A 57,671-nucleotide genomic window follows, 5' to 3' on the forward strand; every position below is an offset into this window, starting at 1 on the left:
CTGCTTGAAGCCGTTTGTGATAGGCAGTGAGTGACTTGTCTTTAAGGGCTGTTCGAAGTTCTCTGATGTGGTCTTGTGTAAAGTTCATATCATTATTATAATTCAGATTTTGATTTTTGTTAAGTATTAACTTACTTTGATGAGGGGCTAATGGCTGGAATGCGATTGCAAAAGTAGATCCTAACTTAGCATACAAAGTGAATGATGAATTTTTGATGAATCAAATTAGGGAAGGAAAAGATTTTGTTTTAACTTCTAATCCGTTTAAAGCAGAAGAAATATATCGAACTCAGAAAATTGGAAAATCATATGTTAAAGAACTTAATATTTTGTCAGAAAATGGTTATAAAATAGAAAAATATGGTGATTATTGGAGGGCGTATAAATGAAAGAAATAGGTTATTTACCAGTAAGAGAGAGTTTAGGATATAACAATGTTAAACAAGCATTAAATATTGTATTTTCGATTGATTTAGATACGTTGCCAGTTACAACTGGTCAATTTGAAGATTTTGGATTTATAATAGAATATAATTCAATACAAATTGATATGGGAATTTCTTCAACAGGAAAAAATCTTCAATTCAATATTGGGGAAGGTGGAACTTTTGATGTGCTTCTTCCCAATCCGAATTACCCAGAAAAGTCTTTCATGAGTAGAAGATTTTTTTATAATTTTATTGATGATAGTCATATTAAAGAAAATGTGAAATATGCCCTTGGTAAGGACGAAAAAGCGATAGAATATACTATGCATATTTTAAAAGACTATTTAGATTCAGATGCAGCAAAGGTATTATTAAAAAATAACGGAAGCTAAAATATTCAATGAATTCCAGATTGTAAGAATTTATAGGTTTCATTTTTGCTATTCTGCCTTTAGTGCGTGGCACGTTGTCACAGTCAGGGGATTGGCTGTGACAAATAGGATATGGGGAGCTGCGGAGCAGTTTTTCCACTGACTTTGTCGTTTCATTGCTAAACTGAAAGCCTCAAGTCTTTCAGTTTGCCTCTACCCTAATCAATGATTAGGGTAGTTTTCGCACAGCGGCGACTGGCATTATCTGAATAACTAATTATACAATAATAAGAACTGTCAAAATATAATAAATATTTATATTAGCAACCAATATTTCCCGCATTTCAGATGCAGGTAAGGAGCTTGCTCGGACGGACAATGTCTTAGGACAGTCCCTGTTTTCAGGTCTGAATTAAGGAGGGCGTATGAGTTATAAAATTCGATTTGATGACATTATAGCCTTAGTACTAGGCAACGAGTCACAGGTAGTACTGGGGTATAGCAAGGCGAGTTAACGATGTCAGATTTTGATTTTTGACGAGTATAAATAGGGCTAAGAAGAGTGTATCCAATGTAAGAGTCAAAGGATTTGGACAAAGTAGAGGAGTTCTATTTATATCAACAAGGCTTAAATCTATTGTGAAAAGCTGAATATCAGTGATATGGGAAAATGCTATCTTGCCCTTATCAATTTCAACTTCCCTTTTTTGTAAAATATAAACTGCGATACTAGCTATTACAGTCTAAATAATGTAAAATAGAGAGCAACGAGGGGATCAAGGAGATTAGGAATGGTATCGTATTGGGCTTGCTATCCAGATTTGGGAGAAAAACTTGATAGTGTGAGGACATTGATTGAGCGGAAACTGCAGATTCGCAACCAGAGCATTGGTCAGGCGCTTGTGGCTTTAAATAGTGCGGGTGGAAAATATTTGCGACCAGCTTTTTTCTTTTTATTTGCGGAATTTGGTGGGACAAGGCGGCTAGGCGAGGAAGAGTTGGTGACAGCTGCCGCGTCACTTGAAGTCTTACATCTGGCAACCCTAGTTCATGATGATGTCATTGATGACTCGCCACTAAGGAGAGGGCAGGTAACGATTCAAAGTCGTTTTGGTAAGGATGTTGCGGTCTACACAGGGGACTTGCTCTTTACCGTCTTTTTCGAGTTGCTCTTAGAGTCTATGACCAATTCTCCTTACATGACTGTTAACGCCAAGACCATGAAGAAGATTTTGTTAGGTGAATTGGATCAGATGTCAGCCTATTATAGGCAAGACCAGACGATTCGTTCCTATCTGCGGTCTGCGGCGGGAAAAACAGCTGCCTTATTTAAGCTAGCAAGTCGAGAAGGGGCTTATTTTGGAGGAGCGGATCGAGCTACTGTTCGGCTGGCAGGACATATCGGTTTTTATATTGGCATGGCCTTTCAGATGGTGGATGATTTGCTAGACTATACAGAAGATAAGGCAGTTCTCAATAAGCCTGTCTTAGAAGATATTAGTCAGGGGATCTACAATTTACCACTGATTTGTGCTCTTCAGAAAAATCCAGACGCCTTTCGTCCCTATCTGGAGAAACAACAGGCTATGACAGCAGAAGATGTCGCGGTTGTCGTTTCTCTGATGAAGAGAGAAGGAGGGCTAGAAGACGCGCGAGAGCTAGCTGGACGCTTTACCCAAAAAGCAGTTGCAGCCATTATGCAATTACCACCTCATCCTGCCAAAGATATACTACTCCGCATGACCCAGCGCTTGTTAGAAAGAAGTGTTTAAATAGCAAAAGTGAGACATAGCCATGATGGAAGAATCGGACTGTCTCACTTTTTATCTATTCCTATCGCCAAGAAATTGTTTTGAAAAAGAGTGGTGCTAGTTCATTTAGAATTGCTTCTGATTCCTTGCTATGTTGTCCTAATCGTTATAGGCAGGCATCCAACTGCTTTTAAACGCCTAGTGACCTACGACAAGGCTAGTGAGGTTTGAATGTGATTTGTGCAGAGTATGAGTATGAAGCAATGTTCCTAAAAGAGCATAGAGCATAAAGAAAAAGGTTGACGTACAACCTTTTTTACATTTCACCATCATCAACAGCCTTGAGCTGGCGAAAGCGCGGACTGGTTTCAGCTAGATTAGCAGGACTTCCTGCCATTTCGAGCTTACCATTTTCAAGGAAGATGACCTGATCTGTGTATTCAATCCCCTTTAAATGATGGGTAATCCAGATAACCGTTTTTCCTTTTAACTCTTCCATAAAGGTGGTTAAGACCTGCTTTTCGGTAATCGGGTCTAATCCAACGGTTGGCTCGTCCAGAATCACGATAGGCGTTTCTTTTAGGAGAATACGAGCAAGAGCAATTCGATGTCGTTCTCCTCCAGAGAAACGCAAGCCGGCTTCGTCTACCATTGTATCCAGTCCCTGTGGGAGGGTCTCTACCACCTCCTTTAAGCCAACACGTTCAAGAACCTGCCAGACTTGCTCTAGGTCAGCCTTTTCATTTCCGAGACGGATATTGTTGAGCAGGCTAGTCCGAAACAGGTAGGGATCTTGTTGAATGACGCCGATATAAGACGGGATGCTCTCACCTAGTGTAGCTACTGGCACGCCTCCAAAGAGAACTGCTCCTGAGCTAGGGACTAGATCTCCCCGCAATAGGGTTGCAAGGGTGCTTTTTCCTGAACCGCTCCGACCGAGAATGGCAAGTTTTTGTCCTTGCGGAATGGTCAAATCTAGCTGGTCTAGCACTAGCCTTGTGTCATTTGGATAGCAGAAGCTAAGATTTTCAATTTGAAAATCGTAAGGAGCTTGCGGCTGCATGTCGGCTACTGTCTCAGGTCGTAAGTTAGGAAGATGATTGAGCCGTTCAATCGAATCTACATAGCTGTTGGTTTCTTGACTAGCTGTTGAAAGTCCTGCAAAGGCATCAATAATGGGAAGAAGCGAGAGGACAAAGGCTGCGACCCAGTTGGCTTGTCCACCATGATTTCCAAGGAACCGTCCGCTAGCCCAGATGAAGGTAGCAAGAATTAAGAGCCCGTACACCATTTCAAAGATGAGAGCTCGTTTATTTTGGAAATGCTTCATCTTGGCTTGAACAGCGATAAGCTGGTCTTGTGAATGTTCATGGAGAGCGACATATTCTGCTCCTCTATGGCTGAATATCCAATCGGAAATTCCCAAGACATTATCGGTTAACTCTGTATAGAGATTATTTTTTAAGGTCTTTTCGATTTGCTGCCTTGCACCATTGACCAAGACGGAGAATAGAGGAAAGACCAAGAGGAGAATTGCCAAGTAGAACAACATGAACAAGGCAAACCACCAAGAGAAGAAACCAAGTGCGCTGACGATAAAGATGTAGAGCAGCCAAGCGATGACTGTTGGGAAAATCGTCCGTAAGTAAAGATTTTGCAGGTGGTTAATGTCTTCAGCCAACAGTCCGATAACATCGCCCAGACGGAAATCACGTTTGATAAAAACGGCGTCTTGTTCCAAGGTCTGGTAGAGTTTGAGGCGGAGTTGAGAGGTCATTTTGAGGACCCAGTTGTGGCTGGTTAGTCGTTCCAAATAACGACAGACGGGCCGGGCAATACCAAAGGTTCGTGTGAGGACAATAGGGATGTAGACCAAGAGAATGTTGGTCGGAAGAGAGGCGGATTTGCTAATCAGAAAGCCTGAAATAAACATTAGGGCGCCTGCACTAAAGAAGGTCAAAAAGCCAAGGAATAAGGCGGTCACCAAGGCCAGCTTGTACTGTTTAAAAAATGGTTTGACCCAGTTGTCCGTTCTAATAACTCGAAATAATACTCTTTGAAAATCAAAACGAAACGTTGTCGATTGGTCTTGATGAACGCCAGTTCGATCTTCAGATGCCTTTTCTCGGCTCTTATTGATTTTCATTGAGTATAATGGAATCTTAGCCATGATTTCCTCCCATTGCAGTTTTTAGGTGATAGAATGTGCCTTTGTTGCTCAAGAGTTCTTCGTAGCTTCCCATTTCAACGATTTGTCCTTGATCGACTACCAAGATATAGTCCATCTGGTGGAGCCAGTGGAGGCGATGAGTGGCGATAAGAACCAGACGATTGTCCATCAAGGGGAGCATTTTTTCTTTGAGCTCTAGCTCGGTTTCAATATCAAGATGAGCAGTTGGCTCATCAAGTAGGAGCACACGGCGTTCTTTATCGAGAAAGGCACGGGCAAGGGCAATCCGTTGCGCCTGACCACCGCTGAGAGGCCGTGCCCCATTTCCGATACGGGTATCCAGTCCTTCTGGTAAATTAGCCACGAGTTCGTCTAAGCCGACAACTGCTATTGCCTCTTGAACTTCTGCATCACTGGCGGATGGAGTATAGAAGGTGATATTGTCCCGCAGGCTCATTTCAAAGATATAGGGATGCTGGGGGATATAGAGTAATTGCTTTCGCCAGTCTTCCTGATCGAGATTTGCCATTTGAAGACCATCAATCCGAATCTTCCCTTCTTCAGGCGCTAAAAATCCGCCAAGGAGATTGATGAGGCTAGATTTTCCAGAGCCACTCATACCAATGATACCGATTTTTTGATAGCCAGAAAATGTAAGGGACGTGTCTCCAAAGAGTTTTTTCCCTTCATAGGCTATGGAAATGCGATCTAATTCCAAACAACTATCGTGAGTCCAAGGGGCGATAGTGACCTGCTCCTTACGGATACTAGGCGTATTTAAAATTTGCTGCATGCTTTGCATGGCATTTTTACCGTCTAAGGTCGCATGGTAGTCACTTGAAAAATCGCGCACGGGTAGGAAATATTCAGGCGCCAAGATAAGAATGGTCAAGGCTGGAAAGAGTAGCATTTGACCGTTGATGAGGCGAAGTCCGAGGAGAACAGCGACCACTGCAATCGATAGGGTTGTAAAGAAGTCTAGGGCAAAGGTGGATAAAATCCCAATCCGTAGAGCATTCATTGTTGCCTTGCGAAAGTGTTCGCTTGTCTGGTAGATCGTTTGGGCATAGGACTTACTGCGACCAAAAAACTTCAAGGTATCAAGCCCTCGGAGTGTATCTAAAAAGTGATTGGATAGTAGCTGATATTGTGCGTATTGGCGATTTGCTCGCGCTTGCGCAGCGTATCCCAAGATAATCATAAATAAGATGATGATTGGGAAGACGATAAGAAGAACCAGACCAGATTCCCAGTCTAGGTAAAAGATGAAGACGAGGATCACCCAGGGAATGATGCTCATATTCATCATCTTGTTTAAAATCAGGTGCAGGTAATTTTCCACTAAGGAAATCCCGTCAAGGGTCATGGTGATCATGTTACCAGAACCTTCTTTTTGAACAATATGGGGACCTAATTCAAAGAGTTTTCGAAGCAGTTGCCCACGAAGTTGACTGGCCTGCTGGCTTGCAAACCGATCTAAGCGCTCGTCCTTGAGGTAGTTGATAAGGTGACGTCCCAGATAGCAAGCGAAGAAAGAAGCAACAGGTAGGAGTTGGCTTTCTAACGCCCTGCCCTCCCAGATACCTGTAATAGCCCGACTTAGTCCCACAGCCTGTCCGATAATAAAGATTGCCTGAAGGATGTCTAATCCTGCAAGCAATCTTAGTAGTTGATAAACACCGGACAAGCGCATCACAGCTTTATCCAGCATGGTGCTCCTCCGTTCCAATGACTGGCAATTTGATCCGTTTTCTAAAGATATAGTAGGTCCAAACGGTGTATGCCAAGACAAATGGTACCAAGGTCAGGGCTACTATCGACATGATGCTAAGCGTGTAGGGGGATGAGGAAGCTGACTCAATCAGCAAGTCGTATTGAGAGCTAATTGAGCTAATCATCACGCGAGGAAAAAGTCCTTGGAATAAGAGGGCAACGACTGCTACCAAGGAAAGTCCACTCGCAAGAAAGGCTGTCATTTCCGCTTCTTTCAGAATAGACAGATGAGCTACTGCGGTGAGGACTACAATGGCAACGACCAAGGCTAAGGTTGGTATGAGGTGCAGTTCAAAGAAGTCCGTTTTGAAGAAGAGCAAGAGCGCAAAAGCTACCAAGCCGAGGTAGAGGACAAGATAGAGTTTTTGGGCATATTGACGAGCACGCGTACGAATAGCACCATCCGTTTTCAGGCTGATATAGTTCAAGCCGTGAAGATAGGTCAAGAGCACCATAGCGACCCCACCTACCAGTGAAAAGAGGTTGAAGTAGTCACTAAAACGGGCAGACATATTGCCATCTGCATCGAGTGGCATGCCTTGAATCAAACTGATGAACATGAGACCGAAAAAGAAAGGCACGAGGAAAGATCCGATAGACAGTGCCCAGTTCCAGCGCTGTTTTTCTTCCACAGGGACTTTGTGGCGAAATTCAAAGGAAACCCCGCGGATAATTAAGCCGACTAAGATGATCAATAAGATGAGGTAGTAGCCACTAAATAAAGAAGCGTACCAGTAAGGGAAAGAGGCAAACATGGCGCCACCTGCAGTCAGTAGCCAGACCTCATTTCCGTCCCAAACAGGACCGATAGTTTCAACAATCTGATCTTTTTCTAACTCATTTTTTGCCAATGACTGCACTGCCATTCCTACCCCAAAATCAAATCCTTCAAGGAAGAAGAAGCCGGAAAATAGTAGGCCAATGAGGAAGAACCATAATAATTGTAAGTTGCTCATTTTTAGAATGCCTCCTTGTTAAATGCGTCAACAGAAGAGTAGCCACCCATGTGAAGCCCCTTGTGCTGGTAGTCAGGTCCGTGTTGTAATTCGCGGATAACTAATTTAATCATGGTGATTGCTAGGGCGGTAAATAGGACAAAGTAGACAATGTTTGAGATGGTCAGAGACGCGACAGATACGTTGGGTGAGACGCTTTGTTCAATGGTAAAGAGACCATAGACTGTCCAAGGATAGCGACCTTGTTCTGCGACAATCCAACCGAAAGTATTTGCTAGGAATGGAGCGAAAGTTGTCAGAGCAACAAGCCAGAGCATCCATTTCTTTTCGTAGAGGACAGGATTTTTCTTGCGGGTCCAAAATAGTCCCAGCGCTGATACAAGGAGCATCAGAGTGCCAAAACCTGCCATAATCCGGAAACCATAAAAGAGTAGGTTGACCATTGGGAAGTAGTTGCGATCGCCGTATTTGGCAATCAATTCTTCATTGGCTGTCTCCATCCCTTTGACAGAGCCTGACATCTTATGGTAGGACAAGATACTAAGCATGTAGGGGATTTTGACACCGAAGACCTGTTTGTGTTTTGCTTCATCAGCCCAAGCAACGACTGCCCAAGCAGCAGGGTCGCCAGAATCTTCATAGTCACCTTCCATAGCCGCAAATTTCATTGGCTGATCTTCGATGAGAGCCTGCATTTGTGCATCACCTGCACCAAGAACAGTGATAGAGCCGATTAAAGAGATGATGAGACCGATGCGGATTGACTTTTTATAGAGGGCTTGAGTTGCTTCTGTCAAACTCTCTTTCTTCAAGAGGCGGAAAGCAGACATCCCAGCCACTAAGATACCACCCATGGTAATAGCGCCAGTAACCACATGGCTGTATTCGTAGATGAATTGAGGATTGGAGATCAAGGCACCAAAGTCGGTCATCTGTGCGCGACCATTCACAATCTCATAGCCGACAGGATGCTGCATGAAGCTATTCGCAATCAAAATCCACATGGCAGACATCAAGGAACCAAAGACGACCAACCAGATAAAGGTAGCGTGGAGTTTCTTGCTGACTTTCTTGTTTTCCCAAGTGAACATCCAAAGTCCTAAGAAAGTTGATTCCATAAAGAAAGCAAGGAGGGCTTCAACTGCAAGAGGAGCTCCGAAAATATCGCCAACAAAGCGCGAGTAGTCCGACCAGTTCATTCCGAATTGGAACTCTTGGATAATTCCGGTTACCACACCGACTGCGAAACTCAGCAGCATAATATTGCCCCAGAATTTGGTTAATTTTTTATATTCTTCTTTCTTGGTCACCACATAGCAGGTTTCCATAATGGCTACGACTAAAGCGGTACCAATGCTAAATGGTACAAAGAAGAAGTGAAAGATAGTGGTCATCGCGAATTGCAGACGAGCCAGCGTTTCGATCGTCATAATATCCCTCCGATTGAGAGCTGAACGGATAGTCCAGTTCCTTTCCTAAAATTTCTTTTTTCTATATCATAATCATACCACGTTTTACGAAAAAACGGTAGTATTCAAAGCAATTTACAACACATATAATCGTTTCGGTTTTCTTTTATAATTACAGTCGGGTTAAAAGCTAGGAAAATAGAGATGCAACTGTTGCAACTTTAGTTGCTTACAGGTGTGGTTCCTTTTCGAGAGTAGGCTGAAAAACGTCCACTGGAGTTTTTTTACCCGTCAAAACTCCTAGTTTGCAGGCTATGCCTGCTTACGGATAGGGTATTATAGTTGTTTAGTTTATTTTTAGTACTAGGCAACGAGTCGCAGGTAGTACTGGGGTACAGCAAGACGAGTTAACGAAGTAATAAAAATATAAACTAAATGACTATAACAGTCGGGGAGTGACTGTCAACACTTGAAAGACTTACATACATTAGATTATTTGGGAATTGAACGTTGGTTAAGCACGGTTTGAACAGAGACGTGAGTATTCTATCTTTAGCTAGTTACAGCAAAACACTATACTTTCCGGCATATCGATCAGTTGCTTTCAGCCCAAAATCAGGTTTTCTATGACAGGTTCAATGCCTATTTCGCCAGTTCCGCAAGGTAGCAAATGGAAAGAATTGTCTGCGTGTTTTGCGCTATATCCGCCTTACATAAGTCTGTTGCTGGAAGCATTGGATCGTTTGGGCACGTTGGTAGGCTTGCCAGACAAAGGCTTCTTGCCGTTCTTGATTTCCCCTAAATGTGATGCCATGTAAGAGGCTCCTGCGATAGAGATTGCCCCAAGCCTTGGTGTAGTAGAGATTGCGGAGGTCAGATTCCTCCATCTCTTGGGAGATGGTTGTAAGGCTCTTTTGCGCTAGCTGGTAAGAGGGATAGGATAGGAATTGGAAGCGATCTTTGAAGAAGCGGGCAAAGGCACCTACGACAATGTCTGCCTGCGTTGATTCCGCTACGTCGTAGAGGGCTTGGAGGCTCTCTTCAAAAAGGAAATCTCCTTCCTCGATCAATAAAACATAGGGACGGCTTGCCACTTGTATTCCTTGGTATTTGGCTTCATTTAAAGAGGTCGAGGCATGATAATGATAGTGAATCCTCCGATCCTTTTCAGCAAATGCCTGACAGATTTTAGCGGATTCATCTGTTGAAGCTGCGTCAATGAGGATAAGTTCAAAATTGTGATAGCTTTGATTGACAAGGCTGTGAAGAGTTTGAGAAAGGTTAGCCATCTGATTGTGAAAGGCGACAATCAGACTAACACCGCCATGTTGTCTCATCACACTTAGATAGTTGTCTCGCCACAAGGAGATACTCGACTTTAGTTGACCCGTCCAATTCTTATCCCAGGCAGACCAGGGCTTGATCTGGTGTGAGTTGTAGTGGAAAATCACCACTTCATCTAGTGGGAGGCGGGCTTGTCTCATCGCCTCAGCAGTGTAGTTAAATCGCAAAGGGAGTTCTAGAATTTTTCCTTTTAAGGCGATATTGATGACATCTTGATCTTGGAACTGAATCCGATCTTTCAAGTGAACTGTCTCTGACAGGAGAAAATTTGTAATCTGATCGCGCCGCATCGCAGCAAGATTCATCAAGAGCACACCGGCATTTACATACAATTCCTCCGGCTTAAAACCGATACTCTGTTTATATTCCGCATAGTGGTAGGAGATGTCTAGCTCTGCTATACCTGCCATATAGGCATCTTGTAAGTCTGTTTCCCAGAGCTGGGCGCCCCTCCCGAGATTAACAAATCTCTATCTAAATACAAGACCTTATCCCAGTCTTGCAACAAGTCTGGAAGAAAGTATCGGAAATAGGTTTCTAGGGTGATGTGATGTAGTGTGAGCGGGAGCTTTTCAAGTTTAGCTTGAGCAATCTCCGTATAGAACCTCAACTCCTCAAGTGGCAGATGACTAAGTTTGGTCTTAGAGCCACTCGACAAGTTTGAGGAAAGAATCGCCACTTATAGTTTGGGGTGAAATCTACGGATCGCTTCTATTGTGGCAATCACATAGTTAATGTGGGAATCTGTTACACAGGAAGCTACTTTCATATAAGAACCTCTTTTTATTATTTTCCTTATTCATTTAGACCCCTTTCACAACTGTACTAATTGATTTAGGTCATAGCGATTACTGGCTAGATAAGAACAGAAGTGTTTTTGCTCTTATTTTCAGATGCTTGAGCCGATATTTTGTCACAAAAGGAACAGCTATGGGCTTATTGTGCTCCTTGTTGCAATATGCTAGGTAAGAGAGCAAAGAGAATCCTACACGCGCTAGTAGTGTAGGATTTTCTTAATGGGAAAGAAAGGCTTGGCGGTTTAGAAGCTAGTGCAGTTCTAGTCATGCTGTTGATGCCCTGCGCTAAGGTGTAAGCCAGATCATTGCCTCTCATCCTAGATCGCTTCTAACCTATAATGATTCCGAGAGCATAGGTGGCAACATGAACTGTTGAACCTAGGGCTAAAATCTTGATAGCACAGGGGAAGGTCTCTGATTTGACTTGTTTCTGCCATAAGAGCCGGGTCTGCTTTACGATAAAGGGGAGTAAGAGCAGGATGAGGAGACAGCTTAGTGGAGCAAGTCCGAGCCAGACCTGACAGACAATGGCAAGTAGAGCTAGCCCATTTGCAGTCGCAAATAGATAGAGCCCACCTTTGATACCGATATAATGCACCAAAGTGTAGCGCTGATTGCATTCATCTTCTTCCTTATCACAGAGGTTATTGGCTAGCATGAGATTGGCAATCCAGAGCGTGTTGGGAAGAGCGATAAGAAAAATCTGGGCAAGTGTCCTGAAATCCCAGTTGAAGTGGGGAGTAGTATTGAGGTAGACGCAGATAAGGCTAATCATAAAGCCCATGGTAAATCCTGAACAAACTTCTCCTAAGGGTAGACTAGATAAGGGTCTTGGACCAGATGAATAAAAGATTCCAATAGCGTAGCAAAATCCTCCCATGACTAACAAGGGCCAGCCAACAAACCAGGATAAGATGAGACCAATGATAAGAGAGCTGGAAAAAATAAGCAACATGAGACCTTCAACCGAATGCAGGGAGAGGTTTTCGCGTCCGATAATATTGGTCTTTCCCCGATAATCTAAATCCAAGGCATGCCGATAGTCATTGTAGTTATCCCAGACATCCACAAACATATTGAACAAGAGCATGGCTACAAAGTAGACGATGACAGGAAGAGGGTGTAGAGATCCGTAGACATAGTAGCTGAAACATAATCCAATCAAAAAGGGCAAGATACTGGCTGTCTTTGCCTTTATTTCTACTAATTCCAAAAAAATGGGTAATGACATTGTTTTCACCTTTCGAGTTTATCTATTGCCCTTTTATTATATAGGGAAAGATGGGAATTTGGAAATAATTGCAACTGAAAAATGAATCTCGCGATACACAGGGCGTTTGGCATGAGTGTATTCTTTCTATCTCTCGGCTTTAACAAAATAGGCGACAGAACAGGAGTTTTAGTTCGCCGTAAGCCCTCGTAGAGGCAAGTAGATTGCGTGTTAGCGATAATCGGACATCTACTGTGATGCTAGCTAGGGGTGTATAACCTTTAATTAGGCTTTGTCAGTGAGCTGTGGTTTAGGTTCGATTCCGATTGGTATCAATCCAACGACTTTGCACAGGTGGGAACAAAAATTAGGAACAGAGGGACACTTGCTGGACAAGTGAATGATAAGTTTATCGTACTCATGATTTACAGACAAAGCATGACCAGTAACTTCTTTGTCAAATTAAAAAGGCTTGGGCGAATCTCAAGAAAAAGGTTATGGAATTACTGCCAAAACACAACTCTGTTAGAGCATGTCTGAATAGTGCGTTTTAAAGCGAAACGACTATAACAGGCGTTTGAAGAAGATAAAGCAGTTCATAGCTTCTTTTTTAGGAAGGCTTACTTGACCACATTAAAGCAGAATTTTCTGGTGTTTTCTGCTATACTGGAATGGACAAAAATAGAGCATCACCAAGGAGAAGACATGCAGATATTAACATGCCCGCACTGCGGGGTGGCCTTTCAGGTCAATGAAACAGAATACAGCCAGCTACTGGATCAGGTTCGTGGAGCCGAATTTGAAAAAGAATTGCATGAGCGCTTGGCGCGTGAGACAGAATTGGTTGCAGAAAAGGCAAAAAATGATTTGCAAAAGCAGCTAGCAAAGCGAGACAAGGAAATCGCTGAATTGGCTGCTCGACTAGAGCAGGCAGAAAAACAGTCAGAGCTGGAGATTCGTTCTGCCTTATCTCAAAAGGATCAGGAAATTCTTGTGCTTGAAGCCCAGATTGAAAAAATTCGCCTAGAGAAAGAGCATGAATTGCAATTGGCACTTGCTTCCGTTGAAAAGGAGCGCGACGCGATCAAGACTGACCTGCTCTTGCAGGAGCAAAAACAGGAATTAGTCCTTGCAACGACCAAGCAGGAGTTTGAATTGCAATTAAAGGCTGCCAACGAGCAGGTTGAATTTTACAAGAACTTCAAGGCTCAACAGTCGACCAAGGCGATCGGAGAAAGTCTGGAATTGTATGCAGAGGCAGAGTTTAACAAGGTTCGCCATCTAGCCTTTCCCAATGCCTATTTTGAAAAGGATAATCTAATCTCTAGTCGCGGATCAAAAGGAGATTATATTTACCGTGAGGTGGACGAAAATGGTGTGGAAATCCTCTCTATCATGTTTGAGATGAAAAATGAAGCAGATGATACGGTCAAAAAGCATAAAAACGAAGATTTCTTCAAGGAGTTAGACAAGGATCGTAGGGAGAAGGAGTGTGAATATGCAGTGCTGGTCACCATGCTAGAAGCGGATAACGACTACTACAATACAGGAATTGTGGATGTCAGCCACAAATATGAAAAAATGTATGTCGTTCGTCCTCAGTTTTTCATTCAGCTGATCGGTATTTTACGTAATGCTGCCATGAATGCCCTCAAATACAAGCAGGAATTAGCTTCAGTGAGAGAGCAGAATATCGATATCACTCACTTTGAAGAGGATTTGGAAACCTTTAAAAACGCCTTTGCCAAGAACTACCAGTCTGCTAGTACGAATTTCCAAAAGGCTATTGACGAGATTGATAAGGCTATCAAGCGCATGGAAGCGGTCAAGGCAGCTCTTACGACTAGCGAAAATCAATTACGACTGGCTAATAATAAACTGGAAGATGTCACTGTCAAAAAGCTAACTCGGAAAAATCCAACCATGAAAGCTAAATTTGAAGCCTTGAAGGAGCAATGATGATTCGAACGTATCAAGAAGAAGATGCCGTAGCTTGTCAGCAGTTATTGTCAGAATTAGGCTATCCTAGTCAGCTTGCGGACCTACAAGGGCGCTTTCGTCAACTGTTGGCGAAACAAGAGTATGACTTGCTAGTCTTTGAGCAGGGTGGGCAGGTGATTGGCTTGATTGGTTATGCTCAAATGTATTTCTTTGAACGAAGCGGGACTTATCTGCGAATTTTAGCCCTCGTTGTAGACAGTAAGTATCGCAAACAAGGGGTTGCCACTGCTTTATTGGATAAGGTGAAAGCTATTGGCAAAGAAGCTGGCTGTCAGGCTTTGGCCTTAAACAGTGGTCTAGGGAATGACCGACAGATTGCCCACCGTTTCTATGAGCACTATGGATTTGAGAAAAAAGCGATCGGCTTTGCCTATCAACTTGAGGAGAAAGAGTATGGAGAATAGAGTCATCAGCGTCCTAGATAACATAAAGGAGGAAATAATCTCCTTATTAGATTCTAACCTCTGTGGGATTTATTTGCATGGCTCTTTGGCCTATGATTGCTTTTCCTGGGAGCAAAGTGATATTGATTTTTTAGTGGTGGTTAAGAAATCCTTGAAGTTAGCGGAAAAAGCAAGATTGATTCACGCCTTAATGGAAATTGAGCACCTTGGTCCGAAAAAGGGGCTTGAGATGAGTGTTGTCTGTGAGAAAGATCTTAAACCTCCCTGCTTTCCTATGCCCTATCATTTGCACTATTCTAAGCAACATCAAAAAGCAGCCAAAGAAAATGTATCCTTGTATTGTGACAATATGCAAGGAGTCGATCTGGATTTGACTGCTCATATCATGGTTGTTTATCAAAGGGGAATAGCCCTATATGGAAAAGAGCTTACGGAAGTCTTTCAAGTGCCTACACGAAAAGACTATTTAAAGAGTGTGTGGTACGATATTGAAAATAGCTTAACGATGGTGACAAAAGATCCCGTATCTACCATTTTAAACCTCTGTCGGACATTGGCCTATGTGAGAGAAGAAACATTTTTATCCAAGAAAGAGGGCGGAGAATGGGCACTTGGACATTGTTCGCCGCACTATACAGCAATGCTAAACCACATTCTCAAAGCCTATCAAGCCGGCTCTATTGTAGTCCCTACAGCCTTGATGATTCAGTTTGTACAGGAAAGTCTAGATGAACTGGCTGGACATGTTGGCTAAATTCTAAAAGGCTTCTTATTTCCTATTGCTCGAATTTTAGAACTTTGTGATGGAGTTGGGTTTTTGCCCAACCTTTTCATGGTACAAAATCTTACTAGAGCGTTAAAGACTATATTATCTGGTCCTCTTTGAAAATCAATACTCTTATCTTGATGGTTGAAAAACTCCAGCGGAGGTTTTCAACCTGTTCCCTTAAAATATGGAGGAACAATGTTTTATCTTCGATTACGTTTCCCTATCTATTTTTGGTTTTCTTGGGGCAGGAGTTATTTCCTCAAGAGCTTGTATAACCAAACTAAATTAAAGATAGCGGGTTTTTCCTGCGCGTCAATAATGGGTTTCAGCGTATCATACATCTCATCCTTTAGTTGTTCTTCATCAAATTGTCTTAAGTCCACTGATTTATAATCAGTACCATAAGCATCAACTAAATGGAGATTATTATCCAATTCATACGTATATTCATTCTTGTCTCTGTATATATATCCTTTGGTACTCGTACTAACTAAAAATCCATTTGATATACTTGGATAGTTTTTAGTAGAGGAATTTTGTTGATTTTCAACAAAATTTCGTCCATCAAAATCAAAGCGCATGTTAGGAATATCCTCATAGTCCAAACTTCTCAGGTTGGTGATGGTTGCTTTGATGACATTATCCCTCCTTTCTTTTTCCGAGGTGGCTAACTGTTCTTCATAATAGATGGAATAGCTTTCTAAATCTCCTGTAACGATAATGAAAATGAAAGAGATTCCGAGTAGGAGGAGAAATAATTTTCTGAAAATCTTCCTTTTCTTTTTGATAGGTGTCTGCATGGTCTTATTTCCTCAAAAGCTTGTACAACCACTGTAAATTAAAGATAGCGGGTTTTTTCCGTGCATCAATAATGGGTTTCAGTGTATCATACATCTCATCTTTTAGTTGTTCTTCATTTAGCTGAGATAAATCCAGTCTCTTATGTTCAGTACTACTAAGTTTAACTGCATAAGTTAGATTGAGATTAGCATCAAAATGATAACCATAACCATTTTTATCCCCGTATCTATAGCGTCCAGCATTCCCTAAAACAGAAGGAAAATAGTTTCCAGAAGAATCATTTTGATTTTCCACAAAATTGGTGCCGTCAAAATCATACCGCATATTTGGAATATCCTTGTAAGATAAAGTTCTTAGGTTGATGATGGTTGCTTTGATGACATTATCCCTCCTTTCTTTTGGTGAGGAGGCTAACTGTTGTTCATAATAGATGGAATAGCTTTCTAAATTTCCTGTAACGATAATGAAAATGAAAGAGATTCCGAGGAGTAAGAAGAGTAATTTTCTAACAATCTTTCTTTTCTTTTTGGTAGGTGTCTGCATGATCTTATTTCCTCAAAAGCTTGTATAACCACTGTAAATTAAAGATAGCGGGTTTTTTCCGTGCATCAATAATGGGTTTCAGTGTCTCATACATCTCATCTTTTAGTTGTTCTTCATTTAATTGAGATAAATCCAGTCTTTTATGTTCAGTACTACTAAGTTTAACTGCATAAGTTAGATTGAGATTAGCATCAAAATGATAACCATAACCATTTTTATCCCCGTATCTATAGCGTCCAGCATTCCCTAAAACAGAAGGAAAATAGCTTCCAGAAGAATCGTTTTGATTTTCCACAAAATTGGTGCCATCAAAATCAAAGCGCATATTAGGAATATCCTTATGGCTCCAGCTTCTTAGGTTGATGATGGTTGCTTTGATGACATTATCCCTCCTTTCTTTTGGTGAGGAGGCTAACTGTTCTTCATAATAGATGGAATAGCTTTCTAAATTTCCTGTAACGATAATGAAAATGAACGAGATTCCGAGTAGGAGAAGAAATAATTTTCTAACAATCTTTCTTTTCTTAGTAGGTGTCTGCATGGTCTTATTTCCTCAACAGCTTGTATAACCACAATAGATTGAAGAGCTTCGGCTTTTTCTGGGCATCAATGACAGGTTTGATGGTTTCGTATATCTTATCTTTTATTTCTTCTTCATTTACTTGACTTATATCTAGTAATTTATAGTCAGGGGGTGTAGTTCCATACCTTAGGTTAAGTTTATTATCAAAGTAATATCTATTTTCGTCGTTACTTAGGTATGAATATCCATTAGTTGTTTTCTCAATAGAGGGATAGTGGGGTGTATAAGAACTGTTAAAATTCCGAATCAGATTGAGACCACCAGTAAAAAAGTACATCTTAGGAATATCCTTGTGATGTAAGCTCCTAAGATTGGTGATGGTTACCTTAATGACGTTGTCCCTCCTTTCTTTCTCTGATGTGGCTAATTGTTCTTCATAATAGATGGAGTAGGTATTTAGGTTCTCGAATACGAGGTAGAAAGTGAGCATGCTCCCAAAGAGTGGGAGGAGAAGAAGTTTTCTAACAATCTTTCGTTTCTTTTTGGTAGGTGTCTGCATGGTCTTATTTCCTCACTAACTTGTACAACCATAGTAAATTGAAGGAACCAGGCTTATCCTGTGCTTCAATAATAGGTCTAATGGTTTCGTACATCTCATCCTTTAGTTGTTCTTCATCTGCTTGAGTTGGTTCTAGTACTTTATGTTCATTATTAACCCCATATCTTAGATTGAGATCGGCATCAAAATTATAGCTATTTCTTTCTTTATCAAAGTATGTATAGCCACCAGTATTCCCTGAAACAGATGGAAAATAGCTTCCAGAAGAATCATTTTGATTCTCTACAAAATTGACCCCATCAAAATCATACCGCATATTTGGAATATCCTTGTAAGATAAAGTTCTTAGGTTGATGATGGTTGCCTTAATGACATTATCCCTTCTTTCTTTTTCTGATGTGGCTAACTGTTCTTCATAATAGATGGAATAGGACTCTAAATCTTCTGTAACGACAATGAAAATGAAAAAGATTCCGAGTAGTAAGAGGAGTAATTTTCTAACAATCTTTCTTTTCTTAGTAGGTGTCTGCATGATCTTATTTCCTCAAAAGTTTGTATAACCAGACTAAATTAAAGATAGCGGGTTTTTTCTGCGCGTCAATAATGGGTTTCAGTGTCTCATACATCTCGTCTTTTAGTTGTTCTTCATCAAATTGTCTAAAATCTAATGATTTATGGTTATTGCTAAAAGCTCCTACGAGTTGTAGATTGTTATTAAACTCATATGTGTAACCTTGTTTATCTCTATACCTATAACCTGTATCGTCAACATGAACTAAAAGACTATATGAGATACTTGGATAGTCTTTAGTGGAAGAGTTCTGCTGATTTTCTATAAAACTATATCCATCAAAATCAAAGCGCATATTAGGAATATCCTTATGGCTCCAGCTTCTTAGATTGATGATGGTTGCTTTGATGACATTATCCCTCCTTTCTTTTTCCGAGGTGGCTAACTGTTGTTCATAATAGATGGAATAGCTTTCTAAATTTCCTGTAACGATAATGAAAATGAAAGAGATTCCGAGGAGTAAGAAGAGTAATTTTCTAACAATCTTTCTTTTCTTTTTGGTAGGTGTCTGCATGGTCTTATCTTCCTTTCTTTTTCGCTGGCTTGCGTCCCCGTCTTTGGGGCGCTTTTGCTCTTTGGATTGGCTTGGGTGCCTTTGGTTTCCTTGCGGGTCTGTTTTCTTGCCTTACAGGACGAATGACCTTGCGCTGGATGGGAGCAGTCACTCGTTTGGCAATTCGTTGAATAGGCTGAAGGACTCTTTTTTGGATGGTTTTAGCGACAGGTTTGGTCGCTTGTCTGATCGGTTGGATGACCTTTTTCTGAATGCTCTTCCCTGCTTTTTTCATTGGCTGGATAATTTTTTTCTGAAGAGCTTTAGTGACCGGTTTGCTCACTTGTTTGAACGGCCGCACCACCTTTTTCTGAAAGATGTTTCCTACGGTTTTGAATATGTTTCTAGCTGGTTGGACAATTGTTTTATGAAGGGGTTTGGTAACTGGTTTTAGGAATTGTTTGAACGGTTGCACCACCTTTTTCTGAAAGATGTTTCCTACTGTTTTGAATATGTTTCTAGCTGGTTGGACAATTGTTTTGTGAAGGGGTTTGGTAACTGGTTTTAGGAATTGTTTGAACGGTTGCACCACCTTTTTCTGAAAGATGTTTCCTACTGTTTTGAATATGTTTTTAGCTGGTTGGATGATTGTTTTGTGAAGGACTTTAGAGACGGGCTTGATAGCCTGTGCCATCTTAGAGAATAGACTGCCTGTCTTCGCCTGTCCCTGCTTGCTAGTTGTCAAGCTAGGATTAAGCTGCTTATCTTGAGCTTTTCCTGCTGATTTTTGACTTCCTTGGTCTTTTGAGAAAAAGGAAGTGAATTTTTCCCAGTATTCTTTAAGTTTATCGCTGAAATCATTCCATCCGCTCTTTATTCCTTTCCAATTGTTATCTTTGAAATCATTCCACCAGCTCTCTAATTCTTTCCATTTTTGCTTTATTGGAGCTAGAATGTGGAATACGGCTACCAATCCGATGGTAGAGTAACTGATGATGGAAGAAACTTTTAGGAGAAGTTCTGGATTTGGACTTTTAGGATATTTTACTTTGAGGGCTAGTTGATAGAGGTCTTCTCTCTTTTTGTCTAAGTCGGAGATACTATAATAGTGTTTAATTGCTTCATTTAAGGGCTTATTTAAATAAAGAGTATGGATAATAAAGGCATCCTTGTCCGTTATTTTATCTTTCTCGTTCATAGTTGTCAATGTATCACCCAGCCAGGAATTGGCTTGAAAGAAGACGTCGCCTGGCATGACACCGAAGAACATTCCCGCATTCAATCCGAGTAAGCCTTTTAATACTTCCTTTTTTAGACCACTTTGACTGGCGGTTGCGATTGGGGCAGCCAGATGGGGGAAGTCAATTTTAAAACGATCAAGTTTGTGGATATTCTCGATCAAATCTAAAGCATCATTGTTTTTAGGCTTCTCTCCTACATCAGCAACCTTGGGTTGCAGTCCACCTACTCCATAAACTTTGTAAGCAATACCATTAGCAATATGTTGATTGATTTTGGCAAGATCATTTCCATATTTTGCTCGCCCTTCTTTTTCCAGCTCATCGATAAAACGGAAGAAGAGCTCCTTGTCATCTCCGCTAATCCCTGTATTTTTGGAGAACCAGTAATCTCTTAATTCTTTTTCCATAAGAGCAGGACTACCGTGGGGAATAGGGCTCTTTTTGATGGTTGGACTTGCTGGTGTAGGAAGGGCAGGAGGTGTGACAGGGTGGGGATTTTGTCTAGTAAGAGCTGGTGGATAAAGGCTTGGGCTTGGATAGATAATGGTTGAAGAAGCCTGCTCTAGCGTTAGGGGGAGCGAATAATTCCTAGTTGCTATTGTATTATTGCTGGGCGCTGGTGTGGCCTGGATACCATTAGCTTGGCTGACAGGAGGCCGATACTGCCTAGCATAGTTTATCTTGATAGTAGGGTAGACAATCCGTTGGATAAAAATAATAGGGATATTTGGGAATTTTGGCTGTTCTACCTCTTTTGGTGGACGTGGTTTGTGGGGAATCACCCTGTGTTTGCGAACGGGCTTAACGGGCGCGATTGGTCTGGTGAGAGAGCGATAGGTTGGGGCAATGGGTTTGACGGGTGCGATTGGTTTTAGTGGTAGGGCGGGAAGGTTTGGTTCATGCGGCATCACAGGTGGATTTCCCGGTCTTGCATTGATGATCCCCTTGGCTTTGATATCTGCATTGACGGTAAACCATTGACGAGAGCCTGAACGTAGATGAAGCGGCTGACTGGAACGGTTGATGTTTTCTTGACTGTAACGAATGCCGAAATCAAAGGAGATGGTATCGCCAATCACCCGAGCAACACCTGCTCCATAGTATTCGTTCGGATGACCATCACTATCCCAGTCTCCACGATTAAAACGTGATCCGTCCTTAATACTATTATTACTGCCTCGTGCGGCTACATATCCATCTTCTCCCGTTACAGAAGAACCTGAAATAGGGATAAAGGTCATGCCCTTATGTAAACGGACATACTCCTGTTCTCCGAATTCAAAGGTATTGTTACGTGAGGCAAAGGAAAGGAGGGCAGGGGCATCTTCTCGAAACTGAACTTTTTTACCATTTTCTAAGTAGTAGGACATGGTTTGACGGATCGTGAAATCAACAAGCCCCTTATTTTGACCAGAGGTTCCTGTGTAGATGGTTTTGGTTGGGTCGGTATAGATAAAGGCAGTAGCACTCTGGTCGCTTGCAAAAGTGGATGTCAATTCGTAGGTGTAGACGAGTTGGGCTATTTTCTGACCGTCATAAGAGGTCTGTTCCAATCCTGAGTAGATAACAGTGATGGGTTTGCCTTTTTCCAAGATAAGACCGTAGCCATCTCCAGCTTTTGCGGCGGTTGCAGCACCGGCACCACGAGATAGGATGGGTGTATGACTGATGGGGAGCTCAGAAACTGATCCTCCTATACCACTTAAGGCGTTACCAAACTGATGGGAGGAACCGATAAATTTAGTTACTCCTTCAAATCTTACAGTGGCATTGGGTTCAGAGCGAGAGATGAGGTACTGGGCTGAAACTTGGCTTAGATAGCCGTCTGTTTGAGTGAGTTTCTCGGCTTCTGCAACTTCGGCATCATAGGCTTTTTTTGCTGTCTCATATCGCATCTTCTCAACTTGATAGTTCTCTACCTTGCGCTGATAATCAGCTACTGCCAAATCTGCCTCTTTTTTAGCGGCTTCATAGTGCCTTAGTTTTTCCTGATAGGTCGCTTGATCTTTTTCGTATTGCTTTTGACTATTTTCAAATTCTTCTTGTAGGGAAAGATTTGCTGCCTGATCTTCCTCATATTTTTCCAACTCTTTTTGGTAGTTGTTTTCTTGTTCTTGATAGCGAGCTAACTCTGATTGATAGTGATTTTCTTGCTCTTCATATTGGGCGTATTCAAGGGAAGCGTCCTGAAATTTTTCTTGTTCTTTTAGATACTGTTGGTAGTGGGGTGCTTCATTTTGATAGGTCTTGCTGGCAGCTAGATATTCCTTTGTGGTAGTGCGAATATAGTCTGCCTGGTCTTGAGCCATCTTTTCTGCTGCCTCCTTGGAGGGGGCCTGCTTGTATCCAAATTCAATGACTTCAACACCTGCTTTTTGAGCATCTTGTATTGCTTGCTGGTGTTCCGTGTTCTTAACCGTTATGGTATTGGGTGGAGTGCTTGCTTCTGGAGTGGGAGAAGTAGGTGTTTCTGCCCAGACTTCAGTAGGCCTAGCTAGTAGGGATAGACTGTAAAGGGCTATTCCAATGGATAAATAGTAGGCATTCTTTTTCATTTTAGTTCTCCTTTATCATACTTTGCCAAATAGCAAACAAGGAAGCTAGCCACGTAGGGTAAGGTGAGGTTTGCCATATCGATACGGATCCCCAAGGGTAGACCATGAGTTTTGAAGGAACTTTGTATCTGCTACTTGTCACTTTATTATACTACATGTAAAGGAGAATATTCCAATAATATGAACTGATATATGCATAAAAATAAAAAGATGATTTCAGAAAATAGGGCTTGTTAAAAGGGGATGGGGTGGGGTAGTATAATACAATTAGCTATAATATATAAAGTTGTTTAAATATGGTGACGAAACAGTCCTTGATACAGTTTGCAAAAGAATGATTCCCAAATCGTTGCGAAACATGCTATAATAGTTCTATGATTTCAGGAATTATCAATGTAAAAAAAGAAGCGGGGATGACCTCGCATGATGTGATCTTTAAACTGCGCAAGATTTTGGGAGAAAAGAAGATTGGTCACGGTGGCACTTTGGATCCAGATGTGACGGGGGTCTTGCCAGTTGCAGTGGGAAAGGCTACCCGCCTTATCGAGTACATGCAGGAAGAGGGAAAGGTCTATGAGGGGGAAATCACTCTCGGCTATACTACCACAACAGAGGACGCTTCGGGTGATCTAGTAGAGCGAACTCCGATTCCAATGAGCTTGACAGAAGAAGAAATTGACCGAGCCATGCAGTGTTTTATCGGAGAGATTAGGCAGGTTCCCCCCTTGTATTCAGCAGTCAAGGTCAAGGGGCGTAAGCTCTATGAATACGCACGAGCAGGAGAAGTAGTTGAGCGTCCGGAACGCCGGGTTGTGATTCACCAGTTTGAGCGAACCAGCCCTCTCCTTTTTGAGGGTGACTGTGCCCGCTTTTCCTTCCGTGTGCGCTGTGGCAAGGGAACCTACGTGCGAACCCTGTCGGTCGATTTGGGTGCAAGGCTAGGCTTTGCCAGCCACATGTCGAAGCTAGTGCGGACAGGTTCGGCTGGCATGGTGATAGAAGATGCGCTGACAATCGAAGAAGTTGCTAGTCTATTTGAAGCAGGGGACAAATCTTTTCTGCAACCGATTGAGCATGGAATTGGTGACTTGCCACAGGTGTCGCTTGGAAAAGAAGAGGTAGTAGAAGTGGTACACGGGCGCTTTGTCAGCTTGGATGAGAGCGCTGATCTGCTGGCTGCTTTTGCAGATGATAGGCTCATTGCCATTTTAGAAAAAAGAGAAGGTTGTTATAAGCCTAGGAAGGTTTTTATCTAGGTCTTTTTGAGGCTTTATGATACAATAATACAATGATGAAACGGATAAGGATAAACGATTATAGAGAGATCAAACCCCAAGGAGAAACCGTGTTGGTATTGGGGTATTTTGACGGCATTCATCTGGGGCATAAGGCCCTTTTAGATAGGGCGCGTGCCATAGCTGACCAGCGTGGTCTGACGGTCACGGTTCTGACCTTTCCCGAGTCGCCACAGCTTGCCTTTGCTCGCTTTCGTCCGGACTTGCTCCGCCATTTGACGAGTGTTGAACGCCGTTACCAACTCTTTGAGCAGTACGGTGTAGATCAACTTTACTTAACGGATTTTACCAGCGAGTTTGCAATGAACACCCCTCAAGCATTTGTCGATCATTATATCAAGACCCTGCAAGCCCGTGTGGTGGTCGTGGGCTTTGACTACCATTTTGGTAACAGCCGGGCAACGGTTGCCGATTTAAAAGAAATCTTTGACGGAGAGGTCGAAGTGGTGGGAGAAGTGCAGCTGGGTGGTGAGAAAATCTCGTCAACGCGGATCCGTCAGGCGATTCAAGAAGGTCGAGTGAGTGAAGCCAATCAATTATTGGGCTATCCCTTTGAGACACGGGGGATTGTCGTACATGGAGATGCGCGTGGGCGTACCATTGGCTATCCGACAGCTAATCTCGCTCCGATTGATGCAGTGCATTTACCGGGAGACGGTGTCTATGTTGCAGATGTTGACATTGCAGGGAAACGCTACCGCGCCATGGCTAGTGTCGGAAAAAATATCACCTTTGATGGAACGGAACTGCGCTTAGAAGCCCATATCTTTGGTTTTGAACGCTATATCTATGGGGAAAATATCACGATTTACTGGCTAGAAAAAATCCGAGAAATGATCAAATTTGATGGTATTGATGCCCTAATGTTACAAATGAAAGAAGATGAGCGCACCGCGCTCACTTGGAAGGAAGATGATTAAGAAAATCATAAATGACTCGCGCTATGAAGTTGCGATGATTGTGATGGCTGTCCTCTATGTGTTACTAATTGCCAGTGAAATGCTGGCAGTGCTTTCTGCTCAAAGTCTCTTTTATCAGATCTTTGACACCTTGCTTTGGGTTACTTTCGTGTTTGATTATAGTAGTCAGCTATACTATTCCGAGGATAAGGGACGATACATTCGCACCAATATTCTTGATTTAATTGCGATCTTACCCTTTGTTCAATTAGCAGCCTTTTTCAGAATCGGTCGTATTGCCCGATTTGTCAAGTTATTTGGAATATTAAAGTTCACACGTTTGATTGCCGTTTCTAGCAAGCTCTGGGATGTCTTGCGTAAACTGATGAATACCAACGGTCTCTCCAAAATCTTGATTCTCAATTTTGTAGCGGTTACGGTAGCAGGTGGTGTTCTCACAGTTGTGGAGAAACAGTCCTTTTTAAATTCCCTCTGGTGGTCAATCGTAACCATGACGACAGTTGGCTACGGAGACATTGTGCCCCAGACAGCTATCGCTAAGATTATTGCGATCCTCCTGATGTTGATTGGAATTTTGACCTTCGGGATGGTGACAGCCATCATCACGCGTTTCTTTGTCGATAGCGAGCGAGACACCAAGATTGATGAGCTAACGCTTAAAATCGAAGAACAACACCTCATCTTGCAGCGATTAGAGGCAAAACTTGATGCCTTATCAAGTGAGAAGAAAGGCTAAAGTATAAGAGTTCGTTTCTCTAAATGATATAGCTTTTCGAGATAATATGCTTGTCGGTCAATTTTGGTGTGATAAGTAGGATGTCAGACTTGCAGAGCAATCGTTCAAACTCATCAGGATAGGTACTTCAAAGAAAGTATGCCAACTAACAATTAGAGAGGTCTGTCCCGTCTAAGTAGCGGGTTCGTCTCACCCTCAACAGCCCATAAGAGAGAAGACTTGTAGTCGCATGCCGAAAAGGTTAGTGTTCGTAAGGATTAGCAGAAAGAACATTCAATGATTCCTTTCAGACCTTTTATCAGATAAATCGGATTTTATCTTGTAAAACGTTTTTATCTAGTGTATAATAGGATTGAGAGTTTAGTTAATGTAGAAAGGTATGCTTATGATTACACTATTTTTATCACCAAGTTGTACTAGCTGTCGTAAGGCTAGAACGTGGCTAACCAATCATCAGGTACCTTTTTCGGAGCACAATATTATGACCAGCCCTTTGACGACAGAGGAATTAAAGACCATTCTAGCCTTTACGGAAAATGGTACCGATGATTTGATCTCAACACGTTCAAAGGTCTTTCAAAAACTCAATATTGATGTCGATGAATTATCGATTTCAGAGCTGATCGAATTGATTGCGACCTATCCAAGCCTGCTACGTCGTCCCATTATCCTAGATGAGAAGCGGATGCAGATTGGCTTTAACGAGGATGAAATCCGTGCCTTTTTGCCACGGAAATATCGCAAGCAAGAATTAAAAAATGCAACATTGAAAGCGGAGATAGGACAAGTATAGATATGGAAAAGAATTATTCCTACCCACTTGATTTTTCGTGGAGCACAGAGGAACTTTCCTCCGTGCTTTCTTTTTTAAATCAGGTGGAAAAAGCCTATGAGGGAGGCGTGACAGTTAGTGCTTTTTTGGAAGCCTATGCCCAGTTTAAAGCAGTTGTGAAAAGCAAGGGAGAAGAGCGGCGCATTGATCGTGAATTTGAAGTAGCTTCAGGCTATTCGACTTACCGAGCCCTCCAACAGGCAAAGGCACAGGGGAAAGGAGTGATGTCCCTTGGAAGATAAGTATCAGTTTGCAAAAGAGCTTGTTCTTGAAGCTGGAGAGTTTTTAAGGCAGCACCTACATGATGAGTTGGAAATTGAGGAGAAGGGGCATTTTACAGACTTAGTAACCCAGCTGGATAAGACTGTACAGGATCGTTTGACAGACCGTATTTTGGCGCGCTATCCAGCAGACCGCATTCTAGGGGAAGAAAGTCCAGAACACTTGCCAATGGGTCAGGAAAAGGTCTGGGTGATTGATCCCATTGATGGCACAACGAATTTCATTGTCCAACAGGCAGATTTTGCGGTCCTACTGGCCTATTTTGAAGATGGGGTGGGACAGTTTGGACTGATTTATGATGTGATAGCAGACAAGCTCTACCACGGTGGTGGTGATTTCCCTGTCTATGAAAACGATCGTCTCTTGCCTCCCTTTCATACCAAGTCCTTGAAAGAGGGGTTGATCGGTCTCAATGCAGGTCTCTATGCTCAAAATGTTGATGGTTTGGCTGATTTAGCAGACCATACCTTGGGGACTCGTTCTATCGGTAGTGCAGGAATCGGTTTTTCCCATGTCCTAACTGGGCGTCTGCTGGCTCAAGCCTGCTATGTCTATCCTTGGGACTATGCAGCAGCCAGTGTCTTAGGTGAAAAGTTAGGCTATACCTTGATGACAACCAAGGGAGAAAAGCCAGCCTTTTACGGTCGGGAATGTGTGATGCTTGCGCCTACTGAAAAAATAAATGAAATAATAGGGTATTTACAGTGATGTCATTACCAACAGAATTTAAAGCAAAATATGAACAATTGCTAGGTGCGGAAGCACCAGCCTTTTTTGAGAGCTTTCAAGAACCCGCAGTAGCAGGTTTTCGGACCAATCCCTTAAAGGAAGTCCAGCAATCATTTGAGCAAAAGATTGAGAAGATGCCTTGGTCTTACTATGGCAAAGTCTCTGGCAAATCAGTGGCACATGTAACAGGGCTTGTTTACTCGCAGGAACCTGCGGCACAAATCGTTGGTCATATTGCAGCGCCTACTCATGGTATGAAAGTGCTAGACTTGGCAGCAGCCCCTGGTGGCAAATCCAGCCACCTTCTGTCTTACTTGGACAACAGCGGCATCTTGGTCAGCAATGAAATATCAAAGAAACGCTCGCGGATTTTAGTCGAAAATATGGAGCGCTTTGGGGCGCGGAATGTCCTTGTGACCAATGAGTCAGCAGAGCGGTTGGCGCGGGTCTTTGCAGGATACTTTGATATGATTGTCCTAGACGCCCCTTGTTCGGGAGAGGGGATGTTCCGCAAGGATCCCGCAGCCATGAACTATTGGTCAAAAGATTATCCCTCAAAATGTGCCGTCTTACAGCGGGAGATTCTGGCTTCTGCCATGGAAATGCTGGCTCCTGATGGACAGTTGATCTATTCGACCTGTACTTGGGCGCCAGAAGAAAATGAGGAGATTGTCCACTGGCTCTTGCGCCACTATGATGTAGAATTGCTGGATATTCCCAAAATCAATGGGATGGTAGAAGGCATTGACTTGCCCCAAACGGCGCGCATGTATCCGCACCATTTTAAGGGCGAGGGGCAGTTTGTCGCCAAGTTCCGCTACAAGGGTCAGGCGCAAACGCGCAAGAAAGGCAAGCCTAATCCATCTAATCTTAGCCGAGAGCAACGTCAGTTATGGCAGGACTTCTCTAAAAATAGCCTCAACTTCCAAGCTGATGGTATCTTGCAGGTCTTTGGCGACCAGCTCTATCTATTGCCTCAAGGCTTGCCAGATATTTCTAAGATCAGAATTGCCCGCAACGGACTTCATCTGGGAACCTTCAAGAAGAAGCGTTTTGAACCAAGTTTTGCCTTGGGACTGGCTTTAAAGAGTGAGGAAGTACAGCGGCGGGTAGAGATTTCAGAAGAAGAATTTATCCAGTATGTAGCAGGGCAGACAATTGCGGTATCCAAGGATTTGCCGAATGGTTGGTACCAAGTTGTCATAGCAGGGAACGGTCTCGGCTTTGCCAAGATCGTCTCTGGAACCCTTAAAAACGCCTTTCCAAAAGGGCTTAGGTTTTCCTAGCACTACCAACAGTCTACGGCTAAACGGTTGGTAGAAATCAAATAAGACAAACGAAGTCTGTGCCTTATTTATTGGCAGTGGTTAGCTGGTTATTCATACCATTTCATTTGTGGCTAACCCAACTATCTTCACTGGGGGCCTCATAACGAAGTTGTGAGGTCGTCTATTTTGTCTAGGAGTTGCTTCGGGGGTGGGAAAGAACTCAAAACACATAAGAAAGAGTTCGGTTTGTACCCTATTTCCTGCATTCTGGTTTCGGGCTGAGACGGTCTATTCCCAGACCATTTCACTCCCCCCCCGGCATAGCCAACAGTCAGAGTAGTGACTGTTGGAGGTTGGACATGAAGCCAACGAGTTCGCATCAGTCGTAGAGGTCAGATGTGGAGTGGGAAACAGGCTAAAAAGCTCCAGTGGAGCTTTTTAGCCTGTTTCCTGAAAAGAGCAGCAGTTCATTTCCAATCTTCAAGGCTATGATAGCCATTGAAGCTATCAACCACTGCGTCAACGTTATTCGGTTCATAAAGTTAGAAAGCTCGGAAAAAGAGCCGTTGCAAATTTTATTTGCTCCAAAGGCATAGTATATCTTTGGAGCTGTGGCTACCTTTAGGTGTAGTATTTCCTAGAACTTAAAGTTCTAGGAAATACTCCTATTTTGCCTTGCTCGTTTAACGCCCTCGTATCTTGTGTAATTGAACTCGGGCTAAAAGCTCGGAAAAAAGAGACGCAGGTGTTCTAGCTTTAGCTAGTTACAGCTGTGGCTCCCTTTAGGGATAAATACTCCTAGAAGCAGAAGCTTCTTCGTCGTATTTCCTATTTTTCATTCGCTTTTTACACGCCCTCGTATCTTAGTTAGAAATACTTTGCAACTTGAGAGGTTATATGATATAGTGGAAATGTGTAAAATTCTTGTAAAGGGGTTGTAAGACTACTGTAAACCGATACATAGAAAACCACGTAAAAATGTAAAGGAAAAAGGAAAAATGAAACAAAAGCGTACGCTTGGCATACTAGCTGTATGTCTTTCAGCGAGCCTTAGTTTGTCTGCCTGTGCTTCATGGATCGACCGTGGAGAATCGATTACAGCAGTTGGCTCAACGGCTCTTCAGCCCTTGGTAGAAGCGGCAGCGGATGAATTTGGGACTGAAAACAAGGGGAAGACCATCAATGTCCAAGGGGGCGGATCTGGTACAGGATTATCACAAGTCCAGTCGGGAGCCGTTCAAATCGGCAACAGCGATGTGTTTGCCGAAGAAAAATCGGGTATTGCTGCGGATAAGTTAGCCGATTATCAAGTTGCCGTAGCCGGTATTGCGGTAATCGTCAATAAAGAGGTCAGTGTGAACGATATTAGTCTGGAACAGCTCAAAAAGATTTTTTTGGGTGAAGTGCGCAACTGGAAAGAGTTGGGTGGAAAGGACTTGCCAATTTCCATTATCAACCGTGCGGTAGGTTCTGGTTCTCGGGCAACCTTTGATGCGGTTGTCATGAAAGGCGAAGAAGCGGCTCAAAGTTTGGAGCAGGATTCAAACGGAATGGTAAAGTCTATCGTGTCCCAAACACCGGGAGCCATTTCCTATCTTGCCTTTTCCTACGTTGATGATTCCATCAAGACCATTCGACTAGGTGGCTTTGAGCCAACCATGGACAATGTTGTGACCAATGACTGGCCGATTTGGTCTTATGAGCACATGTATACGATGGGTGAGGCAACGGGTCTTGAAAAAGAATTTATCGACTATGTCATGTCTGACAAGGTTCAAAAAGGAATTGTCGTAGATATGGGCTATATTTCAGTCAATGACATGAAAGTCACAAAGAGTGCAGATGGTATAGTGAAGGAGAAAAAGTAAGCATGAAAAATGAACAACTTGCGAAAGAATTGCTCTCCCCTTCTAAAAATTCTCGCTTGGAGAAATTTGGAAAGAGCATCACCTTTCTTTGCTTAGCCTTGATCGTCTTTATCGTGGCAATGATTCTACTCTTTGTCGCGCAGCGGGGCTTGTCTACTTTCTTTGTGAACGGCGTCAACATCTTTGAATTCTTATTCGGAAGCGTTTGGAAGCCAGCCATTAAGTCTTTCGGTGCCTTTCCAATGATTGCAGGCTCTTTTATCGTCACCATTTTATCTGCCATGATTGCTACCCCCTTTGCGATTGGAGCAGCGGTCTTTATGACCGAGGTTTCGCCTAAGTATGGGGCAAAAATCTTGCAACCGGTTATCGAGCTGTTGGTGGGTATTCCATCAGTTGTCTACGGATTTATCGGTCTGCAGGTCGTGGTTCCCTTTGTTCGCTCTATCTTTGGTGGAACAGGGTTCGGTATATTATCCGGGGTCTTTGTACTCTTTGTTATGATTTTGCCGACAGTGACCTTTATGACGGTCGATAGTTTGCGGGCTGTTCCTCGCCACTACCGTGAAGCCAGTCTTGCCATGGGGGCAACGCGCTGGCAAACCATTTGGCGTGTGACCCTTCATGCGGCAAAGTCTGGTATTTTCACTGCGGTAGTCTTTGGAATGGCTCGTGCTTTCGGTGAAGCGCTGGCGATTCAAATGGTCGTGGGAAATTCGGCTGTTGTTCCAACTTCTTTGACAACGCCAGCTGCAACCCTGACCTCTGTCCTTACAATGGGAATCGGAAATACCGTTATGGGTACGGTTCAAAACAATGTTCTTTGGTCACTTGCCCTTGTCCTATTATTGATGAGCCTAGTCTTTAATTTGATTATGAAATTTATTACGAGAGAGAGGAAGAGAAACTATGCACGCTAAGAAAGTTGATAAATTAGCGACTGGGATTTTGTATTCCATTGCAGGCATTATCGTTGCCATCTTGACCTCCCTTATTCTCTATATCTTGTTGCGAGGTCTGCCACATGTCAGCTGGTCATTCTTGACAGGGAAATCTTCTTCTTATCAAGCAGGAGGAGGAATAGGGATTCAGCTTTACAATTCCTTTTTCCTACTCGTAGTTACCATCTTGATTTCTGTCCCCCTTTCTACGGGAGCAGGTATCTACCTAGCGGAATATGCTAAGAAGGGACGCTTGACCAACTTCATTCGGACCTGTATTGAGATCTTATCTTCCTTGCCGTCTGTCGTTGTTGGTTTATTCGGCTATTTGATTTTCGTTGTTCAATTCCAGTATGGATTTTCAATCTTATCAGGTGCCTTGGCACTAACGGTCTTTAACTTGCCACAAATGACGCGCAATGTGGAAGACAGTCTTCGGAATGTCCACCATACCCAGCGTGAGGCGGGGCTTGCCCTTGGGATTTCTCGTTGGGAAACCGTCGTTCATGTCGTCATCCCGGAAGCTCTTCCGGGGATTGTGACAGGGATTGTCCTTGCTTCTGGTCGTATTTTTGGAGAAGCGGCGGCTCTTATCTATACAGCAGGTCAATCTGCGCCAGCCCTTGACTGGTCTAATTGGAATCCGCTTAGCGTTACCAGTCCGATTTCGATTTTCCGTCAGTCAGAAACACTCGCAGTTCATATCTGGAAGGTAAACAGTGAGGGAACTATTCCAGATGCGACTCAGGTTTCTGCTGGTAGTGCAGCGATCCTCTTGATTTTCATCTTGATTTTCAACGTTTCTGCACGCTATATCGGTAAGAGATTGCATGCGAAATTAACATCTGCAGCCTAAGTTAGAGGAGATAAAATGGCAGAATACAATTGGAATGAAAAGCATATCATTACCTTTGAACAGGAGAAGATTGCCCTAGAAACCAAGGATTTACATGTCTACTATGGTGGTAAGGAATCCATCAAGGGCATTGATATGCAGTTTGAAAAAAATAAAATTACAGCCTTGATTGGGCCGTCAGGATCTGGGAAGTCGACCTATCTACGGAGTTTGAACCGTATGAATGATACGATTGATATTGCGAAGGTGACTGGGGAAATTCTCTATGAGGGAGTGGATGTCAACCGTCCTGACATCAATGTCTATGAAATGCGTAAGCATATTGGTATGGTCTTTCAACGTCCGAACCCTTTTGCAAAGTCCATTTACCGCAATATAACCTTTGCCCATGAACGTGCGGGTGTGAAAGATAAAAAAATCTTGGATGAGATTGTTGAAACCTCTCTCAAACAAGCAGCGCTCTGGGAGCAGGTCAAAGACGATCTTCACAAGTCTGCCTTTACCCTGTCAGGTGGTCAGCAGCAACGCCTGTGCATTGCGCGAGCGATTGCTGTCAAGCCCGAAATTTTGCTGATGGATGAGCCTGCCTCAGCGCTCGATCCGATCGCAACCATGCAGTTGGAAGAAACCATGTTTGAATTGAAGAAGAACTACACCATTATCATTGTAACCCACAATATGCAACAGGCAGCTCGTGCCAGTGACTATACAGCCTTCTTTTATTTGGGAGATTTGATTGAGTATGACAAGACAGCTCATATCTTCCAAAATGCCAAACTACAATCCACCAGCGACTATGTGTCAGGACACTTTGGATAGAAAGGAACTTTGATGACAGCACCGATTTTACAAGTCAAAGACTTGTCTGTTTATTACAATAAGAAAAAGGCCTTGAACAATGTCTCCATTGATTTTTATCCGAATGAAATCACAACCTTGATTGGGCCGTCAGGATCTGGGAAGTCTACCCTTTTGCGTTCTATTAACCGTATGGGGGATTTAAATCCAGAAGTGACCCTGACGGGGGCGATTGACTATAATGGTCGAAATATTTATAGTCCACGTACGGACACAGTCGATTTGCGCAAAGAGATCGGGATGGTTTTCCAGCAGCCCAATCCTTTTCCAATGACGATTTATGAAAATGTAGTCTATGGTTTACGGATCAATGGTATTAAGGACGAGCGTGTTTTGGATGAGGCGGTGGAGAAATCCTTGATGAGCGCCTCTATCTGGGATGAGGTCAAGGATCGTTTGCATGATTCAGCCCTCGGTTTATCAGGTGGTCAGCAGCAGCGGGTTTGTGTAGCCCGGGTTCTTGCAACCAGTCCTAAAATTATCCTTCTTGATGAGCCGACATCAGCCCTCGACCCGATTTCAGCAGGAAAGATCGAAGATACCTTGTATGGCTTGAAAGACAAGTACACCATGATTATGGTTACTCGTTCCATGCAGCAAGCCTCACGGGTTTCAGATCGAACGGGCTTCTTCTTAGATGGGAATTTGATGGAGTACAACAAGACTAGAGAAGTCTTTCTCAATCCTGTTCATAAAGAAACAGAGGACTACATCACAGGAAAATTTGGATAATAAAAGGAACAATAACTATGTTAAGAACACAATTTGAAGAAGAATTAGACAAATTGCATAATCAGTTTTATGCCATGGGAAATGAAGTGCTTGGACAAATCAACAATACCGTACAAGCCTTTATCACGCATGATCGTGAACTGGCAAAGGAAGTCATTGAATCAGATGCAAAAATCAATGCCTTTGAAATCAAGCTGGAGAAAAAATCCCTTGAAATGATCGCCTTGCAGCAGCCTGTATCTACTGACTTGCGTACAGTTATCACCGTCTTAAAAGCGACAAACGACTTGGAGCGTATGGGTGATCACGCGGTATCAATTGCCGAAGCGGCTATCCGTATGAAAGGGGAAGTCCGCATTCAGGTTGTTGAGGCAGAGATTAAGAAGATGGGACGTGAAGTCCGTAAATTGGTCGAAGCTGCCTTGGAGCTATACTTGAACGGTGGCGACACCGAGCAGGCCTATGAGCTAGCAGCCCATGATGAGACCATCAACCAGTACTACAATGCGATTCAAGATTTGGCGACAGAAGAAATCAAGAAAAATCCAGACGCCTTGATTGCTGGTCGTGATTATTTCCAAGTTATCTCCTACCTCGAGCGGATCGGTGATTATGCTAAAAATATCTGCGAGTGGGTCGTCTACCTCCGCACAGGAAATATCACAGAGTTATAGTCATTTGAATCAATTTTTGCTATATAGTCGTTTCGTCTGCTTTTAGTAGGGTCTGCCTCTCAATTCCTTGTCTTAAAGTTAAGTCGTTCGACCATATAAAATCCAAATCTGGACATTCGTCCAGATTTTTAGCTTCCTTTAAGTTTGGTGAGGTATAATACAGGAATAGATGGTACTGTTAGGTAGTCTGTCTCTTGTTGGACGAAAGTAAAAGACAAGATTGTAGACTATTGTTTATCTTGCTTATAAGATGTCGCAACAGGAAATCCTGCAATTGTTTCGGTATCAGCAAAGTTCATGATATAATAGACTTTCTACAAAACTGGCTTCTGTTCTTCTTTTCCAGAAGTGGTGACAGTGAGGATGGCGCGACATAAAACGCCTTGCATATCGTTCATAGGAAAAGAGAGAGGCTTAGCCCTGAAATCTAGTTTTCTCCAGTAGTGGAACGAGCAAGAAAGAAGATGGCTTTCTAGGAAGTCTAATAGATAGCATAGGAGGAATGAGAATGATTAAGATCCTACTCGTAGAAGATGACTTGAGTTTATCAAATTCAGTATTTGATTTTTTAGATGATTTTGCAGATGTCATGCAGGTCTTTGACGGTGACGAAGGTCTGTATGAGGCGGAATCAGGTGTCTACGACCTTATTTTGCTAGACTTAATGCTTCCAGAAAAAGATGGTTTTCAGGTCCTCAAGGAATTGCGGGAAAAGGGCATTGCCACACCTGTCTTAATTACAACCGCCAAAGAAAGTCTGGACGACAAGGGACACGGCTTTGAATTAGGGGCTGATGATTACTTGACCAAGCCCTTTTACTTAGAAGAGTTGAAGATGCGGATCCAAGCCCTCTTGAAGCGCTCGGGCAAATTCAACGAAAATGTCCTGCTATTCGGGGATCTCTCTGTCGATTTGTCTACCAACACAACGACCGTCAACGGCACTGAAATAGAATTGCTCGGCAAGGAATTTGATCTACTGGTTTATTTCCTACAAAATCAAAATGTGATTTTACCAAAGACGCAAATTTTTGATCGTATTTGGGGCTTTGATAGTGATACCACCATTTCAGTTGTTGAAGTCTATGTCTCTAAAATTAGAAAAAAATTGAAAGGGACGACCTTTGGTGAGCAGCTGCAAACTCTCAGAAGTGTCGGTTATATCTTGAAGCATGCTGATTAAATTTCGCAAACTCTATTATACGGATAATTTTTCCTATTTTATCCGTTATTTTGCTGTTTTCACCCTCATTTTTAGCCTGATGACCGTGATTATTTTCCAGCTGATGCGCTCCACCATGTATCGGGGTTCCGATGAGAATTTCAAGGAAATCGCCAGTGACCCAGAGATGATGATGGAGTTTGCAAGAGCGCGCGGTTTGTCGCCTGAAGCAGAAATTGTTTGGGAAAAAAATACGAGCGCAAACCAAGCCAATAAGGAAAAAAAGACCGATGAGGCGAATGACGAGGAAGAAAAATACAAGTTCTTTTATCCGACTTCCAAAATCAGGCTGAATGCTAATTACCACGTGGTGCTGTACGATAGCAAGGGGAATCGTCTCAACCAAGTGGACTATTTCTCTGGTCTATCCAGCCTACAAGTTAACAAGGAGTCCTTAGATAGCATTACGGAATGTACCGTGACAACTCCCTTCGGCGAAAAAGAATACTATCGTTGTATGACGATCGCCCTGCCAGCTAACGCAGTTTCAGCTTACACAGGTCTAGATCTCAAATACGCGACTATTCTTTTCAATACCAGTCAAATCAAGTCTTCTATCGCCTCCTATGAATCGACAGTCATGTTTGTGATGATTGGCTTTTGGCTGATTTCGATTGTGGCAAGTATCTATCTGTCAAATGTCAGCATGCGCCCGATTTTAGCCAGCTTTCAAAAGCAGAAAGAATTTGTGGAAAATGCCAGCCATGAATTGCGAACCCCTCTCACAGTCCTACAAAATCGTCTGGAAAGCCTGTTCAGACATCCCGAAGCGACAATTATGGACAGCAGTGAGAACATTGCCTCAAGCCTTGCAGAAGTGCGCAATATGCGGCTCTTAACGACCAACTTACTAAATCTTGCGCGGCGAGATGACGGTTTAAAACCGGAAATCGTGGCTATTCAGCCGACTTTCTTTGATGAACTCTTGGCAAACTATGCTATTATGGCTGAGGAAAATGGGAAACTCTTGACTGCCCAAAATCAGGTCAAGGAAGTTCTCCATACAGACAAGATCTTACTGAAACAATTGATGACCATTTTGGTAGACAATGCTATGAAATATACCGAGGATGACGGGCATATCTGGATTGACATCTTGATTAAGGATCGTTTCCTAGTACTGAAGGTTGCAGATAATGGTCTCGGGATTAGCCCTGAAAATAAAAAGAAAATCTTTGATCGTTTCTACCGTGTCGATAAGGCAAGGACTCGTCAAAAGGGTGGTTTTGGTCTCGGTTTATCACTAGCCAAGCAGATTATCGAAACCTTGCATGGAACGATCAGTGTTCAAGATCGCCAACCAAAAGGAAGTCTTTTTGAAGTACATTTACCAAAATAAATATAGGATATTGATTACTAGATTAGGAAAATAACCTGGTCTAGTTTTTTGTAGACATTGACAAAATGCTTGAATGGTGGTATGTTTAACTAAACAGAAAAATATGGAGTGTGATTATGAAAAGAGTTCCGTTCAGCCTATTAACCTTGCTATCAGTAGCCCTGCTATCAGCCTGCTCAACCCCAAAGACCAGTGATCAGTTGGATCATTTTCTAGCAGAGGCTTCTCAGGAAAAGAAGTAGCTTGAGGCTGAATTGGAAAGTTTAAAAGAAGAAGTCCAAAAAAATTTTTACTACCAACAATTAGCTACGGAAAAGGAGCGCCGTATCTATCTGCAATTTGTAAATGGCTTAAAAAAACGAACACAAGTCATTGATATAGACTTGGCTAACGAGGAGAATTATGTCCAAGTTTATTTATCTGTTGCCTATGATTACCCAGAATTTTATTGGCTAACGGATGAAGAAGCTATGGCGGATGGGATTGATTTCCTGGATTTGGAAGAACCGACTTATCCCTTTGACCTATCTCCAGTGAACAATCAATTAGAAAAACAGGTGACGAGTATACTAGAACAAGCACCGACTGGGTCAGACTATGAAAAGGTCAAATATTTTTATGAAGCGATTATCAAGCAAACAGAATATGATATAGAAGCTTTCAAAAGCAGGAATCCTAGTTGGAGAAGCCAAGGTATTCTTAGCGTTTTATTAGATAAAAAATCGGTATGTGCAGGTTATAGCAGAACCTTTCAGTATCTCTGTAAAAAAGCGGGAATTGATTGTATCTATGTATCTGGTGTTGCAAAAGGTAGTTCCGGAGAAGAGATCGGTCACGCATGGAATTTGGTCAAGATCAATGACCAATATTACGGCGTTGATACAACGTGGGGAGATCCTGTTTTTGACCAAGCGATGGGGAGCGAAATCTACACCGACATTTCCTACGATTACCTATGTGTTCCAAGTGAAATGCTAGAAAGAAGCAGGGTGGCTGATAAAAGCTTGCTCAAGTATTGGGGAAGGGATTCGTATCCTAAAACGCAGGAGTTAAGCTATCCCAGCTATACTGATAATTCATTGAACTACTATGTTCAAAAGGGCGTTTATTTTACGAATTTTGATGAAGGAGCCATTCTACAATCAATCACTGAACAAAGATTACAAGGCGCTGATAAAATTCTACTCCAATTTGCAAATGGAGAGGCCATGCAACAAATGATTGCACTGGCATCAACAGAAAATAATGCTATTTTTCAAGCTTTGGGTGAGGTGAATAACTATCAATATGTTTATAATGAACAAACTTGTACTTTTGAAGTAACCTCCTGGTCTTAGAAAATCCACTTGGTAAGGCCGTCTGATTTCTGTGATCGTGGCTATACATGAACTAGCATTTCTATTATTTGACAACTATAAGTCAATCTCTATCATGCAAGAGCAACGGTTTGATGCCGTTGCTTTTTTTCGTGAGATTGGGAAGAAATTTGTCCAAGATTCTATGATTATAGCAAGAAAATTAACTAGAAAAAATAATTTAAAAACTCAAAGAAAATACTTGACAAAATCGAACGGGGGGGGGTAGAATATGTGTAGACTATGCGTCTGCTTCATCTTTTAGGAAAGCCAAAGGTCTTGTTGGAATCCTCCCTCGTCTAGGAAAGGCTTGTGGGTATTTTCTCGCTATTACCTAAGGAAAGAGGATATTCTGGTCGCATTTGGCTTGATCGAAAGAATACAAGCATGACGAATAGTGGATTACAATTCAAAGGAGTACAGTAAATTGAAAAGTAGACAGAAAATGGACTGGTATCGTCTAGGACAACGTTTCTCTATTCGGACCTATCATGTCGGAGCCGTGAGTGTCCTCTTGGGTAGCCTTCTTCTGGGAAGTCCCATTGTTCAGGCAGAGGAAAATGTTTCCCTAGATAGTCAGCCCGCAGAGACAGTGGTAGAGGAAGTGGCGAAAGCAGAGGAGACCGTCCTTGTTCCAGCTTCTACCGAAGCAAGTGTGACACCAGCAGAAGCCCCTTCTACCGATACAGCAGTAGCAGATGACCTAGAGAAAGCAAGCCTAGAAATTCAAGAGGTTGCCAAAGCAACCGCAGTTGATACAGCGGTAACAGAAGAAAAACCAGTTGCAACATCAGAAACAACCGCAGTTGAAGCAAGCCCACAAGAAGATAAGCCTGCGCTTACAGTAAAGGAGCCAACAAAAGTTCCAGTGGGGAATGTGAATGCTCTAACAGAAAATGAAAAAGCAGAAGTAAGAGCCAATGTCTTAGCAGTTAATGAAACTGCAACAGATGTGGTGGTTGCAGATAATGGTCAAGTGACCCTTTACTTTGGTGAGAAAACAGCGACGCTAGCTTCCAGCCAAGTTGTAAAACAAAAACCGGTAGCAAGCAGACGAGTATTGCGATCGGCTGATACTGAAACAAGCCCAACTAAGACCTATATTCCAGTAACAATAGGAAATGAAGAATTTTCCCAATATTTAACTATTATTAGACACGATAGAAATACTGGTGAAGAGGTATCTCTAACAAATGAGGGTAAAGAGGTTATCTTAATTCCAGATAATACCTATTATACAGAAGCACGGGTTAATTATAAGGATAAAGTTAGTCTATTACATGATTTTAGTTTTGATGCGGATGTTTACATAGGGGATAAATTTGATGGTATAACTAGAGGTGATATGTTAGCTTTCTCCTTTTCAGATGAGGAAAATCCTTCTAGTAAGAATATCTTAAGATTTGAGATATTAAGTTGGCATAGTGGTAGAAGCTATGTGGACGGCCCACATCTTTACCCAATTGGTAGAATACATAAACTGGTAAGTGGTGCATATACAGATGTTTCATCAGAAAGAAATACATCAGCGATGCCAGAAACAGATTCTTCTTGGAAAGAGATCGATAAAAATTTGGTCACAGCTAAGTATGCTAATTTGCTTGTAAGGTATTCAGCTAATGATAAAATGATGCATATTACTTTTGCAGATAAAGAGTGGCATTATAGTATCGCTGATCTTGTTGAGGCCAATACAAATCCAGAGAAAGAGTTTGATATTAAATTGGATGCAATGACCGGCTTTGCATTCAATGAACATAAATTCAAATTTAATCGCTCTAGTTTCTCTGTAGGCATTCATATTCCTGTTATTCCGATTGTGAGTGTACAAAATGCAGCAGGTACACAAAATAATATCGTTATTGTACGCGGCGAGCCAAATGCTACAATTAAGCTTTATCAAAATGGACAAGAAATTGGTCAAGCTCCATCTGATGAAAATGGTGTAGCCCACATCCATCCGACTACACCTTTGTTAGAAAAACCAATCACAGCACGTTCTTCCAAGGTTGTGAATGGTGCTGAGGTCTTATCTGATGAAAGTAATGCAGTTATCCCCTTCCAGTTACGTGACCCTGAAAAAGTTCTGGTCGATAATCCCCAGCAATTAAGTCCTACTGAGAAAGCAAAGATTGAGCAGGCTATTCAAGAAGCGAATCCAACCGTTCCTATTCAAAGTGTGGCAGTCAGTGACACGGGAGAAGCAACACTTACCTATACTGATGGGACAACATCTCCAGTTGTGAATTATGGACCAGACAAAACAATCGCACAAAAAGATAGTGCCAAATATAATCCAACAGCTAGCGCAGGCGAAGCTATTATTGATGGCTCAGATACACCAAATAGTCCATTAAGTCCAGCCGACCAAGAAGTTGTAAAAGGCAAAGTCGATACAACAGGTTTACCACAAGGTACAAGGTTAGAACCAGCAGGTACAGTTGGTGGCACTGCAGATAATCCCGTCGTTCCAGTAACGGTACGTTATCCGGACGGAACAACTGATACAGTTGATGTGCCTGTAAAACAAAAGGATAATGCCAAATATGATCCAGTTGTTGGTCAGGTAACGAAACCAGAAACAGACCCAGTGACAGCTCAAGATGTGACGAATCAAGTTACTGCGCCAAATGGTACCCAATTGACGGATAAACAGGTCAAGGGCGACCTTCCAACAACGGTGGGTACGCATAACGTTCCTGTTGAGGTCACCTACCCAGATGGCACTAAGGAAATTGTGAACGTTCCTGTTGAAATCACAGACGTAGCGGACAAAGACCAGTTCGATCCAATCGTTGGTAAGGTTACCAAGCCAGAAACTGATCCTGTAACAGCTCAAGATGTAACGGGTCAAGTCACAGCACCAAACGGTACTCAACTGACGGATAAACAGGTTAAGGGTGACCTTCCAACAATGGTGGGTACCCATAACGTTCCAGTCGAAGTTACCTACCCAGATGGCACCAAGGAAATCGTAAATGTTCCGGTTGAAATCACAGACGTAGCGGATAAAGACCAGTTTGATCCAATCGTTGGCAAGGTAACGAAACCGGAAACTGACCCTGTCACTCCGCAAGATGTGACTGACCAAGTCACCGCGCCAAATGGTACGCAATTGACGGATAAACAGGTCAAGGGCGACCTTCCAACAACGGTAGGTACCCACAACGTTCCCGTTGAGGTCACCTATCCAGATGGCACCAAGGAAATCGTGAATGTTCCGGTTGAAATCACTAAGGGTGCGGATAATGCAACGAATGAACCACAATTGAAACCAGATGCACCGAATACTCCAGCTGTTTCCGCAGGCAAAGCCTTGATTGATGGTTCCGATACCCCAGAAAGTCCGCTAAGTCCAGCAGACCAAGAAGCTGTTAAGGATAAAGTGGATACCAGCAACTTGCCAACAGGTACAACCGTAACCCCAGCCGATAAGGTAAGCGGTACTCCCGACAATCCAGTTGTTGAAGTGACTGTCACTTATCCAGATGGAACAACCGATACAATTAACGTTCCTGTTAAGCAAAAGGACAGCGCAATCAATGAGACAAGTGTCAAAGCTGACGAGCCAAACACACCAGCAGTTTCTGCAGGTAAAGCCTTGATTGACGGTTCTGACACTCCAGAAAGTCCGCTAAGTCCAGCCGACCAAGAAACTGTTAAGGATAAGGTGGATACCAGCAACCTACCAGCAGGTACCACAGTTACTCCAGCCGATAAGGTAAGCGGAACTCCAGAAAATCCAGTTGTTGAAGTAACTGTCACTTATCCAGACGGCACAACCGATACAATTGAAGTTCCTGTTAAACAAAAGGATAGCGCAGTTAATGAGCCAAGCGTCAAAGCTGACGAACCAAACACACCAACTGTTTCCGCAGGTAAAGCCTTGATTGATGGTTCAGATACACCAGAAAGCCCATTGAGTGACGCAGATAAGGCAGTTGTTGCGGACAAAGTGGACACCAGCAACTTGCCAGCGGGTACAACAGTAACCCCAGCCGATAAGGTAAGCGGAACTCCAGAAAATCCAGTTGTTGAAGTAACTGTAACCTATCCTGATGGCACCACTGATACAATTGCAGTTCCAGTTAAGCAAAAGGACAGCGCAACTAATGAGCCAACGGTTAAACCAGATGAGGCAAATACTCCAACTGTTTCCGCAGGCAAAGCCTTGATTGATGGTTCCGACACGCCAAACAGCCCATTGACTGACGCGGATAAAGAAGCGGTTAAGGACAAGGTAGACACCAGCAACTTGCCAGCGGGTACAACAGTAACCCCAGCCGATAAGGTAACAGGAACTCCCGACAATCCAGTCGTTGAAGTAACGGTAACCTACCCAGACAGAACAACCGATACAATTAACGTTCCTGTTAAGCAAAAGGACAGCGCAAGCAATGAGCCAACGGTTAAACCAGATGAGGCAAACACACCAACTGTTTCTGCAGGCAAAGCCTTGATTGATGGTTCCGATACGCCAGAAAGTCCATTGTCAGACGCAGATAAGGCTCTTGTAGCGGATAAAGTAGACACTAGCAAGTTGCCAGAAGGCACAGTTGTTACTCCAGCAGATAAGGTAGGTGGCACAGCCGACAACCCAGTAGTTCCCGTAACGGTTACTTATCCAGACGGTACGACCGATACCATTGACGTTCCTGTTAAGCAAAAGGACAGCGCAACTAATGAGCCAACGGTTAAACCAGATGAGGCAAATACTCCAACTGTTTCCGCAGGCAAAGCCTTGATTGATGGTTTCGATACGCCAGAAAGCCCATTGAGTGACGCGGATAAGGCAGTTGTTGCGGATAAAGTTGATACCAGCAATTTACCACAAGGAACAGTTGTTACCCCAGCGGATAAAGTGTCCGGTACTCCCGACAACCCAGTCGTTGAAGTAACTGTCACCTACCCAGACGGCACTACTGACATAATCGAAGTCCCAGTTAAGCAAAAGGACAGCGCAACTAATGAGCCAAGTGTCAAAGCTGACGAGCCAAACACACCAGCTATTTCTGCAGGCAAAGCCTTAATTGATGGTTCCGACACGCCAAACAGCCCATTGACTGACGCGGATAAAGAAGCGGTTAAGGACAAGGTAGACACTAGCAAGCTACCAGATGGAACTACTGTAACTCCAGCCGACAAGGTAACAGGTACCCCAGACAATCCAGTCGTTGAAGTAACTGTCACCTACCCAGATGGAACAACTGATACAATCGAAGTTCCAGTTAAACAAAAGGACAGCGCAACTAATGAGCCAAGCGTCAAACCAGATGAGATAAACACACCAACTGTTTCTGCAGGCAAAGCCTTAATTGATGGTTCCGACAAGCCAAACAGCCCATTAAGTCCAGCTGACCAAGAAGCTGTTAAGGATAAGGTAGACACTAGCAAGCTACCAGATGGAACTACTGTAACTCCAGCCGACAAGGTAACAGGTACCCCAGACAACCCAGTCGTTGAAGTAACGGTAACCTACCCAGACGGAACCACTGATACAGTGAATATCCCTGTGAAGCAGAAAGACAGCGCAAGCAATGAGCCAACTGTGAAGCCAGATGAAACTGGCACCCCAGAAGTTTCCGCCGGTAAAGCCTTGATTGATGGTTCCGATACACCAGAAAGTCCGCTAAGTCCAGCTGACCAAGAAGCGGTTAAGGATAAGGTGGATACCAGCAACCTACCAGCAGGTACCACAGTTACTCCAGCCGATAAGGTAACAGGAACACCAGAAAATCCAGTCGTTGAAGTGACTGTCACTTATCCAGATGGCACAACCGATACAATTAACGTTCCTGTTAAGCAAAAGGACAGCGCAACTAATGAGCCAAGCGTAAAAGCTGATGAGCCAAATACACCCGCTATTTCCGCCGGTAAAGCCTTGATTGACGGTTCAGACGCTCCAGAAAGTCCGTTAAGTCCAGCTGACCAAGAAGCAGTTAAGGACAAGGTAGACACTAGCAAGCTACCAGATGGCACAACCCTAACTCCAGCTGATAAGGTATCAGGCACGGAGGACAGTCCAGTAGTTTCCGTAACAGTTACTTATCCAGACGGCACCACTGATACAATTGCAGTTCCAGTTAAGCAAAAGGATAGCGCAACTAATGAGCCAACGGTTAAACCAGATGGGGCAAACACACCAGCAGTTTCTGCAGGTAAAGCCTTGATTGACGGTTCTGACACTCCAGAAAGTCCGCTAAGTCCAGCCGACCAAGAAACTGTTAAGGATAAGGTGGATACCAGCAACTTGCCAGCGGGTACAACAGTAACCCCAGCTGATAAGGTAACAGGAACACCAGAAAATCCAATTGTTGAAGTAACTGTCACCTACCCAGACGGCACTACTGACACAATTGAAGTCCCTGTTAAGCAAAAGGACAGCGCCACCAATGAGCCAACGGTTAAACCAGATGAGGCAAATACTCCAACTGTTTCCGCAGGCAAAGCCTTGATTGACGGTTCAGATGTACCAGAAAGTCCACTAAGTCCAGCTGACCAAGAAGCGGTTAAGGATAAGGTGGACACTAGCAACTTGCCAGCGGGTACTACTGTAACCCCAGCTGATAAGGTAAGCGGAACACCAGAAAATCCAGTTGTTGAAGTAACTGTCACCTATCCAGATGGCACAACCGATACAGTGAATATCCCTGTGAAGCAGAAAGACAGTGCAAGCAATGAGCCAAGTGTCAAAGCTGACGAGCCAAACACACCAGCTATTTCTGCAGGCAAAGCCTTGATTGATGGTTCAGATAAGCCAAACAGCCCATTGACTGACGCGGATAAAGAAGCGGTTAAGGACAAGGTAGACACTAGCAAGCTACCAGATGGAACTACTGTAACCCCAGCTGATAAGGTAACAGGTACACCAGACAACCCAGCCGTTGAAGTAACTGTAACCTACCCAGATGGCACAACCGATACAGTGAATATCCCTGTGAAGCAGAAAGACAGTGCAAGCAATGAGCCAACGGTCAAACCAGATGCGGACGGCACACCAGAAATCTCTGCAGGTAAAGCCTTGATTGACGGTTCAGGTAAGCCAAACAGCCCATTGACTGACGCGGATAAAGAAGCGGTTAAGGACAAGGTGGACACTAGCAACCTGCCAGCGGGTACAACTGTAACTCCAGCCGATAAGGTAAGCGGAACTCCAGAAAATCCAGTTGTTGAAGTAACAGTTACCTATCCAGACGGCACCACTGATACAATTGCAGTTCCTGTTAAGCAAAAGGACAGCGCAAGCAATGAGCCAACGGTCAAACCAGATGCGGATGGCACCCCAGAAATCTCTGCAGGTAAAGTTCTCATTGACGGTTCCGATACACCAGAAAGTCCACTAAGTCCAGCTGACCAAGAAGCTGTAAAAGACAAGGTAGACACTAACAACTTACCAGAAGGAACAGTTGTTACTCCAGCTGATAAAGTTACAGGAACAGAGGCTAATCCAGTTGTTGAAGTGACCGTAACCTATCCAGACGGCACCACTGACACAATCGAAGTTCCTGTTAAGCAAAAGGACAGCGCAAGCAATGAGCCAGCGGTTAAACCAGATGAGGCAAACACACCAGCTATTTCCGCGGGCAAAGCCTTGATTGACGGTTCAGACACCCCAGAAAGCCCATTGAGTGACACAGATAAGGCAGTTGTTGCAGACAAAGTGGATACTAGCAACTTACCAGAGGGTACAATAGTTACTCCAGCAGATAAGGTAAGCGGTACACCAGACAACCCAGTCGTTGAAGTAACGGTAACCTACCCAGATGGCACAACCGATACAGTGAATATCCCTGTGAAGCAGAAAGACAGTGCAAGCAATGAGCCAACGGTCAAACCAGATGCGGACGGCACACCAGAAATCTCTGCAGGTAAAGCCTTGATTGATGGTTCAGATAAGCCAAACAGCCCATTGACTGACGCGGATAAAGAAGCGGTTAAGGACAAGGTAGACACTAGCAAGCTACCAGATGGAACTACTGTAACCCTAGCTGATAAGGTAACAGGTACACCAGACAACCCAGTCGTTGAAGTAACGGTAACCTACCCAGATGGCACAACCGATACAGTGAATATCCCTGTGAAGCAGAAAGACAGTGCAAGCAATGAGCCAACGGTCAAACCAGATGCGGACGGCACACCAGAAATCTCTGCAGGTAAAGCCTTGATTGATGGTTCAGATACACCAGAAAGTCCATTGAGTGACGCGGATAAGGCAGTTGTTACAGATAAAGTGGATACCAGCAACTTACCACAAGGAACAGTTGTTACTCCAGCGGATAAAGTGTCCGGTACTCCAGACAACCCAGTTGTCCAAGTGACGGTGACTTATCCAGACGGCACAACCGATATAATTGAAGTTCCAGTTAAGCAAAAGGACAGCATGGTCTATCAACCGCAGTTACCATCTGTGACGGAAGTTGGCAATGTCAACCAACTTACCGATCAGGAGAAAGAACAGGTCAAAGAAGCCTTTGAGAAAGCAAATCCACAGCTACCTGCTGGTACGAAAATCTTTGTTTCAGACAAGGGCAGTCTAGCAGTCATCTTCCCAGATGGTTCTGGCTTTGAGATTGATGGAGCCTATATCGTTAGAGGCAAGAACACTCCAGCCCCTCAAGCAGGAGAAGTGAAACCAGTATCTCTAGCAGGACAAGACCAAATCAGAAAACAAGCTCAACTACCAAACACTGGTGAAAGCAGTGTCGCAGGAACTCAAGTGGCAGGTCTACTTACAGTCTTGGGAACATCCTTATTCTGGTTGATGAGTAAAGGTCGAAAAGAAGAAGAATAGGTATGAGCTAAAATGACATATCTATTGGCTAGAGAATCTTTTCAAACTTTAGAATAGAGAGGTATTCTAAATGAAAAAACGATTGCTTATCAATTACTATGGACAGCGACGCTTTACTTGTAAACAGTGTAGCCAAACAGTCATTACCGTAGCAGGCGTTTTAGATAAACGAACCAAGTTTTGTAGCTACCTGTGTTCGAGACGCTATTGGCGCCATGCTAGCAAGTATCGCAAAATGCAGTAGGGTTTCTACGAATAGCAGCAAACATAAGAGGTTGGGATAAAAATCCCAACCTCTTTAAAGTGAGGAGAAGTAGCTTCCCTCTTGAGCATATATGCACTTATTTTTTACGAATATCCAGACTGAAAAATAGGAATTTTCTGACTTTCCTCATAATTACAAAAAATCTATGATAACGGTTGCATTATTTTATTTTTGTGCTAAAATAGGTTTGTGATTTAAAGCACACATTATTTCATATCTATCGTGCAAGCGATAGAAGAAAAGGAGATAAAAATGAGAAGAAGTTTGAAGGTTATACTGCTCAGCTTTGTTGCAGTATTGCTAATGTTTGGCTGTTCTGCTGCGAAAAAAAGCGGAACCTTTGAAGGTGTTGGTAGCGGGAAGCACGGTGAGATTAAGGTTGCTGTCACAATCACAGACGGTGCCATCACTAAGATTGATGTTCTAGAACAAGATGAAAATAAGGTCTTGTCTGAACCCGTTTACGAAGAATTGCAAGACATGATCATTGCGCAAAATTCAGCAGATGTTGAAGCAGTATCTGGTGCATCTGCAACGAGTGAGGGCTATCTCAATGCTGTCAAAGATGCCGTTGAAAAGTCAGGCATTACCCTTGTAGCGGCTAAAAAGTCAAAACAAGCCAAAGAAAAAGACCAAATCCCAGCAGAGCAAGACTTTGATGTCGTTGTTGTCGGTTCAGGAGGAGCAGGATTTAGTGCAGCGATTGAAGCAGCAGAAGCTGGTAAGAAAGTTGCGATCCTCGAAAAACTTCCTGCAATCGGAGGAAATACACTCCTTTCTGGTGGTGAAATGAACGCACCGGGGAACTGGGTTCAAAAGAAATTAGGCATTGAGGGTGATTCCGTAGACATTTACTACCAAGACACTATGAAAGGTGGCGACAATGTCGGTGATCCGAAGATGGTTCGCTTGATGGCTGAAAAAGCCTTGGAATCAGCTGAATGGCTTCGCGATGAGATCAAGGTTGAATTTCTACCAGATCAATTATTCCAATTTGGTGGTCATAGCTACAAACGCGCCCTAATCCCAGTCGGACATACAGGTGCTGAGCTGATTTCTAAATTGAAAATGAAAACTGATGAGTTGAAAATTCCAGTCTTCTTGAATGTGAAAGCTGAAAAGTTGATCAAAGATGACAGTGGAAAAATCGTTGGTGTTACTGCAACAGATAAAGACAAGCGCGAAGTGACATTCAATGCTAAGGATGCCGTTATTTTGACAACAGGCGGATTTGGCTCAAACATTGAAATGCGTAAACAATACAATAAAGAATATGATGAGCGCTATCATTCTACTGACTCTGTTGGTACAACAGGAGACGGAATTGTGATGGCACAAGAAGTAGGTGCAGCACTTACCAATATGGAAAGCATCCAAACCTACCCAATCGCCAATCCAAAAACAGGTATGATTTCCTTGTTGGCAGATACCCGCTTTGACGGTGCGATCTTGGTCAACCAAGAAGGAAAACGCTTCGTAGAAGAGTTGGAGCGTCGCGATGTCATCTCTAAAGCAATCCTTGCTCAAACAGGTGGCTATGCTTATCAAATCTGGAATGATGACATTGATGCCATTTCTAAGACCAAAGAAGCGCATAAGGCTGAATATGACGAATTAATCCGTGAAAAGCTATTGGTCAAGGCAGATACGATTGAAGAAGCAGCCAAGTTCTTCGATATTGATGTTGATACATTGAAAGACACAATTGCTAAGGTCAACGCCTATGCCAAAGATGGTGAAGATAAAGATTTCCACCATCGGGCAGGTCTTGTTTCACTTGAAAAAGGTCCATACTATATCGAAAAAGCAGCCCCATCTGTACACCACACTATGGGTGGACTTGTCATTAACGAAAAGACAGAAGTATTAGATGAAAGTGGAAAAGCTATTCCTGGACTTTATGCAGCGGGCGAATTGACAGGAGTGATCCAAGGTAAAAACCGTCTTGGTGGTAATGCGATTACCGATATTATTACCTATGGTCGAATTGCCGGTAAACAAGTTGGCGCAATGAAATAGTAAAGAGGGGATAATCCCCAAAACATAAAAGGCTTATATCCATATTCCCAAGGATTGGATCTAAGCCTTTTTGTATGCTTGATTTCAGCTATTGCTGCTCAATATCGTCATTTGAATGAGCTTTGCATAGTTAGTCGTTTCAGTTCCTTATCTGAAAGGTAATTTATTTGACTATCATTGAACCTCTGAAATGCTTTAAGATAGGAGGCGACAAGGCTCCTTTGTCAGCGAGTTGTGGTCTGAGTTCAGTAACTGAGCGACTATAAAAGATAAAGGAAATGACTATATCAGCCTTTAATGTTCTCCAGATACTGATCCAATTCTTTTTGATTGCGCAGAATCTTTACCTTATCAACATAGGTTTTGCAGATTGCTTGATAACGGCTACGGCTCTGCGCTTTTGGAGAACGACTGTCTTTTAGAATCCAGAGGATGAATGCCCAGTCCAGTTTTTCGGTACAGCCTTCTGCCATACTTTCTCTGACTTTCCCCGCATATCTAGTATAGCGCTTAAAAGCGCGGTATAGGCAATTCCAGCGTGAAAAAGCCAGTAAGATAATTTGATCTGCCTTCTCTACTCGTTCTTGATATAGTCGTTTCTCTTTAAAAAAATCCTATTCAGACAATCTACAACTCGGTAGGAGAGTATCTAAATAATGTATTTTAAAGTAGAACGACTATAACAGAAAGAAGTGTAATTTCCATCAATAATCCATGATTCTTTTGCCAAAAATGTTTGGAGTTCTTGGCGCACTTCGTCATCTGGTCGTTCCTGCCAATGGGGGAGAAAGCGGAGTTTATCGAGGTGCAGGCAGGGAATTTGGTAATGTTTGCTCAAATATGCTGCAAGAGTTGACTTGCCCGAAGCACTGTAACCGATAATGGCGATCTTCATACAATTCCTTTCTTATTTTGGACAAAAAAAGAAGCCCAAAGGCTCTTTTTATTAAGCAAGTTTTGATGCAAGACGTGCTTTGTCGCGGCTCGCTTTGTTTTTGTGAATCAAACCTTTTGTTTCTGCTTTGTCGATAGCTGAGCTAGCAGCGCGGAAAAGCTCCTCAGAAGGATTTGCTTCAAATGCTTTGATAGCAGTACGCATAGCTGATTTTTGAGCTGAGTTCTTTGCGTTTTGTTTTACGTTCAATTCAGCACGTTTGATCGCTGACTTAATGTTTGCCAATGGTTTCACCTCCACCTTTTCTGTACTAACTATACTATTATATCTGAAAAAATAGATTTTGACAAGAAGAATTTATTTTTTCAAGTAAATTTCATCAATTTCATGATTCTTTGCCTTATGAAGAATGATATCTGCCCGATGTCGGGTCGGCTCGATATAGTCTTTCAGGTTGACCAGATTGATCCTTTCCCAAACGCTATGGGCAAAGGTCGTTATCTCTTCCCCGGACATGTCTAAAAACCGGTGGTAGTAGTTGCTCGGATTGCTCTCTGCTAGTTTCAGCAATTTCTTGAAACGCTCCAGATACCAGGCTTCGATATTCTCAACTGCGGCATCCACATAGATAGCCAAGTCAAAATAGTCACTGACATAGAGGTGTTGATTTTGAGGATTCTGAAAGACGTTGATCCCCTCCACAATGAGGAAATCGGGGGCAGAGATGGTCTGGTATTGATCTGGTAAAATATCATAGATTTCATGGGAATAGACTGGAATTTGGTAGTCGTCCCCATTTTCAACGGTATTTAAAAAATCCAGAAGCAGTTCCATGTTATAGGATTCAGGGAAACCTTTTCTATCAAGGAGATGTTTTTCTTTTAATACTGTATTCGGATAGAGAAAGCCGTCAGTTGTAACCATTTCGACCTTGGCATGCTTAAAGGTTCGTGTTAGTAAAATCTGCAAGAGGCGACTGGTAGTTGACTTTCCAACTGCCACACTTCCCGAAATCCCAATAATAAAGGGCTGGGTCTTGATTTTCTTTTGTAGGAAAAGACTTTTGGAGAAGGAGAGGTCCTCGCTTGCCTTCTTATAAATCCGAATCAGATTGATGAGTGGGAGGTAGATGTCAAGGACATCTTGGAGGCTGATGGTGTCATTAAAACTTTTGATAGAATTTAACTCTTCCTGTGTCAAGGGAACCGTTGTATTCCGGTGTAATTGCTGCCAGGTTTGGCGACTAATTTTTTCAAAATTGATCAATTCATTCTTCATAGCCTCATTGTAGCATGATTTTTTACAAGTGTAAAATGATTGTGAGAGAAAAGGTAATTTCTTGTAAACGTTTTTATTAAATGGTATAATAAATCTATGACAAATATGTATTACGAACAAAATCCTAGTGTAGCTCATGATCTTCATGAGCTATGTGTCACTCTGCTCGGTCAAGAGATGTTCTTTTTAACGGATGCAGGAGTGTTCAGCAAGAAGATGGTAGACTACGGTAGCCAAGTGCTTTTAAATACAGTTGATTTGGACAAGGGAAAAAGATTATTAGATGTGGGCTGTGGATATGGCCCACTTGGTTTGACTTTAGGGAAGGTTTTTGGCGTTTTGCCAACCATGGTTGATATTAACAATCGGGCAGTTGACTTAGCACTTCAAAATGCTGATAAAAATAAGGTTCAAGCATCTATTTTCCACTCCAATCTGTATGACGAAGTATCGGGAACCTTTGACTATGTGATTTCCAATCCACCAATTCGAGCAGGGAAGGCTGTTGTCCATGAGATTATTCAAGGTGCCTATGACTATTTGGTGGTTTCGGGACGCCTGACCATTGTGATCCAGAAAAAGCAAGGTGCTCCGAGCGCGAAAGCCAAAATGGAAGAGGTTTTCGGAAACTGTACTATCTTAAAAAAAGATAAGGGATACTATATTTTAGAAAGTGTGAAAGAATGAGGACAGTCGACTTAATTCAGAAAAAGCGGGATGGACATGAACTCACGACAGATGAACTAAACTGGCTGATTAGCGGCTATGCCGCAGGAAGTGTGCCAGACTATCAGATGGCAGCCTTTGCGATGGCGATTTATTTCAGGGGGATGTCTACGAGGGAAATCTCTGATCTGACCATGGCAATGGTAGCGAGCGGTGAAGAAATTGATCTTTCGGCAATTTCAGGGATCAAGGTAGATAAGCACTCCACAGGAGGTGTCGGTGATAAAGTGACCTTGATTTTGGCACCCTTAGTTGCGAGCTTTGGTGTCCCAGTTGCCAAGATGAGCGGTCGTGGCTTAGGGCATACTGGTGGAACGCTCGATAAGCTAGAATCCATTAAAGGTTACCAGATTGAAGTGACGCAAGAACAGTTTATCAAGCAGGTACAGGAGATTGGTGTCGCGGTTATCGGTCAGTCTGACAATATGGTCAAGGCGGACAAACTGCTCTACGCTCTTCGTGATGTAACTGCAACGGTTGATATTATTCCCTTGATTGCAAGTTCAGTCATGTCTAAGAAAATCGCGGCAGGAGCCGATGCGATTTTACTAGATGTCACCGTTGGTGAGGGTGCCTTTATGAAAAACATTGAGGACGCGCGTCAACTGGCACAGACCATGGTTGAACTAGGAAAAGCGGTCGGCAGAAAAACAGTTGCCGTGATTACCGACATGTCACAACCAGTTGGAACGAGTATCGGAAACCGTCTGGAGATTCTGGAAGCCTTGGATATTTTACAAGGCAGGGGTCGCGAAGATGTGACGGAATTTATTTGTGAACTGGCACACATCATGCTGGGGCTTGCAGATGTCAAAAAGACAGTAGAAGAAGTCCGAGCGCACCTATTGGATGGTTCAGCCCTTCAAAAATTTGAAGAAATGGTAGTTGCGCAGGGAGGCGATCTAGAAGATTTGCATCGCCCCGTTCGTACCTCTCACCAGATACCGGTAGTGGCTCAGGAAAGTGGCTATATTACAGCCCTACCAGCTTTGGAATTTGGCTTGTTTGCCATGAAGCTGGGCGCAGGACGGGCTGTCAAGACGGATTCACTTGATTATGAGACAGGAATTGTCTTCCATAAGAAAGTCGGAGAAGCCGTTGAAGCAGGTCAAAAAGTCGCAACAATTTTTACAAATGAAAATATTTCAGAAAAGATGCTCGCAAATTTCCAAAAAAATGTTAAAATAGGAGATGTAAGTGTAAAGACGAAAGAAATTATCGAAATTGTTTCATAATGTACGGAGAAAAAGATGAAAGTAAATAAATATATTGATCACACACTATTGAAACCCAATGCTACGAAAGAACAAGTCTTGGCTATTATTGCCGAAGCAAAAGAATATGACTTTGCGAGCGTCTGCGTCAATCCAACATGGGTAGCCCTTTCAGCCCAAGAATTGAAGGACACAGATGTGAAAGTTTGTACGGTTATCGGCTTCCCTCTAGGAGCAAATACACCAGCCGTCAAAGCCTTTGAAACCAAAGATGCTATTGCGAATGGAGCAGATGAGATCGATATGGTCATCAATATCGGCGCCCTTAAATCGCAAGACTACGAGACAGTTTTAAAGGATATTCAGGCAGTTGTCGAAGCAAGCGGTGATCAACTGGTCAAAGTTATCATTGAAACCTGCCTGTTGACAGACGAAGAAAAAGTGAAAGCCTGTCAACTCTCACAAGAAGCAGGTGCTGATTTTGTCAAGACTTCTACGGGCTTCTCCACTGGAGGTGCTACGGTAGCAGATGTCGCCTTGATGAGAAAAGCAGTTGGATCAGATATGGGAGTGAAAGCATCTGGTGGTGCTCGTTCGTACGAAGATGCGAAAGCCTTTATTGAAGCAGGTGCAACTCGTATCGGAGCTTCTTCTGGGGTGGCGATTATGAAAGGAGAAAAGGCGAATGGCGACTACTGATTTAATTGATTTATCCATTGAAGTTAGTAAAAAAGCCTATGTTCCCTATTCCCACTTTCCTATCGGAGCTGTCTTAGTCGCAAAGGACGGTCAGGTCTTTACAGGTGTTAATATTGAAAATGCTAGCTTTGGTTTGACCAATTGTGGGGAGCGGACAGCGATTTTTAAGGCTGTTTCAGAAGGTGTTTTGGAGTTTTCAGAGCTCATTGTTTATGGTGAAACAGCAAAGCCCGTTTCACCATGCGGGGCATGTCGCCAAGTGATGGCAGAATTTTTTGAAGAAGATTTAAGAGTAACATTAGTTGCTAAAGATAAATCGACAGTCGAGATGACAGTCGGGGAATTACTTCCGTATTCTTTTACAGACTTAAACTAATACTCAAGAAAGGTCAAATAGATGGGAACGCAGCTGTCATCCTACAATGACAACTAGGCTGATGTCTCCCGTTCACAAGATACCTTAAAAGTATCCCTTGAAGTTTCAAGAGTATCGTCTGTAAGACAGTCGTTTGACTGTATCATTTCCATTTTGCAACGAAGGTTGCACAAAGAATTTTTAGGAGGGTTCAGAAATGAACAAAAAACTTATTGGTTTAGGTGTTGTAACTCTTGCAACTGTATCACTTGCTGCTTGTGGCAACCGCGCAGCTAAGAACGATTCAAGCTCGAGTGATGCCACAGGAGTAAAAGCAGCAATTGTTACGGACGTTGGTGGTGTTGACGACCGTTCATTTAACCAGTCAGCTTGGGAAGGTTTGACAGCATGGGGAGAAGAAAACGGTCTTAAAAAAGATGAGGGCTACACCTACTTCCAATCAGGTAGTGAATCTGATTACGTAACAAACCTTGATTCAGCAGTTTCAGGTGGTTACAACCTTGTATTCGGTATCGGTTTTGCCTTGGAAAACGCGATTGCTGAAGTAGCACCGAACAATCCTGACACAAACTATGTGATTGTTGATAGTGTTGTCAAAGACCATAAGAACGTAGCGAGCGTTGGCTTTGCAGACCATGAAGCATCTTACCTTGCTGGTGTAGCTGCTGCTAAATCAACAAAAACAAACCATGTAGGATTTATCGGTGGTATGGAATCTGTTATCATTGACCGCTTTGAAGCAGGATTCGTAGCAGGTGTGAAATCTGTTAATAAAGATATCAAAGTAACTGTTGACTATGCAGGTTCATTTGCTGATTCAGCCAAAGGTCAAACATTGGCTGCTGCTCAATATGCTGCTGGTGCAGATGTGATTTTCCACGCATCAGGTGGTACAGGTAACGGTGTCTTTGCCGCAGCGAAAGCAGAAAATGAAACACGTAATGAGGCAGACAAGGTTTGGATCATTGGTGTAGACCGTGACCAATCAGCAGAAGGTAAATATACTTCTAAAGATGGGAAAGAGTCAAACTTCGTATTGGCATCTACTCTTAAAGAAGTAGGTACTTCTGTCAAAGACCTTGCTGCAAAAGCTCTTAAAGGTGAGTTTCCTGGTGGTGATATCATCACATTCTCACTTGCAGATAAAGGGGTAGACTTGGCTGAAACCAATCTTTCAAGCGAAGCTTCAGAAGCAGTAGCAGCTGCTAAGAAGGACATCTTGGATAAAAAAGTAGAAGTTCCAGAAGCGCCTAAGAAAAAATAGAATAGTGCCCAATCCGAAACGGCGACCTGACTCGGTCGCCGTTTTAGGAGTTGAGATTATATAATTTCATTAAAGCTTATCAAGCCTTGTTTTGGTAGGTTTTACTGACAAAATATAATCCGAAAGGAAAAGAGATTATGACAAAAGATTATGTCATTGAAATGCGAGAAATCACAAAGATTTTTGGTGATTTTGTCGCAAATGATCATATCAATTTAAATGTCAGACGTGGAGAAATTCATGCCCTTTTAGGAGAAAATGGTGCAGGTAAGTCGACATTGATGAACATGCTTGCGGGTCTTTTAGAGCCGACAAGTGGAGAAATTGCTATAAATGGTCAAGTTGTGACAATCGATTCCCCATCTAAGGCTGCGCATTTAGGAATTGGGATGGTTCACCAGCATTTCATGCTTGTGGATGCTTTTACAGTCGCCGAAAATATTATTTTAGGAAGTGAAACAACCAAGGCTGGCGTGATAGACCTTAAAAAGGCTATCCAAGATATTAAAGAATTATCAGCTAGATATGGTCTGGAGGTAGATCCGACCGCTAAAGTCGCAGATATTTCAGTCGGGGCACAGCAACGGGTAGAGATTCTTAAAACCCTCTATCGTGGAGCAGATTTATTGATTTTTGATGAGCCGACAGCTGTTTTGACGCCGGCAGAAATTACAGAGCTTCTAAAAATTATGAAAACTCTGGTGCAAGAAGGAAAATCGATCATTCTGATTACTCACAAACTAGATGAAATTCGCGCGGTTGCGGATAGCGTAACCGTTATCCGTCGCGGAAAATCAATTGAAACTGTCGAAGTCGCTGGTGCGAGCAACGAAGACCTAGCAGAGTGGATGGTCGGGCGTTCCGTATCCTTTAAGACGGAAAAAGTTGCTGCTGATCCTAAAGAAGTCATTCTATCGATTAAAGACTTAGTCGTTCATGAAAATCGCGGGATTCCTGCTGTTAAAGGCTTATCACTTGATGTCCGTGCAGGAGAAGTTGTTGGTATTGCAGGGATTGATGGCAACGGTCAGAGCGAGCTTATTCAAGCCATTACAGGGCTTCGTAAGGTAAAATCTGGTCAAATTTTTATTAAGGGCACAGAAGTAGTCGGAAAAACACCTCGGAAGATAACAGAGATGAAGGTTAGCCATGTGCCAGAGGATCGTCACCGTGATGGTCTGGTCTTGCAGATGACAGTGGCTGAAAATATTGCCTTGCAGACCTACTACAAGGAGCCAATTTCTAAAAACGGTATCCTGAACTATGATACCATTAACAAAAAAGCCCGTGAACTCATGGCAGAATTTGACGTTCGGGGTGCTAGTGAACTGGTAGCCGTCAAGGCACTTTCAGGGGGAAACCAGCAAAAAGCGATTATCGCGCGGGAAATCGACCGAAATCCTGATTTGTTGATTGTCAGCCAACCGACACGCGGTCTTGATGTTGGGGCGATTGAATATATCCGTAAACGCCTCATTGCAGAGCGTGATAAAGGAAAAGCGGTACTGGTGGTCAGCTTTGAATTGGATGAAATTTTAGATGTGTCTGACCGTATTGCAGTCATTCAT

General features: G+C 42.9%; 48 protein-coding genes and 2 pseudogenes (1 of these 50 running past the window's edge). 32 read left to right on the forward strand and 18 right to left on the reverse strand.

Annotation, left to right across the window (positions count from 1 at the left end; translation table 11 throughout):
- Positions 1 to 212 precede the first annotated feature (212 nt).
- From BU200_RS11065 to BU200_RS00420, 3 genes are all read left to right on the forward strand, one after another.
- Complete coding sequence (locus BU200_RS11065) at positions 213 to 389, forward strand: hypothetical protein (protein WP_172459321.1); 177 nt, start codon at positions 213 to 215, stop codon at positions 387 to 389.
- Positions 386 to 820 (forward strand): hypothetical protein, encoded by a 435-nt coding sequence (locus BU200_RS00415; protein WP_075098268.1) that lies wholly within the window; start codon positions 386 to 388, stop codon positions 818 to 820. The genes BU200_RS11065 and BU200_RS00415 overlap by 4 nt, the downstream gene beginning before the upstream one ends.
- A gap of 770 nt (positions 821 to 1,590) precedes the next feature.
- A complete protein-coding gene (locus BU200_RS00420) occupies positions 1,591 to 2,571 on the forward strand; it encodes a polyprenyl synthetase family protein (RefSeq protein ID WP_075098269.1) in 981 nt (326 codons plus the stop codon).
- Positions 2,572 to 2,866: 295 nt separating this feature from the next.
- Here BU200_RS00420 and cydC read toward each other — a convergent pair whose 3' ends face one another.
- The 8 genes and pseudogenes from cydC to BU200_RS00455 form a co-directional block, all read right to left on the reverse strand.
- Entirely contained in the window at positions 2,867 to 4,720 is a 1,854-nt protein-coding gene (gene cydC, locus BU200_RS00425) for a thiol reductant ABC exporter subunit CydC (protein WP_244912647.1), read from the reverse strand.
- Positions 4,713 to 6,431 carry a thiol reductant ABC exporter subunit CydD gene (gene cydD / locus BU200_RS00430; protein WP_075098270.1) on the reverse strand — a complete coding sequence of 573 codons (1,719 nt, stop codon included), beginning with the start codon at positions 6,429 to 6,431 and terminating at the stop codon, positions 4,713 to 4,715. Before cydD ends, cydC begins: the two co-directional genes overlap by 8 nt.
- Positions 6,421 to 7,449: a cytochrome d ubiquinol oxidase subunit II gene (cydB, locus tag BU200_RS00435; protein WP_075098271.1), complete on the reverse strand. Its 1,029-nt coding sequence runs from the start codon at positions 7,447 to 7,449 to the stop codon at positions 6,421 to 6,423. The genes cydD and cydB overlap by 11 nt, the downstream gene beginning before the upstream one ends.
- A gap of 2 nt (positions 7,450 to 7,451) precedes the next feature.
- Complete coding sequence (locus BU200_RS00440; protein ID WP_075098272.1) at positions 7,452 to 8,879, reverse strand: cytochrome ubiquinol oxidase subunit I; 1,428 nt, start codon at positions 8,877 to 8,879, stop codon at positions 7,452 to 7,454.
- Between the two features lie 677 nt (positions 8,880 to 9,556).
- Positions 9,557 to 10,195 (reverse strand): glycosyltransferase family 2 protein, encoded by a 639-nt coding sequence (locus BU200_RS11415; protein ID WP_280523056.1) that lies wholly within the window; start codon positions 10,193 to 10,195, stop codon positions 9,557 to 9,559.
- A gap of 78 nt (positions 10,196 to 10,273) precedes the next feature.
- A pseudogene (locus tag BU200_RS11605) lies at positions 10,274 to 10,636 on the reverse strand (glycosyltransferase family 8 protein); the annotation flags it as partial.
- A complete protein-coding gene (locus BU200_RS11750; protein WP_083609313.1) occupies positions 10,600 to 10,881 on the reverse strand; it encodes a glycosyltransferase in 282 nt (93 codons plus the stop codon). The pseudogene BU200_RS11605 and the gene BU200_RS11750, both read right to left, overlap by 37 nt.
- A 446-nt stretch (positions 10,882 to 11,327) precedes the next feature.
- Positions 11,328 to 12,230 carry a prenyltransferase gene (locus BU200_RS00455; protein WP_075098275.1) on the reverse strand — a complete coding sequence of 301 codons (903 nt, stop codon included), beginning with the start codon at positions 12,228 to 12,230 and terminating at the stop codon, positions 11,328 to 11,330.
- Positions 12,231 to 12,914: 684 nt separating this feature from the next.
- Here BU200_RS00455 and BU200_RS00460 point away from each other — a divergent pair.
- From BU200_RS00460 to BU200_RS00470, 3 genes are read left to right on the forward strand one after another with little or no spacing between them, the layout of a single operon-like run.
- On the forward strand, positions 12,915 to 14,168 hold the full coding sequence (locus tag BU200_RS00460) for a DUF2130 domain-containing protein (protein WP_075098276.1): 1,254 nt from the start codon (positions 12,915 to 12,917) through the stop codon (positions 14,166 to 14,168).
- Positions 14,165 to 14,614, forward strand: coding sequence for a GNAT family N-acetyltransferase (locus tag BU200_RS00465; protein WP_075098277.1), 450 nt, complete (start codon positions 14,165 to 14,167; stop codon positions 14,612 to 14,614). The genes BU200_RS00460 and BU200_RS00465 overlap by 4 nt, the downstream gene beginning before the upstream one ends.
- Positions 14,604 to 15,368, forward strand: a complete 765-nt coding sequence (locus BU200_RS00470) for a nucleotidyltransferase domain-containing protein (protein WP_075098278.1) — start codon at positions 14,604 to 14,606, stop codon at positions 15,366 to 15,368. The genes BU200_RS00465 and BU200_RS00470 overlap by 11 nt, the downstream gene beginning before the upstream one ends.
- Positions 15,369 to 15,634: 266 nt before the next feature.
- Here the strand turns inward: BU200_RS00470 and BU200_RS00475 are convergent, their stop codons facing one another.
- From BU200_RS00475 to BU200_RS00505, 7 genes are read right to left on the reverse strand one after another with little or no spacing between them, the layout of a single operon-like run.
- Complete coding sequence (locus BU200_RS00475; protein ID WP_075098279.1) at positions 15,635 to 16,183, reverse strand: hypothetical protein; 549 nt, start codon at positions 16,181 to 16,183, stop codon at positions 15,635 to 15,637.
- A gap of 4 nt (positions 16,184 to 16,187) precedes the next feature.
- Positions 16,188 to 16,727 carry a hypothetical protein gene (locus tag BU200_RS00480; protein ID WP_075098280.1) on the reverse strand — a complete coding sequence of 180 codons (540 nt, stop codon included), beginning with the start codon at positions 16,725 to 16,727 and terminating at the stop codon, positions 16,188 to 16,190.
- Between the two features lie 4 nt (positions 16,728 to 16,731).
- Complete coding sequence (locus tag BU200_RS00485) at positions 16,732 to 17,268, reverse strand: hypothetical protein (RefSeq protein ID WP_075098281.1); 537 nt, start codon at positions 17,266 to 17,268, stop codon at positions 16,732 to 16,734.
- A gap of 4 nt (positions 17,269 to 17,272) precedes the next feature.
- Positions 17,273 to 17,809: a hypothetical protein gene (locus BU200_RS00490; protein WP_075098282.1), complete on the reverse strand. Its 537-nt coding sequence runs from the start codon at positions 17,807 to 17,809 to the stop codon at positions 17,273 to 17,275.
- A 4-nt stretch (positions 17,810 to 17,813) separates the two neighbouring features.
- On the reverse strand, positions 17,814 to 18,341 hold the full coding sequence (locus tag BU200_RS00495) for a hypothetical protein (RefSeq protein WP_075098283.1): 528 nt from the start codon (positions 18,339 to 18,341) through the stop codon (positions 17,814 to 17,816).
- A 4-nt stretch (positions 18,342 to 18,345) separates the two neighbouring features.
- Positions 18,346 to 18,894, reverse strand: a complete 549-nt coding sequence (locus tag BU200_RS00500) for a hypothetical protein (protein WP_075098284.1) — start codon at positions 18,892 to 18,894, stop codon at positions 18,346 to 18,348.
- Between the two features lie 4 nt (positions 18,895 to 18,898).
- The gene (locus BU200_RS00505; RefSeq protein WP_075098285.1) at positions 18,899 to 22,669 is read right to left on the reverse strand and encodes a GbpC/Spa domain-containing protein; all 3,771 of its coding nucleotides are present in this window, start codon (positions 22,667 to 22,669) and stop codon (positions 18,899 to 18,901) included.
- A gap of 377 nt (positions 22,670 to 23,046) precedes the next feature.
- Between BU200_RS00505 and truB the strand changes: the two genes are divergently transcribed.
- The 20 genes from truB to BU200_RS00595 all read left to right on the forward strand — a co-directional run bounded on the left by truB (position 23,047) and on the right by BU200_RS00595 (position 49,651).
- Positions 23,047 to 23,925, forward strand: a complete 879-nt coding sequence (truB, locus tag BU200_RS00510) for a tRNA pseudouridine(55) synthase TruB (RefSeq protein ID WP_075098336.1) — start codon at positions 23,047 to 23,049, stop codon at positions 23,923 to 23,925.
- Positions 23,926 to 23,960: 35 nt separating this feature from the next.
- Complete coding sequence (locus tag BU200_RS00515) at positions 23,961 to 24,884, forward strand: bifunctional riboflavin kinase/FAD synthetase (protein WP_075098337.1); 924 nt, start codon at positions 23,961 to 23,963, stop codon at positions 24,882 to 24,884.
- Complete coding sequence (locus BU200_RS00520; RefSeq protein ID WP_075098286.1) at positions 24,877 to 25,620, forward strand: potassium channel family protein; 744 nt, start codon at positions 24,877 to 24,879, stop codon at positions 25,618 to 25,620. Before BU200_RS00515 ends, BU200_RS00520 begins: the two co-directional genes overlap by 8 nt.
- 385 nt (positions 25,621 to 26,005) lie before the next feature.
- Entirely contained in the window at positions 26,006 to 26,413 is a 408-nt protein-coding gene (locus tag BU200_RS00525) for a Spx/MgsR family RNA polymerase-binding regulatory protein (protein WP_075098287.1), read from the forward strand.
- Between the two features lie 2 nt (positions 26,414 to 26,415).
- Positions 26,416 to 26,694 (forward strand): UPF0223 family protein, encoded by a 279-nt coding sequence (locus tag BU200_RS00530; RefSeq protein WP_075098288.1) that lies wholly within the window; start codon positions 26,416 to 26,418, stop codon positions 26,692 to 26,694.
- On the forward strand, positions 26,684 to 27,442 hold the full coding sequence (locus tag BU200_RS00535) for an inositol monophosphatase family protein (RefSeq protein ID WP_075098289.1): 759 nt from the start codon (positions 26,684 to 26,686) through the stop codon (positions 27,440 to 27,442). The genes BU200_RS00530 and BU200_RS00535 overlap by 11 nt, the downstream gene beginning before the upstream one ends.
- Positions 27,442 to 28,749 (forward strand): RsmF rRNA methyltransferase first C-terminal domain-containing protein, encoded by a 1,308-nt coding sequence (locus BU200_RS00540; RefSeq protein WP_075098290.1) that lies wholly within the window; start codon positions 27,442 to 27,444, stop codon positions 28,747 to 28,749. Before BU200_RS00535 ends, BU200_RS00540 begins: the two co-directional genes overlap by 1 nt.
- A 980-nt stretch (positions 28,750 to 29,729) precedes the next feature.
- The gene (locus BU200_RS00545) at positions 29,730 to 30,599 is read left to right on the forward strand and encodes a phosphate ABC transporter substrate-binding protein PstS family protein (protein WP_075098291.1); all 870 of its coding nucleotides are present in this window, start codon (positions 29,730 to 29,732) and stop codon (positions 30,597 to 30,599) included.
- Between the two features lie 2 nt (positions 30,600 to 30,601).
- On the forward strand, positions 30,602 to 31,519 hold the full coding sequence (gene pstC / locus BU200_RS00550; RefSeq protein ID WP_075098292.1) for a phosphate ABC transporter permease subunit PstC: 918 nt from the start codon (positions 30,602 to 30,604) through the stop codon (positions 31,517 to 31,519).
- On the forward strand, positions 31,509 to 32,396 hold the full coding sequence (gene pstA, locus BU200_RS00555) for a phosphate ABC transporter permease PstA (RefSeq protein WP_075098293.1): 888 nt from the start codon (positions 31,509 to 31,511) through the stop codon (positions 32,394 to 32,396). Before pstC ends, pstA begins: the two co-directional genes overlap by 11 nt.
- Before the next feature lie 15 nt (positions 32,397 to 32,411).
- Positions 32,412 to 33,215 carry a phosphate ABC transporter ATP-binding protein PstB gene (pstB, locus tag BU200_RS00560; RefSeq protein WP_075098294.1) on the forward strand — a complete coding sequence of 268 codons (804 nt, stop codon included), beginning with the start codon at positions 32,412 to 32,414 and terminating at the stop codon, positions 33,213 to 33,215.
- Between the two features lie 12 nt (positions 33,216 to 33,227).
- The gene (gene pstB, locus BU200_RS00565; protein ID WP_075098295.1) at positions 33,228 to 33,986 is read left to right on the forward strand and encodes a phosphate ABC transporter ATP-binding protein PstB; all 759 of its coding nucleotides are present in this window, start codon (positions 33,228 to 33,230) and stop codon (positions 33,984 to 33,986) included.
- Between the two features lie 17 nt (positions 33,987 to 34,003).
- The gene (gene phoU / locus BU200_RS00570; RefSeq protein ID WP_075098296.1) at positions 34,004 to 34,660 is read left to right on the forward strand and encodes a phosphate signaling complex protein PhoU; all 657 of its coding nucleotides are present in this window, start codon (positions 34,004 to 34,006) and stop codon (positions 34,658 to 34,660) included.
- Between the two features lie 508 nt (positions 34,661 to 35,168).
- Complete coding sequence (locus BU200_RS00575) at positions 35,169 to 35,843, forward strand: response regulator transcription factor (RefSeq protein WP_075098297.1); 675 nt, start codon at positions 35,169 to 35,171, stop codon at positions 35,841 to 35,843.
- Positions 35,833 to 37,221 (forward strand): sensor histidine kinase, encoded by a 1,389-nt coding sequence (locus BU200_RS00580; protein WP_075098298.1) that lies wholly within the window; start codon positions 35,833 to 35,835, stop codon positions 37,219 to 37,221. Before BU200_RS00575 ends, BU200_RS00580 begins: the two co-directional genes overlap by 11 nt.
- A gap of 116 nt (positions 37,222 to 37,337) precedes the next feature.
- On the forward strand, positions 37,338 to 37,463 hold the full coding sequence (locus BU200_RS11425) for a lipoprotein (RefSeq protein WP_244912648.1): 126 nt from the start codon (positions 37,338 to 37,340) through the stop codon (positions 37,461 to 37,463).
- 12 nt (positions 37,464 to 37,475) lie between these two features.
- Positions 37,476 to 38,558, forward strand: a complete 1,083-nt coding sequence (locus BU200_RS00585) for a transglutaminase domain-containing protein (RefSeq protein WP_244912649.1) — start codon at positions 37,476 to 37,478, stop codon at positions 38,556 to 38,558.
- A gap of 445 nt (positions 38,559 to 39,003) precedes the next feature.
- Positions 39,004 to 47,367: a Rib/alpha-like domain-containing protein gene (locus BU200_RS00590; protein WP_142237007.1), complete on the forward strand. Its 8,364-nt coding sequence runs from the start codon at positions 39,004 to 39,006 to the stop codon at positions 47,365 to 47,367.
- A 70-nt stretch (positions 47,368 to 47,437) separates the two neighbouring features.
- Positions 47,438 to 47,611 (forward strand): hypothetical protein, encoded by a 174-nt coding sequence (locus BU200_RS11070; protein WP_158015074.1) that lies wholly within the window; start codon positions 47,438 to 47,440, stop codon positions 47,609 to 47,611.
- A 273-nt stretch (positions 47,612 to 47,884) separates the two neighbouring features.
- Positions 47,885 to 49,651 (forward strand): flavocytochrome c, encoded by a 1,767-nt coding sequence (locus BU200_RS00595; protein ID WP_075098300.1) that lies wholly within the window; start codon positions 47,885 to 47,887, stop codon positions 49,649 to 49,651.
- 287 nt (positions 49,652 to 49,938) lie between these two features.
- Here BU200_RS00595 and BU200_RS00600 read toward each other — a convergent pair.
- The 3 genes and pseudogenes from BU200_RS00600 to coaA all read right to left on the reverse strand — a co-directional run bounded on the left by BU200_RS00600 (position 49,939) and on the right by coaA (position 51,824).
- Positions 49,939 to 50,546, reverse strand: a pseudogene (locus BU200_RS00600) (P-loop NTPase family protein).
- A 51-nt stretch (positions 50,547 to 50,597) separates the two neighbouring features.
- Positions 50,598 to 50,846: a 30S ribosomal protein S20 gene (rpsT, locus tag BU200_RS00605; RefSeq protein ID WP_075098301.1), complete on the reverse strand. Its 249-nt coding sequence runs from the start codon at positions 50,844 to 50,846 to the stop codon at positions 50,598 to 50,600.
- Positions 50,847 to 50,903: 57 nt separating this feature from the next.
- Complete coding sequence (gene coaA / locus BU200_RS00610) at positions 50,904 to 51,824, reverse strand: type I pantothenate kinase (protein WP_075098302.1); 921 nt, start codon at positions 51,822 to 51,824, stop codon at positions 50,904 to 50,906.
- Between the two features lie 96 nt (positions 51,825 to 51,920).
- Between coaA and BU200_RS00615 the strand changes: the two genes are divergently transcribed.
- The 6 genes from BU200_RS00615 to BU200_RS00640 form a co-directional block, all read left to right on the forward strand.
- Positions 51,921 to 52,511 (forward strand): class I SAM-dependent methyltransferase, encoded by a 591-nt coding sequence (locus tag BU200_RS00615; RefSeq protein ID WP_075098303.1) that lies wholly within the window; start codon positions 51,921 to 51,923, stop codon positions 52,509 to 52,511.
- On the forward strand, positions 52,508 to 53,785 hold the full coding sequence (locus tag BU200_RS00620) for a pyrimidine-nucleoside phosphorylase (RefSeq protein WP_075098304.1): 1,278 nt from the start codon (positions 52,508 to 52,510) through the stop codon (positions 53,783 to 53,785). The genes BU200_RS00615 and BU200_RS00620 overlap by 4 nt, the downstream gene beginning before the upstream one ends.
- 15 nt (positions 53,786 to 53,800) lie before the next feature.
- A complete protein-coding gene (gene deoC, locus BU200_RS00625) occupies positions 53,801 to 54,463 on the forward strand; it encodes a deoxyribose-phosphate aldolase (protein WP_075098305.1) in 663 nt (220 codons plus the stop codon).
- Positions 54,450 to 54,839: a cytidine deaminase gene (locus tag BU200_RS00630; RefSeq protein WP_075098306.1), complete on the forward strand. Its 390-nt coding sequence runs from the start codon at positions 54,450 to 54,452 to the stop codon at positions 54,837 to 54,839. The genes deoC and BU200_RS00630 overlap by 14 nt, the downstream gene beginning before the upstream one ends.
- Before the next feature lie 196 nt (positions 54,840 to 55,035).
- On the forward strand, positions 55,036 to 56,103 hold the full coding sequence (locus BU200_RS00635) for a BMP family lipoprotein (protein WP_075098307.1): 1,068 nt from the start codon (positions 55,036 to 55,038) through the stop codon (positions 56,101 to 56,103).
- Between the two features lie 137 nt (positions 56,104 to 56,240).
- Positions 56,241 to 57,671, forward strand: the 5' portion of a protein-coding gene (locus BU200_RS00640; RefSeq protein ID WP_075098308.1) for an ABC transporter ATP-binding protein. Its footprint extends 105 nt past the window's final position; only the first 1,431 of its 1,536 coding nucleotides appear in the window; it begins with the start codon at positions 56,241 to 56,243; its stop codon lies beyond the right edge, outside the window.

Source organism: Streptococcus acidominimus, assembly GCF_001921825.1.
Classification (GTDB): domain Bacteria; phylum Bacillota; class Bacilli; order Lactobacillales; family Streptococcaceae; genus Streptococcus; species Streptococcus acidominimus.

Coding starts and splice junctions, on each gene's coding strand:
- BU200_RS00415 (WP_075098268.1), top strand. CDS start 386: ATGAAAGAAATAGGTTATTTACCAGTAAGAGAGAGTTTAGGATATAAC.
- BU200_RS00420 (WP_075098269.1), top strand. CDS start 1,591: ATGGTATCGTATTGGGCTTGCTATCCAGATTTGGGAGAAAAACTTGAT.
- cydC (WP_244912647.1), bottom strand. CDS start 4,720: ATGGCTAAGATTCCATTATACTCAATGAAAATCAATAAGAGCCGAGAA.
- cydD (WP_075098270.1), bottom strand. CDS start 6,431: ATGCTGGATAAAGCTGTGATGCGCTTGTCCGGTGTTTATCAACTACTA.
- cydB (WP_075098271.1), bottom strand. CDS start 7,449: ATGAGCAACTTACAATTATTATGGTTCTTCCTCATTGGCCTACTATTT.
- BU200_RS00440 (WP_075098272.1), bottom strand. CDS start 8,879: ATGACGATCGAAACGCTGGCTCGTCTGCAATTCGCGATGACCACTATC.
- BU200_RS11415 (WP_280523056.1), bottom strand. CDS start 10,195: ATGAGACAACATGGCGGTGTTAGTCTGATTGTCGCCTTTCACAATCAG.
- BU200_RS00455 (WP_075098275.1), bottom strand. CDS start 12,230: ATGTCATTACCCATTTTTTTGGAATTAGTAGAAATAAAGGCAAAGACA.
- BU200_RS00460 (WP_075098276.1), top strand. CDS start 12,915: ATGCAGATATTAACATGCCCGCACTGCGGGGTGGCCTTTCAGGTCAAT.
- BU200_RS00465 (WP_075098277.1), top strand. CDS start 14,165: ATGATGATTCGAACGTATCAAGAAGAAGATGCCGTAGCTTGTCAGCAG.
- BU200_RS00470 (WP_075098278.1), top strand. CDS start 14,604: ATGGAGAATAGAGTCATCAGCGTCCTAGATAACATAAAGGAGGAAATA.
- BU200_RS00475 (WP_075098279.1), bottom strand. CDS start 16,183: ATGCAGACACCTATCAAAAAGAAAAGGAAGATTTTCAGAAAATTATTT.
- BU200_RS00480 (WP_075098280.1), bottom strand. CDS start 16,727: ATGCAGACACCTACCAAAAAGAAAAGAAAGATTGTTAGAAAATTACTC.
- BU200_RS00485 (WP_075098281.1), bottom strand. CDS start 17,268: ATGCAGACACCTACTAAGAAAAGAAAGATTGTTAGAAAATTATTTCTT.
- BU200_RS00490 (WP_075098282.1), bottom strand. CDS start 17,809: ATGCAGACACCTACCAAAAAGAAACGAAAGATTGTTAGAAAACTTCTT.
- BU200_RS00495 (WP_075098283.1), bottom strand. CDS start 18,341: ATGCAGACACCTACTAAGAAAAGAAAGATTGTTAGAAAATTACTCCTC.
- BU200_RS00500 (WP_075098284.1), bottom strand. CDS start 18,894: ATGCAGACACCTACCAAAAAGAAAAGAAAGATTGTTAGAAAATTACTC.
- BU200_RS00505 (WP_075098285.1), bottom strand. CDS start 22,669: ATGAAAAAGAATGCCTACTATTTATCCATTGGAATAGCCCTTTACAGT.
- BU200_RS00515 (WP_075098337.1), top strand. CDS start 23,961: ATGAAACGGATAAGGATAAACGATTATAGAGAGATCAAACCCCAAGGA.
- BU200_RS00520 (WP_075098286.1), top strand. CDS start 24,877: ATGATTAAGAAAATCATAAATGACTCGCGCTATGAAGTTGCGATGATT.
- BU200_RS00525 (WP_075098287.1), top strand. CDS start 26,006: ATGATTACACTATTTTTATCACCAAGTTGTACTAGCTGTCGTAAGGCT.
- BU200_RS00530 (WP_075098288.1), top strand. CDS start 26,416: ATGGAAAAGAATTATTCCTACCCACTTGATTTTTCGTGGAGCACAGAG.
- BU200_RS00540 (WP_075098290.1), top strand. CDS start 27,442: ATGTCATTACCAACAGAATTTAAAGCAAAATATGAACAATTGCTAGGT.
- BU200_RS00545 (WP_075098291.1), top strand. CDS start 29,730: ATGAAACAAAAGCGTACGCTTGGCATACTAGCTGTATGTCTTTCAGCG.
- pstC (WP_075098292.1), top strand. CDS start 30,602: ATGAAAAATGAACAACTTGCGAAAGAATTGCTCTCCCCTTCTAAAAAT.
- pstA (WP_075098293.1), top strand. CDS start 31,509: ATGCACGCTAAGAAAGTTGATAAATTAGCGACTGGGATTTTGTATTCC.
- pstB (WP_075098294.1), top strand. CDS start 32,412: ATGGCAGAATACAATTGGAATGAAAAGCATATCATTACCTTTGAACAG.
- pstB (WP_075098295.1), top strand. CDS start 33,228: ATGACAGCACCGATTTTACAAGTCAAAGACTTGTCTGTTTATTACAAT.
- phoU (WP_075098296.1), top strand. CDS start 34,004: ATGTTAAGAACACAATTTGAAGAAGAATTAGACAAATTGCATAATCAG.
- BU200_RS00575 (WP_075098297.1), top strand. CDS start 35,169: ATGATTAAGATCCTACTCGTAGAAGATGACTTGAGTTTATCAAATTCA.
- BU200_RS00580 (WP_075098298.1), top strand. CDS start 35,833: ATGCTGATTAAATTTCGCAAACTCTATTATACGGATAATTTTTCCTAT.
- BU200_RS11425 (WP_244912648.1), top strand. CDS start 37,338: ATGAAAAGAGTTCCGTTCAGCCTATTAACCTTGCTATCAGTAGCCCTG.
- BU200_RS11070 (WP_158015074.1), top strand. CDS start 47,438: ATGAAAAAACGATTGCTTATCAATTACTATGGACAGCGACGCTTTACT.
- BU200_RS00595 (WP_075098300.1), top strand. CDS start 47,885: ATGAGAAGAAGTTTGAAGGTTATACTGCTCAGCTTTGTTGCAGTATTG.
- coaA (WP_075098302.1), bottom strand. CDS start 51,824: ATGAAGAATGAATTGATCAATTTTGAAAAAATTAGTCGCCAAACCTGG.
- BU200_RS00615 (WP_075098303.1), top strand. CDS start 51,921: ATGACAAATATGTATTACGAACAAAATCCTAGTGTAGCTCATGATCTT.
- BU200_RS00620 (WP_075098304.1), top strand. CDS start 52,508: ATGAGGACAGTCGACTTAATTCAGAAAAAGCGGGATGGACATGAACTC.
- deoC (WP_075098305.1), top strand. CDS start 53,801: ATGAAAGTAAATAAATATATTGATCACACACTATTGAAACCCAATGCT.
- BU200_RS00630 (WP_075098306.1), top strand. CDS start 54,450: ATGGCGACTACTGATTTAATTGATTTATCCATTGAAGTTAGTAAAAAA.
- BU200_RS00635 (WP_075098307.1), top strand. CDS start 55,036: ATGAACAAAAAACTTATTGGTTTAGGTGTTGTAACTCTTGCAACTGTA.